Genomic DNA, 52,278 nt, shown 5'->3' with positions numbered 1-52,278 from the left:
CTTATTTTAGGGCGGGCTGCTTCTGTTGTTTATAATCCCCCGGGTGGTACGGGGGCCCGCCGGCTTGGTGGACTCTCTGCGGGGCGGCGGGGGCCCGCCCCGCCCCGCCGCCGCGCCGCCACCCGGGCCGGTCGATCCGGTCGACGAAACCGTCACTGCCACCACACCACCGAGCAGCCGCACACCCGTGCACTGCACCCGCTGAACGAGCGGAGGATCGCATGGCCACCATCGAAGACCCCAGCCGGCACCGCCCGAGGACGGTACTGCTGGCCTCGCCGCGCTCGTTCTGCGCGGGCGTCGAACGCGCCATCGACACGGTGGAACGGCTACTCGCGGTGCCGGGCCGCAGCGATCCGGTGTATGTGCGCAAGCAGATCGTGCACAACAGGTACGTGGTGGACGATCTGGCGGCCCGCGGCGCGGTGTTCGTCGAGGAACTGGACGAGGTCCCGGCCGGCGCGACGGTGGTGTTCTCCGCACACGGCGTCTCGCCCGAGGTGCGCGAGCAAGCTCGGGACCGCGGACTCACCACCGTCGACGCCACCTGTCCGCTGGTCACCAAGGTGCATTCGGAGGCACGGCGATTCGCCGCCCGCGGCGACACGGTGGTGCTGGTCGGGCACGCGGGCCACGAGGAGGTGGAGGGCACCCGCGGCGAGGCGCCGGAGGCGACCGTCGTCATCGATGATCCCGCCGAGGCCGCCGCGCTGCGGGTCGCGGACGAGTCCAAAGTCTCGTTCCTCACCCAGACGACGCTGTCGGTCGAGGAGACCGAAGCGACGATAGCCGCTCTGCGCCAACGCTTTCCGCTGTTACGCGGCCCCGGTAGCGCCGACATCTGTTACGCGAGTACCAACCGCCAATTTGCCGTGGAGCAGGTCGCCGCGCGTAGCGACGTCGTCCTCGTTGTCGGTTCGGCGAACTCGTCCAACTCCCAGCGCATGGTCGAGGTCGCCGCACGGCACGGCACCCCGGCGTATCTCGTCGAAGACGCCTCCGCCATCCAGCCCGCCTGGATCGAGCCCGCCACCATCATCGGTCTCTCGGCGGGCGCCTCGGCTCCCGCCGTCCTGGTCGACGCGGTGATCGCGGCGCTGCGTTCCTGGGGTCCGATCGCGGTCGAGGAGTGCGTCACCACCGTGGAGGACGTGTCCTTCGCTCCACCGACTCCCGTCAGGCGCCGATCATGAAGTCCCCCTTGCCCTTCCCCGACACACTGCTCGCCGGATTGACCGGTCCGGACGACCTCCGAGCGCTGCCGAGAGAACGCCTGGCCGCGCTGGCCGCCGAGATCCGCGAGCTGATCATCGACACCGTCCTGACGACCGGCGGCCACCTCGGCCCGAATCTCGCTGTCGTCGAGCTGACCATCGCGCTGCACCGGGTGTTCTGTTCGCCGCGCGACACCTTGCTGTTCGACACCGGCCACCAGTCCTACGTGCACAAGATCCTGACCGGCCGCGGGCACGCGTTCGCCACCAGCCTGCGGCAGCCCGGCGGGCTGTCGGGGTATCCGAATCGGGCGGAGTCGGTCCACGACGTCATCGAAAACAGCCACGCGTCAACGGCACTCGCCTATGCCGACGGTATCGCCAAAGCCCGTGCACTGACCGACTGCCAGGATCGCGCAGTGGTCGCCGTAGTGGGCGACGGCGCGCTTACCGGCGGCCTGGCCTACGAGGCGCTCAACAACATCGGTGCGGCCGAGCACCGACCGGTCATCGTGGTCCTCAACGACAACGGCCACTCCTACTCGCCGACCTTCGGGGCCATCGCAGCGCACCTGGCGCAGTTGCGCGGGACGGCAGGCCGGGATTCGCGCAGCACACCGTGGCCGCGCTCCGCGAACCCGACCGTGTTCGAACAGCTCGGGCTGGCCTACCTCGGGCCGATCGACGGCCACGACGTCGGCGCACTGGAAACCGCGCTGCGCCAAGCCAAGAGCCTCGCCAGGCCAGTCGTGGTGCACGCGGTCACCGTCAAGGGCAAAGGCTACGGACCGGCCTGCGTCGATCCCGAACGGATGCACACAGCAAGCCCGAAACCCGCTGTCCCCAAGCCTGGTTCGCCGACCCCATCGTGGACCGACGTCTTCGCAGGCGAGCTCGTCGACCTCGGAGCCAGGCGCGGTGACGTCGTGGCGATCACCGCGGCGATGCCGGGCCCGACCGGCCTGACCCGGTTCGCCGAGCGTTACCCGGACCGATGTTTCGACGTCGGCATCGCCGAGCAGCACGCGGTGGCCAGCGCCGCGGGCTTGGCGATGGCGGGCATGCACCCCGTGGTCGCCCTGTATTCGACCTTCCTGAACCGCGCCTTCGACCAGCTACTGCTCGACGTCGCGCTGCACAGACTGCCGGTCACCTTCGTGCTGGATCGGTCGGGCATCACCGGGCCGGACGGTCCGAGCCACCACGGCATGTGGGATCTCACCCTGCTCGGCACCGTTCCTGAACTACGGGTCGGCGTGCCACGGGACGCGGTTCAGCTGCGGGTAATGCTCGATGAGGCCGTGGCGCACACAGCGGGGCCGACCGCACTGCGTTTTCCGAAGGCCTCCGTCGGCGCCGACATCGCCGCCATCGACCAGGTCGGCGGCCTTGATCTGCTCTACCGCTGCGGACCGCCGCAGATCCTGCTGGTGCCGATCGGGCCGATAGCCGCGGAATGCGTTGCGGCGGCGCGGAATCTGACCGACAGCGGCGCCGGTGTCACGGTGGTCGACCCGCGCTGGCCGCTGCCGGTACCCACGGAGCTACTCGAGCTCGCCGCCGAACACGAGCAAGTGATCACCGTCGAGGACAACATCCGGCACGGCGGCATCGGCGCCCACCTCACCCGCGCACTCGGCGATGCCGCGATCGACGTGCCCGTGACCACCATGGGCCTGCCGCGGCGCTTCCTCGAACACGGCAAGCGCGCCGAGATCCTCATCGCCGCAGGCCTTTCCGCCGCCGGTATCACGGAAACCGCGCTGCGCCACGCGAACCACCTCAGGAGGCAGTCCAGTGACCACCAGTGAGCTCAACCGCTCCGCTCCGCCGCCCGGACTGCCCCGCCGTCACACACGCAGGCTCACCGTCGGCACGGTACCGGTCGGCGGCGGCGCACCGATCTCGGTGCAGACCATGACGACCACCCGCACGGCCGACGTCGACGCGACATTGCAGCAGATCGCCGAGGTCACCGCGGCGGGCTGCGACATCGTCCGGGTCGCGGTGCCGACCAAGGAGGATGCCGATGCGCTGGCCACCATCGCGGCCAGGTCGCCGCTGCCGGTCATCGCGGATATCCACTTCCAATCCCGGTACGTCTTCGCCGCTCTCGACGCCGGCTGCGCGGCCGTGCGGGTAAATCCCGGCAATATCAAGCGGTTCGACGATCGCGTCGGCGAAATCGCCAGGGCCGCGACGGCGGCCTCGGTGCCGATCCGCGTCGGTGTCAACGCGGGCTCGCTGGATCGCCGGATGCTGGCGAAATACGGGTCCCCCACGCCCGAGGCGCTGGTCGAGTCGGCGTTGCTCGAGGCGGCACTGTTCGAGGAGCACGGCTTCACCGATCTCAAAATCGCGGTGAAGCACCACGATCCGCTGACGATGATCACCGCCAACCGGCTGCTCGCCGATCGTTGCGACTATCCGCTGCACCTCGGCGTCACCGAGGCGGGCCCGGTGCTGCAGGGCACCGTGAAATCAGCGGTCGCGTTCGGCGTGCTGCTCGCCGAGGGGATCGGCGACACCATCCGCGTCTCGCTGTCCGCCCCGCCGGTCGAGCAGGTGCGGGCGGGCAATCAGATCCTGCAGGCACTCGGGCTGCGGCCACGCAGCCTGGAAATCGTCTCCTGCCCGGGCTGCGGGCGTCTCCAGGTCGACATACACCAGCTGGCGCGACGGGTGGAGGCGGCGTTCCAAGGCTTCCCGCATCCGCTGCGCGTCGCGGTGATGGGCTGCATCGTCAACGGGCCCGGCGAATCCAAGGAAGCCGACCTCGGTGTGTCGTCCGGCAACGGCAAGGGCCAGATCTACGTCAAAGGTCGCGTCATCCGCACGGTTCCCGAGAGCCAGATCGTCGATGCCCTGCTCGAGGAAGCGATGACGCTGGCCGAGGCGGCCGAATCCGAGGAGCAGCCATGGCCCATGTGATCACGCAGCAGTGTTGCAACGACGCGAGCTGCATCCCCGAATGTCCGGTCGACTGCATCAGGCCGACGCCGGATCAGCCGGAATTCGCGCGCGCCGAAATGCTGTACATCGACCCGGCCTCGTGTATCGACTGCGGCGCCTGTGTCGATGTCTGCCCGGTGGACGCGATCTCGCCCGATGAGGATCTGGTCGGACTGCCCGCTCGGTTCACCGACATCAATGCCGCCTACTTCCGCAGGTATCCGCTGCAGGCCGATGTCACCAGTCCGCTGCCCGCCGCGCAGCGCCTGCCGAAGGGGCATCCGCCGCTGCGGGTTGCCATCGTCGGGTCCGGCCCGGCCGGGTGCTATGCCGCCGCGGAACTGCTGGCGCGCGCCGATGTCGAGATCACCATGCTCGAAAAGCTGCCGACGCCATGGGGTCTGGTGCGCGCCGGGGTGGCGCCGGACCATCCGGATACCAGATCCGTCACCGACACCTTCGCACAGACGCTGGCCGCGCTCCGCTGCTACCTGAATACCTCGGTGGGCGAGCACATTTCGGTCGCCGAGTTGCTCGAGCATCACCATGCGGTCATCGTCGCGGTCGGTGCCGCGGCGGATCGACGGCTCGGCGTGCCGGGCGAGGACCTGCCGGGCTGCCATTCGACGACCGAGTTCGTCGGCTGGTACAACGGCCATCCCGGCTACTCCGAGCACAGCTTCGACCTGTCCGGGGAACGCGCCGTGCTCGTCGGCAACGGCAACGTGGCGCTCGACGTCGCCCGCATGCTCGCCGCGGAGCCCCGCGATCTGGCCCGCACCGATATGGCCGACTACGCGATCTCGGCGTTGCAGGACAGCAAGATTCGAGAGGTAGTGGTGCTCGGGCGGCGCGGGCCCGTGCAGGCGGCGTACACCGGCCCGGAGTTCCTCGGGCTCGCCTACCTTCCCGGCGCCGATGTGCTGATCAACGAATGCGAACTCATGCTCGACCCGCACAGTCAGGCACTGGCCGACGATCCGGCCGCGGATCCGTCGTTGCAGCTGAAACTGAAACTGGCCCAGCAGTACTCGCGCACCGCCCCGCTGCCGATCCTCGGGCGCAAACACATTCGGCTGCGCTACCTCGTCGCACCCGTCGCCGTGCACGGCACCGATCGGGTCGAATCGCTCGAGCTCGCGCACACCGAGATCGTCTCGCGCGACGGCGAATTGGTGGCGCGAACGACCGACCGCACCGAGACGATCGCTACCTCTCTCGTGTTGCGATCGATCGGCTCGCGCGGCGTCCCGCTACCTGGCTTACCGTTCGACGAGCGACGCGGCCTGATCCCGAACGAACGCGGTCGCGTGCTCAGCGCCGAACAGCGGCCGATGCCAGGGGTTTACGTGACCGGTTGGATCAAACGCGGCCCGGTCGGCGTGATCGGCACGAATCGCACCTGCGCGCAGGAAACCGTCGACCAGTTGCTCGCGGATTTCGCCGACGGATCACTGGCCAACCCCTCGCGCAGCCGGGAATCGCTGACCGAGTTGCTCGCCGAACGGCAGCCGGACGCGATCGACCACGCGGCCTGGCAGGCCATCGACGCCGCGGAACGCGCCGCAGGCCGCAGGCACGGGCGCCCGCGAGTGAAGCTGACCAGCACCGACGCCTTACTCCAGGTAGCACGATCGGCGACCGAGGCCGAGCCGGATCGCAGCAGATCCGCAGCCGAAAGGGCACTCGCATGAACGCTTCCACCACCTCCTCGCCGCCGGTAGATCTGGTATCTATCCGGCGACAGATCGACACGATGCTGGCCGACTTCGTCGCCGCCAAGGCGCACGCCGCCACCGAGACCCACCTGCCGGCGGACCTGGCCGAGGCGGTGCGGGAATTCCTGTCCGCAGGCGGCAAACGCATCCGGCCGCTGCTGTGTGTCCTCGGCTGGCTGGCCGCGGGCGGTAGCGCGGATATCCCGGAGTCCGTCCTGCAGGCCGCCGCCGCACTGGAGATGTTCCACGCGGCAGTTCTCATCCACGACGACATCATCGACAGCAGCGACACCCGCCGTGATCGGCCGACGGCACACCGCGCGCTGGCTGTACGCCACCAAAACCGTTCCGACGCGGACTGTTTCGGCGAGCACGCGGCCATCCTGCTCGGCGACCTCGCCTTCATCTGGTCCGGCGAACTGCTGCACACCGCAGCACTGACGCCCCGCATGCTCGCGGCCGCACTGTCGGTGCTCGACGCCATGCGCGGCGACGTCCAGTACGGGCAATACCTGGACCTGCTCGCCACCGGGCAACCCAACGCCGACCTCGACCGCGCGTTGCAGATCGTCCGCTACAAGACCGTCGCCTACACCTGCCGGCGCCCACTGCAACTCGGTGCCGCGCTCGCCGATGCCGCGCCCGAGGTCCGCGCGGCGCTGCTCGCGTACGCCAGCCCACTCGGTGAGGCCTTTCAGCTCCGCGACGACCTGCTCGGCGTCTTCGGCGACCCCGCCGTCTCCGGTAAATCCAGCGTCGACGATCTGCGCGACGGCAAACATTCGGTCTTGATCGCCATCGCCTTCGCCCGCGCGGACGCGGCGCAGGCGGCGCAGTTGCGTGCGCTGCTCGGTAACCCGGAACTCGACGAGAAGGCGGCGGCGCAGTGCCGCGCCATCATCGCCGCGACCGGGGCCGCGACCGAGATCGGGCGGATGATCGCGAGCCGCCGCGGCCTTGCCCTTGCCGCGCTCGACGCTCAGCCACTGCCGACGTCGGCGAGTAATGCGTTGCGCACGATGGCAGTTCGCATCACGGCCATCGACACCAGCTCCGTAGCAGCACATCCAGCGGAGAACCGACAACCAGAGGGAGTGAAACCATGACCATCACCGAACCGCCCACCCCGCAGGCCGAACAGGTACTGCGCAGCGCGTACCAGCAGTCGATCGCCGAGTATTGGAACAGGGAGAAGGACCCGGTCAACATCAAGCTCGGCGAGGTGGACGGCCTCTACCATCACCACTACGGCATCGGCGACTACTCCCCCGACGTGCTGACTGTTCCTGCCGCGGAGCGTGATTCGGCGATCATCGCCGAAATGCACCGGCTGGAGACGGCGCAGGCCGATGTGCTGCTCGAACAGCTCGGTGCCATCGATGCCGCGGACCGGGTGCTCGACGCAGGCTCCGGCCGCGGCGGCACCAGCTTCATGGTCAACCAGCGTTTCGGCTGCCAGGTCGACGGCGTCTCGATTTCCGAATCCCAGGTGAACTTCGCGAATACCCAAGCCGCACAGCGCGGTGTGGGCAAACGGGTCCGCTTCCACTTCCGCAATATGCTCGACACCGGGTTCGACGCCGGGTCCATGCGGGCGATCTGGACCAATGAGACCACCATGTATGTCGACCTGCAGCAACTCTACGGCGAATTCGCCAGGCTGCTCCAGCACGGTGGTCGGTACGTCTGCATCACCGGCTGCTACAACGATCTCACCGGCGGCCGCTCCCGCGCGGTCAGCCAGATCGACCAGCACTACATCTGCAATATCCATCCGCGCAGCGAATACTTCAAGGCGATGGCCGCCAACGGCCTGGTACCGATCGCCGTCACCGACCTGACCGCCGCAACAATCCCCTACTGGGAATTGCGCGAGCGTTCCTCGGTCGCCACCGGCATCGAGAAGGCCTTCCTCACCGCCTATCGCGAGGGGAGCTTCCACTATCTGCTCATTGCCGCAGACCGCATTTGAGAGTGGACCCGGCGCCGGTCCCGCACTGGCGCCGGTCACCGCGCCGGGATCAGATCACGGAAGCCCGGTACGAGACAGGACCTCGTGGTGGTGACCCACCGCCCCGCCCGCGGCGAGAATGGGCGGAGACAATGAAGCGCCCTGGCGGTAGGCATCTCAAACGATGATGTTTGCAACATGCTTGCCGAACATGTGAAACGGTCACGTCCGCACGTTGTTTCAACGAGATATGTTGCGGCAGCGAAGCAATTCCGCTCGGGGATTCGCTGGCCCGAATGTGTTGGCAGCCGAGCTGTTTCGTGCCCGCTTCGCCAAATCTACGTACTACCAATGTCGACATCAGTGCAGGTCGGAGCGTGTTCAGAGCGTTGAACTGCGGCGAAGTTGGGACTATCGTTGCTTCCGCATGGAAGATCGTCGTATTGCTCCGATTTGCTGGCCAACGGTAGTGGGAGGCACGATGAGCTCAGTGGTTGCCGATCAGATATCCGCCAGATATCTACCGCTCGCCCCATTGCAACGTGCCTTCCTCGCCTATGAGGCGGCGCATCCGCCGATGTCCTTCGCCATCGGCGGCGTGCTCCTCTTGGCGGGCACGCCGCCGACCGTGGACGAAGTACGTGAGTTGTTCCGGCGGAAGCTGCCATTGCTGCCACAACTGGGCTGCCGACTCAGCGAGGGCCCGCTGGGGCAGGCGGTCTGGGTACCGCAAGATGAGGTCGATCTCACGACTCTCGTGACCGAACGGCGAACGGGCCCAGGCGGTTTGCAGAGTGCTGTCGATGAGCTGATTCGTCGGCCGTTCGACCATTCCCAGCCGCTGTGGCGGGTGTGGTTGGTGCACGGCTACGCCCCCGGCGAGTTCGCGCTGATCTACCTCGGCCACCATGCCCTGCATGATGGCCTGTCCGTGGCCACGACGATCATGTCCACCTTCGCCGACCCCAACGGGCACGACTATCAGCCCCGAATACCGAAGACGCACGCTGGTACAGGGGCGCGATCCAATCTGTTGCGGACGGTCACGCACACCGTCCGCGGCTGTTTTCCGCTCGCTCGACCGTTACCACAGTCAGATATCTTCGGCGAACGCACTATTCACTGGGCCCACACCAGTCTGGACCAGCTACGGGAAATCGGCCATCGGCATAACACCACCGCGAACACCGTGTACCTCGCCGCCGTGACCCACGTGTTGCGGCAGTGGCCCGCCTCGCCATGGCACGCATTGCGCCGCACGGGCAGCCCGGTCTGGGCGATCATGCCGCTCAGCATCGGCGGCGACAAGGGAAAGCTCAGCCAGCGGGCGGTCGGATTCCGGCTACCGTTGCCGTGCGACGACCCGGACCCGCTGTCCCGCCTCGCCACACTGGACGCTCAATTATCGCGGGAAATTCTAGGGGCACAACGCAGTACGGCACAGTCGATGATCGCCGGCATGCCCTACCGACTGTTTCTACCGTGGGCGTACCACCACTTCAGTGACCGGTACGCCCATCTGACCGCCACCAATGTCCCCGGCTGCACCGACGAGGCGAGCGTGCTCGGCCGTCCCATTGTCGGAACTGTGCCGATAGGCTTCCTGCCCGCCCGGCATCGGCTCGGCATCGCGATGACCAGCTATCGGGATCGCGCGGTCGTTTCCTTCCTCACCGACGCGCGCCTATCCGGTGCCGAAGCGCTCCCCGATATGTGGCTCGATGCGGTAGCCGAGCTGAGGTAATCGCCGAGCGGCCGATAACGTTCACTGAGTGCCGTTGCCGGGCGACGATGCTTACACCATATCCACCCGAACATCCGCGTTGTCCTGACACACGCCGTGCTCGCTCGCAGATTTCGCGGTTCGACTACTCAGCTCGTCGAGAAAATTCGACACACACCTACCCTCCATGCGCTGCCCGTAAGCGTTGGGGTGCAACGCTTCATGGATCAGCCGCGGATCGCTCAGCAGATCTGCCGGAACCTGTCGGAACCATTCCTTATCCTGCGTGGTCGCCGACGCACATACCTCATGCCCCTGGTACATTCCGGCCACATCGAGCAGATGCACCGGGACATTGTTCTTCGCCGCAGCCTCGACCGCATTCTTGATTGTGCCGTTGACGTCCTTACTGATACCCGCGAACTTCGCGAAATCCTTATCGAAGAACGGACATCCCCCGTCCTGCAACCTGCTGACCAGATTCAGTTCGAACGGCCTTCGAAGCTCCGCATCGCCAGCAGGCAGCGGATTCGGATAATTGAGCACCACGAGCTGGGCATCCGGTGCGAGCGGCGAGATCGCCTCCTTGAAGATGGTCTCGTACACGTTCTCGAGCTTGCCCTCGAGCCCCGACAACGTCGGACTCGCCGCACACACCAGATTCTTGTCGGACTCCTTGAGCCCCTTGACGTAATCCTGGTACTTCGCGCCCTCCGCCGCACTCACCTGCTTCGATCCGGCGGATTGCTTCATCACGAACTTCTTGATGCAGTCCTGGGCAACCCCGCTGACACCGGCATCATTTCCACCGATCGACAGCACGACATACTTGATCCCCGGGTTCTGCTTCAGCCGCTCTTTCAGCTGTTCGAGCTGAGGCTTCGCACCTTTGAACCCGTCCGTCAGCACATGCTTGGTCTCGGCTCCACCACACGCGATATTGGCCTTGCTCCGGGTAAGGTCCAACGCCTCGAATGTCTCATACGGGTAGATCACCGCAACATCGGACCGATGACACCCCTCCGCATTTCCGGGCGGTATTGCCGGATAATCCCAAGTCCCACCATATGTTTGGAAAATACCCCGATCGACCGCAGTGGGCCCGTTGCCCTCCCATCGCCCACCTTCGCCCGCCGCGTAGGAGTCTCCCAGCAGCACGGCAGCGGCCCGATTCCCTACATTCGGCCCTGCCGACGCTTGACCAGGAAGCGTGACGCCACTGCCCAACACCGCCGATACCGCAATGAGGATCCACCAACGCGGTTGCCGTTGAAAACGCACGAACACTCTCCTTGGTCACGTCGACAACAGATTCCCGGCCGGTGTGTCGGCAACAGGACGATTCGCTGCACTGGGGAGTATTCGACGCCGCCACCGTCGCGGATCGGTATGAGTCGACGGCGTCGTGCTGGAGTGCCTGCTCCGGGCTCGACCGGGCGTTGAACACCTACCCCTGATCAGCGCCGTGTTCCTGACTTCGGGAACGTCGACGACTTGACGCATACCGATATGGGAATATGATCGACGCATGGCACGAGCAGCGACGACATCGGACGTTTTCAACGCGATAGCCGAGCCGCAGCGCCGGGAGATCCTGGTACTGCTGCGGGCGGGTGAGCGGCCGGTGACCGAGCTTGCCCAGGAGCTGGGGATGACTCAGCCGGGGGCGTCCAAACACCTGCGAGTGCTCCGGGAGGTCGGGTTGGTGCGGGACCGCAAGGTAGGCAAGCAGCGCGTGTACGACCTGGACGGACGTGGGCTGCGACCGGTGCACGAATGGACCGGCGGGTTCGAGCGGTTCTGGAACGAGAGCTTCGACCGGCTGGACGCGTATGTGCAGGACCTCGAGCAAGCACGGCAGCGGGAATGACCACACAAGAAGTCACACGAAGGGAAGCCCCGATGGGTTCGGCAGAAACAGCAACGGCGGGCGTCGACACCGCCGACCGCGAGATCGTGATCACCCGGGTCATCAGTGCCCCGCGGGACCTGGTGTTCGAGGCGTTCACCGAAGTCCGGCACCTGTCGCGGTGGTGGGGACCGAACGGATTCACCACCACCACAAGAGCGTTCGAGTTCCGCGTCGGCGGCGTATGGGACTTCGTGATGCACGGACCGGACGGGACCGACTACCAGGAGTGGATCTCCTGGACCGAGATCACCCCGCCGGAGCGAATCTCGCTGCGGCACGGTGAGTTCCGCGCCGACCCGAACGCCTTCGAGTCGGTCTTGACGTTCGCCCCCGACGGCGCGGCGACCCGGATCGAGATGCGCACCTTGTTCCCCACCAAGGAACTGCGCGACGAGGCGGCCGAGAAGTACCACGCGATCGAGGGCGGCGAGCAGACCCTGAACAACCTGGCTGCCTACGTCACCGAGATCATTCAGAAGGGAATGGAAAGCTGATGACCGGAAAAGTCTTCTTCAGCGTGTCGATGTCGCTGGACGGTTTCATCGCCCCCGGGTCCGCCACGGAACTGATGGGCCAGCAGTGGATGGAACTGCAGCAGTGGGTATTCACGCAGCGGTTCTTCCGGGAGAACCTGAAGCTCGGCGAGGGCGGCGAGGAAGGGCTCGACAACGACATCGTGCGGGCCACGTTCGAACGCACCGGCGCGAGCGTGATGGGCAAGCGCATGTTCGACGCAGGCGAGGAGATGTGGCCGGAGGAGGCGCCGTTCCACACGCCGGTCTTCGTCGTGACGCACGAGAAGCGTGATCCCTGGGAACGCCCAGGCGGCACCACCTTCCACTTCGTCAACGACGGCATCGAGACCGCACTCGACCAGGCCCGCGCGGCCGCTGGCGACCGCGACGTCCGCATCGCGGGCGGCGGCACGACGATCCTGGAGTACGTGAACGCGGGCCTGGTCGACGAGTTCTCGATCGCACTCGCGCCCGTGCTGTTCGGCTCCGGAATCCGCCTGTTCGAGGGTGTGGACGCGAGCCGCGTGGCGCTGGAGCCGGTCCGCGCGGAGCCGACGCAGCGGGTGACCCACCTGACCTACGCGGTCCGGCAGCGGTAACGGTCTCGACGTCAGCGGCGGCGGAGACGGGCGCGCGGGACCTGTCCGTCGCTGGAGGTGGATCCCTGGCGTTCGCTGGCGAGAGCGAGCATGGCCAGGCCGGTGTCGCGGATCAGCATGTCGAGGTCGTCGACGAGAGCGGTGATGGTGTCGCGGACCTGAGGTTGTGCGACGGGGTCGAGGTCGTCGAGTACGTGGTGGAGTTGGAGTCCGACGTCGAACAGGTGCCGGACCAGTCGGTCGCTGGCGTCGGCGAATTCAGCACTGCTGCACGGCTTTTCGAGGGAAACGGCGGCTCGGTGCGGCAGGCGTACGCGTGTCGGACTGCCCGTGTAGCCGAGCCGCGCGGAATATGACATGAAGTCCTCCTCGATCGATACACGGCTCGACGCCACCTCGAGCCACCCTTCGGGACTCCAGGCGTTGTCTAATTTTACGGATACTCGTGCAATTTTCGCCATCGGCTGTCCATGCCCCGAAACGACCCGCAACAGGTGGGACAATGGGGACATGCCAGCCCACCGCGCAAGCGAGACGCGCGAGCTGTCGATAGCGGACTCCCTGGACCTGCTCCACACCGTCCGCTTCGGCCGTATCGCGTTCTCGCGGCATGCTTTACCCGCGATCCGGCCGGTCCGGCACACGGTCGTCGACGGCTGCATCGTGATCGCCGCCGACCCCGCCATGATCCGCACGTTACACAGGCAGGTCGTCGCTTATGAGGTCGACACCATCGATCACCAGACCAGCCTCGGCCGCTGCGTGATCATCACCGGCGTCGCCGACACGGTCACCGATCAGCAGGAGCTCGCGCACTACCAGCTGCACCTGCGGCCGGAGGTCGTGCTGGACGGTCAGCTGATCGTGATCGATCCGGACATCATCACCGGCATCGAGTACATCGACGGCAACGGCGCCTGAGCTACGGCTGCGCGCCCGGCACCGGATACACGGCGTCCACCTCGACTTCGACCAGCCAACCGGCGACCGGCAGGCTGGCCACCTCCAACGCGAAACGGGTCGGTCGCGCGGCATTGCGGACCACCGGAGCCGCAGGGGCCGCGGTGCCGAGGGGCACCAGTTCGGTATCGCCGCTGTCCAGATTGGTGTTGGCGAAGTACTGCCGATAGGCGCGGTTCCACCCCGCGTAGTCCGCGCGATCGGCACCGGGCGCGTTGTCCAGGAACACCCGCATGGTCGTCACGTTGTCCAGAGCCAGGCCCTGTGCTTCCAGGTTCTCCTTGATCCGCGAAAGCACCGCCATGCCTTGCGCTTCCGTGACGGTGACACCCGGCGGCAGTACCCCACCGGTGAATTGTGTTGTGTCGATGTAGAACTCGGGACTGCCCTCCCGAGCCGCCTTGTTGGTGGCGACGGGGCCGATGCCGCTGGTCTTGTAGAGCGCGGCACCATTGGCGATCACCACGCCCTGCGCGATCATCGGATTCGACTGTCCCGCTTCGAGCACGGGTTTGGTACGCACGGCAGGTGCCGCCGTCTCCTCGGAGTCGGCCGAACAGGCGGTGAGCGCGAGCGCGGTGGCAACGAGAGCGGCGGCGACATACGGTCGGGTCATCGGTACTCCTTGGGTGAGGTCAGCTGGCGGCGACGCGGGTGTGTAATGCGGTCACCACGTCGCGGGCCGAGGTGAAAGCGCCGTGCTGCCAGGCGATCGCGTTGGACAGGTGGTCGCCGGCGAAGTAGATGCGCTGCACCGGCGCGAGCAGCTTGGTGTACTCCGGGGTGGCGACGCCGCCGTGCGAGTCGCTGCCGGACCAGCCGACCCACGCACCCTCGGAATACCTGGTGCGTCGCCAACTGCCGGAGAACGACGAGCTGATATCGCGGCCGTACTTCTCGCCGTGGATCGTCTTGCCCTCGGCGACCGCCTTGGCCAAACGCTGTTTGTGCGTGAGGGATTCGAAGGCCTGGTGCCGTTTGCCGGTGTTGTAGTAGCCGACCACCACGCCACGATCGGCGTTGAAATGGTCGTAGGGGAACATGATCTGGGCGATGTCCTGGTCGGTGTTGCTGGCACCGCCGAAGATCCGGTCCTCCAGCTCCCACCAGCGACGCGAGTACTCGATGCCGAGTTTGCCGGAGGAGACCGGCACCGCCGCCTTCAGCGCCGAAAGCACCTCGGCGGGCAGGTTGTTGGTGAGGCGGCCGACCAGATTCGGCGGTAGCGCGCACACGCAGTAGTCCGCGGTGACGGCCTGCTTCTTGCCGCCCTGGGTGAATTCGACCCGCACTCCGTCGGTCGTGTTGTGCAGCGCGGTCGCCTCGGCGCCGAACTTGATGCGGTCCAGACCGATCCGGCGCTGGAAGGCGTAGTAGATGCGATCCATCCCGCCGATCGGGGTCATCATCATCATGGCCTGGTCGTAATCGAATTCGAAGCTGAAGTTCCGGCCGAGGCCGCCGCGGATCACATCGGACATGGGATGTGGCTGCCGGGCCGCGCCGAAGTTCAAGCCCGCCCCGGGCTCGGAATCGTAACCGCGACGGGCAGATCCGAGATAGCGACCGTCACTGGACAGGTCGCCGAAGTCCCGCAGGAAAGACGACAGCGCCTCCTTGTCCGCGACCGACAACACGTCATCGAGCGCTCCCCTGGACGCCGCTTTCTGCAGCAGCTCCGCCATGTATCCGTACACATCGGCCTTCGCCGCCCGATACTGCACCGGCTTACCGGACAACGCAGTGTCACTCTTGTACTGCACCATCGTGTTCGCGTTCTGATTGCCGAAAGGCTGGATGGGGACATCCAATTCGCGGCAGTAGTCGAGGGTGATGTGGCCCTGCGGGATCCGGGTGGCGCCCAGGTTGAAGAAGTGCCCGTCGGAGAACGTGCAATGCTGGGTCTCACCGTTCAGATCGGTCTCGGTGGTCCCGTTGCGAATCGACCACACCCGTCCCCCTGGACGCTGTCTGGCCTCCAGCACCGTGACGTCGTAACCCGCCTTACGCAGTTCATAGGCCGCACACAGCCCCGCGGGCCCGCCACCGAGGACAACGACCGAGCTCTTGCCGGACGCCCGGCCGATCAGATCGCCCATCGCTGGCGGGTCGAAGCGTCGCGGCGCCTCGGCCAGCGCGGGTGCCAGGCCGAGCGTCGACAACGCGCCGTAGGCCAGTCCCGCGCCACCGGTCACGCCGAGGCCCTGTATCAAAGATCGCCTGGTGACAGTCAATTCGAGCTCCATCCGCCGAGATGTCCGTGCTGAGGAAAATCGTCGGATGGGTGCGAGTCGGCGCCGCTACGGCGAGGCAACGATCCGCCGATCATCGAGTGGGAGCGGCCCGGACCGTATTTCCCACTCGCCGAACGGCAACCGAAGCGCAACCGCAATATCGGCGAAACGCGGCGCCGATAACCTCACCGCACAAGGTGTGTGCGGCCTCGCGCATTCGCGCTCGCACGCGCTCCCAGGAGGTGTGTGGCGATGACTGCTCTGGCCGACGCCGTCGCGCGGTCGTTCTCGGCGGGTGAGCCGGAGCGCCCGGCGGTTTCGCCGTTGCGCGCCCTCGGGCGCAGGCAGCTGTCCGGTGCGGAGTTGTTGGGCCAGTCGGTCGCCACCACGGCGCCTGCCGCATCGATGGTGCTGCTGCCGGTCACCATGCTCAGTCACGAGACGCTGCTGCCCGGGCTGATCACCATCGTCGTCGCGACGGTGGTGACCACGCTGATCGCCTGCTGCGTCGCGCAATTCGCGCGGCGGCTCGCCGCGTCCGGCGGCCTGTACACGTTCGTGTTCCAGGGGTTGGGTACCCGGGCGGCGCTGACCTGCGGCGTCGGCATGCTGGTGAAATACCTCGGGAGTGCGGCGCTCACCCTGTATTTCGGCGGCCAGTCGGCGATCGCAGTCGCGGCACAGCTCGGTCTCCCGCTGCACGGTTGGTGGGTCGGTGCGGTCTATCTGGTGATCGCGGCGACCATCGGCGGCGCACTCATCCGTGGGGTGCGGTTCGCCGCGGTGGTGATCCTCGCGGTCGAGGTGTGCTCGCTGACCTTCATCGCCGGGCTGATGCTGCTGTCCGGCCCGCCGGAAGAAGTCGCGATCACGGCACCGAGCACCGACGGTCCAGGTGTCCTGCTGGTGGCGTTGTCGGCCCTGTTCGCGCTCGCCGGTTTCGAGAGCGCCACCTTCTTCGCGCCCGAGACGCGGCGGCCGCTGGTGACGGTGCCGCGCACCGTACTGCTCACGCCGGTGCTCTGCGGCTCGCTGTTCATCTTCGCCGCCTGGGCCGCCTGGTCCGGGCGGGCCGGGGTGCTGGTCAACGCCTACCTGCACGGCACCGCGACCGGAGTCAGTCCGCTGGTGGTGATCCTGCTCGACGCCGGACTCACCTGCTCCTGGCTGGCGTCCGCGATGGCGTCGTCGAATGCCGCGTCGCGGCTGGTCTATTCGATGAGCTTGGAAGACGTGCTGCCGCGGGTGTTCACGCGGGTGAACCGGCACCTGCGCACCCCGCATGTCGCGCTCGCTGCGATCGTGCTCGTGGTGACCGGAGTCGGGCTGGCGTTCGTCGCGCTCGACGGAGTACCGAACGAAGCGAAGATGGTGGTCCGCACCGCGCTCGCCGCGGCCTATCTGCTGGTGGCGGTGGCCTCGGTGCGGTTCCTGCGTCGAATTCACGAAATACGCCCTCTCGACACCTATTTCGCCATGGTCGGCACCGCCGCGATCATCGCGATATTCGGCGCCCTGCTCGCCTTCGGCACCACGAGCAGCGTTATCGCCTGCACCGTAACGGCTCTCACCGTGGTCATCGCAGGGTGGCTGTGGCACCGCTACTTACGTGCCGCCCACCCTCGAAGCCTCAGTACCATCGGGGTTTTCGACAGTCCCGAATCGGCCGACGTGCTGCCCGGCGCCGGGGTGTTCGCCGTCAACGCGCGCGGCACCATCGCCCTGGTCGGCGCGCAGCACACCGACGCCAGCGGGCCGTGACCACGCAGCAGCGCCACGGCGCGCCCAGCGGCCACGAACCGCGCGCCGTGCAGAAGGCGCTGGCGCTGCTGGAGGCGGTGGCCAAGCTCGGCGCCGGCGCCACCGCGAAAAGCATTGCCGCGCATACTGGTATCCCGCCCGCCACGGCCTACCGGCTGCTGAATCTGCTCGTCGCCGACGGCTACCTGGTGCGCATCGAGGACCTGTCCGGCTTCGCCCTCGGCCGCCGCACCCGCGAACTCGCCGGTGCGACACCGCCGCCCGCGGACAACAGCCGGATCCTCGACGAACTGCGCGGCCAACTCCGCTTCGGCATCTACCTCGCCGCGTTCACCGACCATCGAGTTCGGTTGGTGGACAAGGACCCCGACCACGAACTCAGCGGCGAACAGCTACTGGGCACACACCCGCACGCCTCGGCCATCGGCAAACTGCTGCTCGCCGCACACCCGGAACTCGCCGGTGGTCCGCTGCGCCGAGTCACCGCGGCGACCATCACCTCCCCCGCCGTCCTCACCGCGGAATTGCGCCGGGTCACCGACACCGGCATCGCCACCGAGGTCGATGAATGCCGGGTGGGCCGCAGCGCACTGGCCGTGCCGGTGCGCGCCGCCGACGGCACATTCGTCGGCGCATTGGCGGCGATCGGCACGACCGGCCGCATCGCCGTAGACGACCCGGCCCTCATCGACTTGCTGCGCACCTGCGCCGCCCGGCTGACGCTCGTTGCGGCGTAGTTGTCTGCCGTGGGCGAACATCGGCCGGATCGGCTCGGCGAGGTGTAAGACTCGTCGATATGGCAGCAGAAGAGGATGGCGTCGTAGTCGATCTCGATGCGCACCGTCACGGCCGGCCGCGCCGCAGCGTCGCTGCGCCGGAGTCACGCCGGGATCCGGTGGATGCCGCGTCGCCGCTGCTGCGTGCCGTGTACGGCGAGGTGCTGCGCGACGAGCGCCAAGATCAGGACCGCACGCTGGCCGAGGTCGCGGCCGAGGTCGGCATGTCCAAGCAATACCTGTCCGAGATCGAGCGGGGACGCAAGGAACCGTCCTCGGAGATGCTGCATTCGATCTGCGGGGCGCTCAGACTGCCCATCGAAACGCTGCTCTTTCGCGGCGCTCGGAGACTGGGCGCGCTGCGGCATCTCAACCGCCCGGTCTCCGAGGCGCGCGTCGAACTGCTTGCGGCCTGATCGTCAGCGGTCGCGAGTGAAGATCAACTCGTCGGCCAGGCCGTACTCCACCGCCTCCTGGGCAGTGAACACGCGATCACGAGCGGTGTCCTTGCGTAACTGCTCCACGCTCTGACCGGTGTGTTTGCTGAGAATCGCCTCGGTCTGCGCGCGGATCCGCATCACCTCCGCCGCCTGCAGCGCCAGGTCCGAGATGGTGCCCTGCCCCTGCGCCGACGGCTGATGCAGCAGCACACGGGAGTGGTTCAGGACGTACCGTCGCCCAGGCGTACCCGCCGACAGCAGCACTGCCGCGGCCGACACCGCCTGCCCCATGGCATAGGTCTCGACCGGCGTCCGCAGGAACTGCATGGTGTCGTAGATGGCCAGCATCGCCGTGTTCGAGCCGCCGGGCGAGTTGATGTACAGGCTGATCTCGCGATCCGGCGACTCCGACTCCAGGTGCAGCAGTTGCGCCATCACGACATTGGCGACGCCGTCGTCGATCTCGGTGCCCAGGAAGATGATTCGGTCGTTGAGCAACCGGCTGAAGACATCGAAGGAGCGCTCGCCGTTCGGGGTGCGCTCGATAACATGCGGAATCGTGTACTGGGACATGGTCACAACCCCGCTCGGTGTGCGTTGGTGAATGGTGCAATCTGCGCGAAGTTGGCGGCGATCTCGTCCACGATGCCGTATTCACGCGCTTGCTCCGGCGTGAACCAGCGATCACGATCGCTGTCGGAGCGGATCTCCTCCAGCGAATGCCCCGTCTCCGCCGCGAGGATCTGCTCCGACTGCAGCTTCATGTACTCCAGGTTCTCCGCCTGGATCGCGATGTCCATCGCGGTGCCGCCGATGCCCGCGGACGGCTGATGCATCATGATCCGGCTGTGCGCCAAGCTGATTCGCTTGCCCTTGGTGCCCGAGGCGAGCAGCACCTGCCCCATGCTCGCGGCGAACCCGACGGCCACGGTCACCACGTCGTTCGGGATCAGCTTCATCGTGTCGTAGATGGCGAGCCCGGCGAGCACCGACCCGCCCGGCGAATTGATGTAGAGGACGATGTCGCGCTTGTCGTCCTCGCTGGCCAGCAACACCAGTTCGCTGCAGGCCCGCTCCGCCATCGCGTCGTCGACCTCACCGGTCAGTTGGATCGTCCGATGGCGGAACAATCTGTCGGCTAGTTGTCCCCGGTAGTCCAGGTGCGATGTTTCGATCATGACTCAGGTCTATCCCCGCCGGACCGCCGGATGCCGCTGTGTCTGCCGACAGCAGACCCGATCGACGTGCCGTGCCGCCGCTACGTCAAGCGCGTCGACCGACCCCGCTCAGCGCACGCCGAGCACGAGCGGGAATTCCGGCTGCCCGCCGAGCAGGAACGCGCCTGCGGTCTGGATCATCTGATCGTGCGCCATGAGATGCGTTGTCATGGTGCTCATGTCGCGCAGCCAGATGTCGAGCGGGTTCGGCTTGTAGACCGATTCGGTGCCGACCAGCTCGCACAGCCGCGCGATGATGTGCCGGCAGGCGCGATACGAATGGGTACGGGTCAGCAAGGTCTGCACCCGGATGTCCGGCGGAATCTCGGCGAAACGGTTCTCGTCCAACGCATCCCACAGCGTGCGCAGGCTGTCGACGACCGCACCGCGGGCGACGATGTATGCCATCTCGCACTCACCCAGAATGTATTGCGCCCGATAGTTGTCCGCCCACTTCTGCCCGGTGGCCGCGATGACCTTGCCCTGCGCGAGATCCCGGACGTAGTCCAGCGCGGCCCGCGTCGCGCCGAGCGGAATGCCGGGCATCACTCGGGCCAGGGTCTCCGGTTCGGCGAGTTTGCCGGTGCCGCTTCGCGGTTCGAAGAAGTCGAAGCAGTGATGTTCGGGAATGAAGAGGTCATCGGTCGCGTAGTCGTTGCTGCCGCTGCCACGCAGGCCGGTGCTGTCCCAGGTATCGAAGACCTCGACCTGGTCGCGCCGCATGCAGAACATCTTCGCGATCGGCGCACCGTCGGCCATGGCCAATTCGTCGCCGTCGAAGATCATCGCACCGCCGACCACCAGGTCCGCGTGGTTGATGGCGCTGCCCAGTTTCCACCGGCCGGTCAATCGATAGCCACCGTCGACCCGCACGGCCCGTCCGGCAGGTGCGATGAGCCCCGCGGTGATCAGATCCCGCGTCGGCATCAACTCGGCGACGGCCTGCTTGTCGAGAAAACCCGCGTAGATGCCCGTCGCGGCCCCGATCATCGCGCACCAGCCGGTGGCGGTGTCGCCGTAGGCCAGCGCCTCGAACACCTCCATCTGCTCCAGCGAGGTCAGGCCCGGCCCGCCGAGCTCGGCGCTGAATCCCATCGCGTAGATGCCCATCGACCGCAGCCGTTCGACGATGTCGGCAGGCAGCTGCCGGGCCGCTTCGATCTCCTGCCGTCGCTTCGCCACCTCCGGCGCGAAGGCACGCGCCGCGGCCAGCAATTCTTTCGCCGACGATGCTTCTCCGGTCACCATTGCCCCAATCAGGTCCAGCCGCAATCGAATTGGCGTCACTGCCCGCAGCAGCAGGGTAACCCGATGATCGATCGCCGACGCCGGGAATCGCGTTCCCGGCGAACGACACGGGTCTGCCCACGCCCACAACCCAGTATGTCCAGCCGTCACAACCCCCGCCAGCAGCCGGACCGCTGACCGAACCGTCGGCTAGTCGACCGACTGGGCTTCCCGGAGCACCGGATCCTCGATCGCGACCATGCTGCCGAGCAACGCCAACGCGCGCTCCGACTCCGAGCCGGGTTCCGGGTGGTAGGCGACGAGCAGCTGCCCGGGCGCGCCGTTCACGGAAAAGGTTTCGTACGACAGCTTCAGCTCGCCGACCATCGGATTGAGGAAGCGTTTCTTTCCAGCGGTCTTCGCCCGAATGTCGTGGCGTGCCCACAGCTTTCGGAAATCGTCGCTCTTCAACGACAGCTCGCCGACCAGTTCGGTCAACCGCGGATCGTCCAGATCGCCCGCGGAGGCGCGCAGACTCGCCACCGTCTCCGCGGCGTGGACGGCCCAGTCCGGGTAGATATTTCGCGCTTCCGGATCGAGGAACATCATCCTGACCTGGTTGACGCCCGGCACCGAGCAGGCATTGACCGCGACCGCCAGCGGATTCGCGGCGAGCACGTCCAGGTGCCTGCCGAGCACCAGCGCAGGCGTGTGCGGCCACGCCTGCATCAGTGCGAGCAGGCCGGGGCTCACCCGTTCCGGACGCTGCGGCGCACGCCTGCGCCGCGCCGCCGGGCGCGCCAGCTCCCGCAGATGCGCGACGCCTTCCTCGTCCAGCGCGAACACCCGCGCCAGCGCGACAACCACCTGCTCGGACGGATGCTTGTCACGACCTTGCTCGAGTCGCACGTAATAATCCGCGCTCATCCCGGCCAACATCGCGACTTCCTCACGGCGCAGCCCGGCCACCCGGCGCTGGCCGCCGCCGGACATCCCGAAATCCTCCGGGCGCACCAGCTCGCGCCGTGCCCGGAGAAAGGCGCCCAATCGGTTGTCGGAATCCATCCTTCGAGGGTAGGACAGCACCCGGCCGGCTGGGTGGCCCTCCCACTACCAGGAAGTCCGTACCCTGGCACGGGGCCGTGACCAGCGCGAATCTAGTCGTCATGACAAACAACCTCACCGGCCGCGTCGCGGTCGTCACCGGAGCATCCAGTGGTATCGGCGCCGCCACCGCCCAGCGGCTCGCGGCTGACGGCGCGAAGGTCGCCCTGCTCGGGCGGCGCATGGATCGGCTCGAAGAGTTGGCCGCCCGGATCGGTGGCGAGGCACTCGCCGTCGAGGCCGACGTGTCCGTGCAGCAGTCGGTGCTCGACGCCGCCGCCACGGTGCGGGCCGCGTTCGGGCCGATCAACCTGGTGGTCGCCAATGCGGGCGTCATGCTCGGCGCACCGTACGAGTCGGCGCAGACCGACGAATGGGAGCAGATGATCGGTACCAACATCAATGGATTGCTGTACACCGGAAAGGCTTTCATCGATGACCTGCTCGCCGCGGCGAGCGACGGCGAACGCGCCGACCTGGTGCACGTCGGTTCGGTCGGTGGGCACCTCGTGTTCCCCAACTACGGTGTCTACTGTGCGACCAAGGCCGCCGTCGCGCACCTGACCCGCAACCTGCGCAGCGAATTCGGGCCGCGCGGTGTGCGGGTGCGCACCATTGAACCCGGTTTCGTCGGCACCGAACTCGGCGCGGGAATGCTCGACGAGGACCAGAAGACCGTCCTGGCCGGATGGCGCGACGACATGGAAATCCTTGTCGCCGAAGACATCGCGGACGCGATCGGCTACTCGGTCAACGCCCCGAAGCGGGTCAACATCGCCGAAATGATCGTGGTGCCGACCCCGCAGGGCTGAGCAGTCCCCGCAGGGCTGAGTAGCCGAAAGGCCCGCTGGCGCAATGTCAGCGGGCCTTTCGCGATCAGTAGGTGACTACTTCTCGATACCCTCGAAGTCGAACAGGCCGTTCCAGGCCAGCTCGGCCTTCTTCACCTTGTCCGAGCGGCCCGCCGCGGCGGCGTAATCGAACATCGGGATGTCGGCCATGTCCCGCATCAGCAGCGTCTGCGCCTGCGCGACGATCTTGTAGGACTCGTCCAGGTTGGGCGCCGCCAGCGCGGCGTTCAGCAGCTTGTCGAACTCCGGGTTGTCGTAGTTGACGTTGTTGCCGTCGGAGAAGCTGTAGTACTGCGAGCTCAGGAACTGCAGCATGGTCGGGTAGTCACCCTGCCAGCCGTAGCGGAACGCGGTGCCGATGGTCTTGGCGTTGATCGCATCCCGGATGTTCTTGAACGTCGGGTACGGCGTGCCGACCGCCTCGATGCCGAGGGTGTTCTTGATGCTGTTCGCCGTGGCCTCGACCCAGCCCTGGTGGCCGCCGTCGGAGTTGTAGGCGATCTCGTAGCGACCCGACCACGGGGAGATGGCGTTGGCCTGGGCCCACACCTTCTTGGCTTCTTCCGGGTTGTATTTCAGCACCTCGTTGCCGGGCAGGTTCGGGTTGAACCCGGGCAGCGTGCGCGCGGTGAAGTCGAGCGAGGGCACGCGGGTGCCGTGGAAGATGTTCTCGCAGATCTGCTCTCGGTTGATCGCCATCGAGAGCGCCCGGCGGCGCAGCAGCCCTTCCTGGCCGCCGAAGTGCGGTGCGTTGGTCTGGATGCCGATGGCCGCCTTGTACGCGATCGGCTTGGTGATCGCCCGGTCGCCGAGGTCCTTCTTGTAGGTGCCCATCGCGCTGTCGGGCACCACATCGAGGGTGTCGAGGTTGCCCGCCTGCAGATCGGCGTAGGCGGTGTCGAACGATTGGTACATCACGAACCGCAGGCCCTTGTTCTTGGCCGGGCGGCCGCCCTTGTAGTCCGGGTTGGGCACCAAATCGATCTTGACGTTGTGCTGCCACGCGCCGTTGCCCGCGAACTTGTACGGGCCGTTGCCGATCGGGTTCTCACCGAAGGCCTTGATGTCCTTGAACGCGGCGTCGGGCAGCGGGTAGAACGGCGCGTAACCGAGCTCGGTCTCGAAGTCGATCGACGGCTGCTTGAGCGCGACGGTGAAGGTGTGGTCGTCGACCACCTTCAGCCCCGACATCGTCTGTGCCTTCACATCTTTCGCCGACACCTCATCGAACCCGACGATCGGGGAGAACACGTAGCTCTGCAACTGCGCGTTGGTGGCCAGCGCACCGTAGTTCCACGCGTCGACGAACGACTTGGCCGTCACCGCCGAGCCGTCGGAGAACTTCCAGTCCGGCTTGATGGTGATCTTGTAGTTCTGCCGGTCCGTCGTCTCGATCTTCTGCGCCAGCTCGTCGTGCGCGACACCGTTGGCGTCGTAGTACTTCAAGCCCGCGAACAGCCGGTCGACGACGCGCCCGCCCATGTTCTCGTTGGTGTTGGTGGGCACCAACGGGTTCTGCGGCTCACCGGCGTTGGTCGTGACGATGTCGGCATCGCCACCGTCATCCGACGAGCATGCGGTCAGCCCCAGGCTTGTGGCCATGAGTGCCGCCGCGACCAGCGCCCCAGCTCTTGTGAATCTCACGCGTTCTCCCGATTTCGAACAGGCCACCGGGACACGACCGCGCCCCATCCCGATCACCGTGGAATGTTCTCGGACAGTAACCATTCCGAGACCAATTGTCATGGGATCCACCGATGATCGGACCGGGGGCGCGGCGTCGCACGCGACAATTTGTCAGGCGCGACTCTCCAGGGTCTCCTTGACCTTGGCGATGGCGAAGCCCCACGCCTGGTCGAAGGTCGGTTTCGGCGGGATCGAGATCTCGTCGGGGTTGGTGACGACATCGAGCAGCACGGGCCGGCGGGCCGCGAAAGCGTCCGCGACCGCCTTGTCCAGGTCCTCGGGGTCGGTCACCCGGCGGGATTCCAGGCCCATCGCGGCCGCGACGGCGGCCAGATCCGGATTGTCGAGGACGGTGCCGAACTCGGGCAGGCCGCCCTCCTCCTGCTCGAGTTTGACCATGCCGAGGCGCCCGTTGTTGAACACCACCAGCGTGACCGGCAGATCGTAGGTGACCGCGGTGCGCAGATCGCCGAGCAGCATCATCAGCCCGCCGTCCCCGCAGAAGGCCACGACCTGGCGTTCACGGTCGAGGATCTGCGCGCCGAGCGCCTGCGGCATCGCGTTGGCCATCGACCCGAAGTTGTAGGAGCCGATCAACCGCCGAGAGCCGCGCAGACTGAGGAATCGGGACAGCCATACCGTGGACATACCGGTATCCGAGGTGAAGATCGCGTCGTCGGCGGCGTGCGTGTTCACCGCCGCGGCCACCGCCTCCGGGCGGATCAGCTGATCCGGGTTGTCCAGGTGGCGGCGGATGCGGCCGAGAAGTTTGCGGTCGTGCTTGGGGTCGGCCAGCCGCTGCTGGAGTTCGGTCCAGGCGTGGTACTCCGTTTGCGCCTTCTTCAGGTGCTTGTCCGAGGCCTTGGTGTCCAGCTTCAGCAGGAGTTCGCGCAGCGAAGGACCGGTGTGACCGACCAGCGCGACGTCGACCGGCGTGCGGCGACCGATGTGGTCGAGCCGTGCGTCGAGTTGGATGACGGTCTTGCCGGTGGGATACCAGTCGCGGTACGGGAAGTCGGTGCCGACCATGAACAGCACGTCACAATCCTCGAGCGCCGAATTGGCGGCCGGGTTACCGATCAAACCGGTTTGGCCGACCGCATACGGGTTGTCGTGCTCGAGGCCTTCCTTGGCCTTGATGGTGAGCACCATCGGTGCCGAAAGCTGTTCGGCGAGCCGCAATACCTCGTCGCGCGCTTCCCTGGCCCCGATGCCGACGAGCAAGGTGACCTTGGCGGCCTTGTTGAGTGTCTCGGCGGCCTGCACGATTTCGGTCGTACCGGGGACGATCGTGCGATCGCGCGCGACGAACCGGGGACGCACGTCGGTGTCCAGCTTCAGACCACCGATGTCACCCGGAATGGTGAGCACGGAGACGCCCTGCCGGGACACCGCCGCGTTCACCGCTTGTTCGAGCAACCTCGGCATCTGCGCGGCGCTGGTGACCGTGGCGGTGAACTCCGAAACGTCGCGGAAGACCGCGTCGTTGTCGACCTCCTGGAAGTATTCGCTGCCCATCTCGGAGGTCGGTACCTGACCGCAGATCGCCAGCACCGGTGCGTGTGACTTCTTGGCGTCGTAGAGACCGCCCAGCAGATGGATCGAACCGGGTCCGACGGTGCCTGCGCACACCCCGATGGTGCCGGTGAGCTGGGCTTGCGCTCCTGCCGCGTAGGCGGCGACCTCTTCGTGTCGCACGCCGATCCATTCGATCCGATCCTCGCGACGGATCGCGTCGGTGATCGGATTGAGCGCGTCGCCGACGACACCCCAGATCTGGGTGACACCCTCGTCGGCCAGCGCCGTGACGATCATTTCCGCAACCGTGGTCATAGTCGACTCCTCCGCGTCATAGACGGTTCTGCTGGGCGGCCGCTGTCATCGAGACACTCGCCGACCGGTGACCAGACCCACCAGGAACAACAGGATCACCGCGCCGGCGATACAGGTGAAGAAGCTGAACCACAGCCCGCCACCCTCGACGTCGACGCCGAACAACTTGAGCAAGAAGCCGCCGAGCAGGCCGCCGACGACGCCTACGACGATATTCAACAGGATGCCCTGCTGAGCGTCCGTCTTCATGATCTTGCTGGCGATCCATCCGGCCAGACCGCCGATGATGATCCACCCGATAATCCCGAGACCCAGCATGATGTCCTCCTGTTGGTCATTGGCACGCCGGAAATGCGCGCTGCGCCGGTCATACCCCCGCATGGGCAGACCAAGCACAGCGGCGAGGTTCACCACATCGAGACTCGCTGACCGTTTGCCGGTGCCGCCGCGGGGTAGCCGGGAGCCATGACCGACTCCCGTCCCCGCGACAGGGTCCCTGTTCCGCATGCCGACAATGCCGCGCTCGGTGGTGCTGTCGCGCGGATTCTGGTCGTCGTTCCGGTGCGCAATGAGGAGCGGCTGCTGCCCGCCTGCCTATCGGCGTTGGCGCGGGCGGCGGGACGCGTCGATGTTCCGGTCCGGGTCCAACTCGTGCTCGATGCGTGCACCGATGATTCGGCGTGCGTGCCCACCTCGGATGTCGAGGTGATGGCGATCGATGAGCGCAATGTCGGTGCCGCCCGGGCACTCGGATTCGCGCATGCCGGCGCGAGCTGTGCGGCCGAGACCTGGTTCGCGACAACCGATGCCGACTCCGAAGTCGATGATCTGTGGTTGCGGGCCCAGCTCGACTACGCGAATACCGGAAGCGAGGTGGTCGCCGGCATCGTCGGCGTGCGCGGATGGGCAGATCATGAGGCCACCACCCGGCAAAACTATGAGCAGCAGTACCGGACAACCGGCGCTCACGGGCACGTGCACGGCGCGAATCTCGGCTTCCGGGCCGATACCTATTGGCGGGTCGGCGGCTTCCGGCAGCTGCGGACCGGCGAGGACGTCGACCTGGTGTCCCGCATGACAGCCGCTGGGGCATCGATCGAATGGGCCGAAGACGTCCTCGTCACCACCTCGGCGCGCCGTGTTGGCCGGGCACCGCAGGGGTTCGCTGCTCATTTGCGGAGAATTGAGCGCACGTATCGCGCCGAGAGTAGGAGTGCCTGATGCCGCCGACCGAGCTCCTCGATGCTTCGGCCGCACCCAGCGCGCTGGCGGGTGCGCTGCGGCGGCTCGCGGATTCCGGCCGGCTCGAGCTGCCGTATCCCGGATCAGGCCACACCATCGAGCGCTGGCGCTGCCTCGCCGATCTCACGTTCGGCAATGTGGTCGTCGGGCGGATGGTGGAGGCGCACGCCGACGCCGCGGCGATTCTGGCCGAGCTCGACGGCGGTGTCGTCGAGCGCGGGCAGATCTGGGGAGTGTGGGCCGCCGAACCGCCGAAGCCGGTGCTGCGGGCGCGCTTCGAGTCGGGCGGATGGATCCTCGAAGGCCGCAAGCCGTGGTGTTCCGGCGCGACGATATGCACCCATGCCTTGGTCACCGCGCGGGCCGGGGACGAGCGCAGGCTGTTCGCCGTCGACCTCGGTCAGTCGTCGGTGTGCGCGGTGCCGGGCACCTGGCACGCCGTGGGGATGCAGGAATCCGATTCCGGTGCAGTCGATTTCATGGATGCCGAGGCCGAACCCGTCGGCGGTCCCGGCGCCTACCTGACCCGGCCGGGCTTCTGGCACGGCGCCATCGGCGTCGCCGCCTGCTGGTACGGCGGCGCCGCTGCCGTCGCCCGCACCCTGCACGACCGCGCCACCGACGAGCACGCCCTGGCCCACCTCGGCGCGGTGCTGAGCGGATTGCACGCCGCCGCACTGTGTTTGACCGATGCCGCGCACCAGATCGACGCCGACCCCGCCGACCGTTCCGGCCTGGCGCGGATCCGCGCCGGGACGGTGCGGGCGGTGGTCGAGGACGCGGCGACGGCGACCATCGACCGGGTCGGGCGCGCGCTGGGAGCCGGTCCCCTCTGTGCCGACGCCGAGCACGCGCGCCGCGTCGCCGACCTCACCGTCTACCTCCGCCAGAGTCATGCGGAACGAGATCTGGCCGACCTCGGCCGTGCCTACGCGGAAAAGGAGTTCTCATGGTTGCCGAACCGCTGATCGATCTCGCCGCCCGGGGCACGCCGGAGCGCACCTGGACCCGGTGGCGCAACCGCCGCCCGGAACTGTCGCTGACCGGCTGGCGGCATTTGATCGTCGTCGCGCCGCACCCCGACGACGAGGTACTCGGCGTCGGCGGCCTCATCGCGCTGGCCCGCTCGCACGACCTGCCGGTCACCGTCGTCACGGTGACCGACGGCGAGGCGTCGCACCCGGGCTCACCCACCTGTTCACCGACCGAGCTCGCGGAGCTCAGGGTAGCCGAATCTCGCCGGGCCGCACGAGAATTGGGTGTCGAAGCGCCGATCAGGCTCGGCATCGGCGACGGCCGGGTGGCCGCCGACGAGGCGGCGGTGACCGAGGCGTTGTCCGGCATCCTCGCCGACTGCGGCCACGCGGGCGCGTGGTGCGCGACGACCTGGCGACGCGACGGGCACCCCGACCACGAAGCCGTCGGCCGGGCCGCCGCCGCGGCATGCGCGGGCACCGCGACCCGACTACTGGAGTTCCCGGTGTGGATGTGGCACTGGGCAACTCCCGAACATCCGGTGGTCCCCGCCAGCCGCGCCCGCACGTTGACGCTGCCCGCGACGGCGGTCGACGCCAAGCTGCGCGCCCTCTCGCAATTCCACAGCCAGATCCTGCCGATGTCGGCGGATCCCGCCGACCAGCCGATCCTGCCGCCGTACGTACTGGACCGGTTCACCGGCAACACGGAAACGTTCTTCGTATGAGCGAGACCGGTTTGGCCGCAAGCTATTTCGAGGACATGTACGCCGGTGATCCGGACCCGTGGGGCTTCACCACCCGCTGGTACGAGCAGCGCAAACGCGCACTCACCATGGCCGCGCTGCCGAAACCCCGCTACCGCAGCGCCTTCGAACCCGGCTGCTCGATCGGCACCCTCTCCGCGGAACTCACCGACCGCTGCGATCGACTGGTCTGCACCGACATCGCGGCCCAGGCCCTCGATTCGGCGGGCCAGCGCATCGACCGACTGCCCGAATCCGCACGCGGTGCAGTCGAATTCCGTCGTTGGGCGCTCGGCGAGCCATGGCCCGACGAACATTTCGACCTGATCGTCCTCAGCGAAGTCGCCTACTACCTCGACTCCGTCACCCTGCGAACCGCTTTCGGCCACGCCGTCGACCACCTCGAGCCCGACGGCACCCTGCTCTGCGTGCACTGGCGCCGAAAAGTCCCCGAATACCCCCTCTCCGGCGACCACGTGCACGCCATCGCCCGCACCACCCAGGGCCTGACCGCCCTGGCCGGCTACCACGACGAAGACCTGCTCCTCGACGTCTTCACCGCAGGCGACCCGATCTCCGTCGCGAAGGCCGAGCACATCGAGTAAGAGACCTGAGTCAGGCCATCGCGAAGCGGAGCAGCGCCTGCTTGTCGCCCTGCTTGATCTTGCCCTTGCGGTTCAGCACCTCGAGCTGCCAGGCGGAGCCGGAGCGGAAGGCGCGGGCGACGGCGTTGGCGTTGTCCGCGCCGAGCAGCGACGGCCAGATGTCGGCGACCTGCTGACTGCTGCCGCCACTCGCGTCGTAGACCTTGAAGCTAATATTGTTAGCTTTTTCGAACGAACTACCCTTTTTGAAGGCGGCCGCGACGAAGACGATGGCGTCGATGCCGCCCGGCACGTCCGAGAACGTGACGTGGACGGTCTCGTCGTCGCCCGCGGCGGCGCCGGTCTGCTCGTCACCGCTGTGCAGGACGGAACCGTTGCCGAGCGGGTCGAGGGAATCGAGTCCGGCGAAGCGGACCGGCTCGGCGCCCTGCATGAGGATGGCGATCAGGTCCAGGTCGACGCCTTTCTTGCGGCGTGCCCAGCCGAGTGCCCCGCCGCTGGTCCCAGCCGACGGATCCCAGCTCACGCCGACACTCAGCTTGGTGACACCGGCGAGATCCGCGGCGCCGTCTTCTTTCTTGAGCGTGATCATGGGTTCAGATTAGCGGGCGTTTCGTAACTTCAAGCGCCAGAAAGATTCTCATGCGGGCAATCGACCAGAACAGCCTCACCGCGACGAAACACATTGATAGCTAATAGCTCTCGCCACTGATCAGGCGCTGGAATTGGCCTTCGACAGCAACCGGTGCAGCTGCCGCTGCTCCCTGGCGGACAGTCGGCGCAGCGGCAGATGCTGGGTCATCGCGTCGACCAACCTCTCGCGTTGGGCAAAGCCCGCGGCGGTGAGGGCGACCACTTTCACCCGCTTGTCGTCCGGGCCGGGTAATCGCTCGACGGTGCCGCGTTTCTCCAGCTTGTCGATGATGAAGGTGACCGTCGACGGGTCACTGCAGGTGCGGCGGGCCAGCTCGGACATCGATGGCAGCGCGGCCGTCGGGGTGAGGTGCCAGAGCACATTCGCCGACGGCACGGTGAGATCCAATTCACGCAGGACGCTCACGAGCGCGGCGTCGAGCTGGTCGGATACCGTGCGGAGTTCGGCGAGCAGGCGATACCCCAGGTCCGCTTCAGGCAGGTCCGCTGTCACGCAGCACAGTGTAGCCAGCTACTTGCAGTCTCCTACGAAGTTACTTTGACACTCAAATCTTGATGCGGTGATTTCGGCGGTTTCGCCGGTTATTCGGCGGTTGAAGATCACCTGCGGTTTCGGCGTGCCGCGGTGGCCGGCGGCCAATCACCTTGGCCGACTGGCTATTTACAAAGGGGGCGGTGCGCGGTTCGGTGAGGCATGGCTGATCCGCTCGAAGAACAGGACGTCGCGGCGCAGGCGCTGGCATTGGTGCACCAGGCGGCAGGACCGTACCTGGCGAGCCTGCCGGAGCGACTCGTGCACGACGCCACCCACGATCCACGCATCGATGACCTCGCCGGACCGCTGTCCGAGCACGGCGCCGGCGCGCTGGCGGCGGTCGAGGAGTTGCTCGCGGTCGGCACCCGGGCGGCCGTGCACACCTCGGGACCGCGCTTTTTTCATCTCGTGGTGGGCGGGGCGACCCCGGCGGCGCTGGCCGGTGACTGGGTAACCGCACTGCTGGACCAGAACTCGGGGCTGTGGGTCTCCTCGCCGCTGGCGTCGCGCACCGAGACCGTCGTGCTCGGATGGCTCAAGGAGCTGTTCGGACTGCCTGCCGAATTCGGCGGGGTGCTCACCCCCTCCGCCACCTTCGCGAACCTGACCGGGCTGGCGGCGGCTCGCTACTGGTGGGCCGAACGGCACGGGGTGGACGTGGTCGCCGACGGCTTGGCGGGGCTGCCCCAGCTGCCGGTGCTGACCAGTGGTTACGTGCACGCCAGCACCCGCAAGGCGCTGCAGATCCTCGGTTGCGGCCGAGATACCTTGCGCACCTTCGTCCGTGACGATGCCGGGCGGATCGATCTGGCGGCGTTGGAGCGGGCGCTGATCGAACTCGACGGTGCGCCTGCGGTGATCGTCGGCAACCTCGGTGAGGTGAATACCGGCGATTCTGACCCGATCGACGACTTGGCCGATCTGGCCGAGCAGTATCGTGCCTGGCTGCATGTCGACGGTGCGTTCGGACTGTTCGCGGCACTTTCACCGCGCACGGCGCACCTCGCTCGCGGCGTCGAGCGGGTCGACTCGATCACCGCCGATGGTCACAAATGGTTGAATGTGCCACAGGAGAGCGGGTTTTCGTTCATCAAGGATAATTCGCTGCTGGGCAAGACATTCGGCAGCTGGGGTGCGGCATACCTACCAACCCTCGATGACGACCAGATCAGCTACAACATGCACGGCCCCGAGTCCTCCCGCCGGGCACGAGCATTCCCCATTTGGGCGACCTTGCGCGCCTACGGCCGTGCCGGGTACCGGGAAATGGTGGAGCGCCATCTCGACGTGGCCGCCCACCTCGGCCGAATCGTCGATGAGGCAGATGATTTCGAACTCCTGGCCCCAGTCCAGTTGTGCGTCAGCTGTTTCCGCTACCGCCCACCGGGCGTGCCGGAGTCCGAATTGAACGCGCTCAATGCCCGCCTCGGCACCGCCATCCTCGATGACGCCCGCGTCTACGTCGGCACCACCACCTACCGAGGCATGACGGCGCTGCGGCCGACCTTCGTGAATTGGCGCATCACCGTGCCCGAGGCGGACCTGCTTGTCCAGGTCATCCGCGAGATCGGACCTCAGCTCTAGGCGATGGTCAGGCCAAGAACTGGAGCGTGGAGTGCTCACCACTGTGCAGAGCGGCGGTGTGCGCGGCGACGTTGATCCCGTCGCTCAACGTCGCGCCCGCATCCAGCTTCGCGATGACCCGGGCTTCGGCCGCCTTGATGGCCGTCGCGGCCTCGAACAGCGACTCGATTCGATCGGGATCGACGACGATGATGCCTTCTTCGTCCGCGAGGATCAGGTCACCGGGTGAGACCGGGACGCCGCCGCAGGTCACCGGCACCTGGAGTGCGCCGAGCTGAGCGGTGCTCCCCGCCATGGGCGTGACGAATCGGCTGTAGATCGGCAGCTCGCAGCCGCGCACGTACCCGATATCGCGGTAACCTCCGTCGACGATGATCCCGCCGAGCGCACGGATCACTGCGCCGCGCGCGAAAATCTCTCCAGCGAAGGCGATTTCGCTCCCACCACCGTCCACGACAATGACGTCGCCGGGTGCTGCGGACTCGATCGCCCGCAGCACCCCGAAGAAGTCACCCCGGCACTGCACGGTGAACGCGGGCCCGACGATGCGTAGCCCCGCCGAGCGCGGCCGAATCCCGCTGTCCAGCACCCGAATCGACTTGTCGGCATCGCAGAGCGCAGTCGTGTCCACCGCATGAAACTTCGCGACAAGCTGATCAACCAGCATCGGCGCCCCTTCAAGGCTCGGAGTGTGCAGTCGGCTCGACTGTACTTTCCCAGCCCGCCGCTACGAGCCACACTTCCTCAGTGCTGAATCAGATGCCAGATATGGCAGCCGATCTCGAGTAGGCCCGCCGCGGCGGCGCCGGTGATCAGCCCGCTGGCCGCCATGCGCAGCACGTGTCGGGAACGCCCTCCGGGCTCACTCCGCCGTCGTCGCGAGAACGGATCGATCATCGCGTCGATCCATCTTGCGATACGGCCACCTCGACGAATGCTTCGAAGCGGGCTGTACTGCGCGTGAAGTCGGCTTCCACTATCGGCCATTGGGTTTCGGTTGAAGTCTTCGCGTGCTGGAGTAGATATCCGCCGCTGCCGGTGCCTACGAGGTAGTAGTCGATCCAGCAGCACAGTTTTCGGTGTTCGTGCGGGTAGGTACCGAAATACGTCGTTCGCCGCACCCGGTCGGATATCCGAGCCAATGGCTCATGGGCGACGTCGATACTGCCCAAGTTCGCGAAATCTGCGGCCGTATTCAGGATGTCTTCGGTGTCGGTGAGGTAGTCGAACACGAATGAGGTCTGGATCGAGTTGGCTGCGAAATCATCGTCGAGCGACGGCAGATGTACCTCGCAGTTGAGCACGCCAGGGAACTCGGCGTACTCGTTGGCCGTCGACCAGCCGGCCATCGGTTCCGCGTGGCCGATGATCGTGGCAAGGCTGCCGGGCGGCGGTGCGAGTCGGAATCCTGTGCCGGCCGCGGCAAGTCGGGTCAACAGTGGCGCATCCGCAATCTCGGTCATGGTGGTCCTCACTCTCACAACACGCAAGGTGCGAAGTGTTCGGTCAACACGAAGACGATCAAGAATCCCGCTGCGGCCGATAAACCGTAGATGACGGTGTCCAACCGATAGCTCAGGTACTCGGTATCGAGTTTCAGGTTCCGGAACCTGCGCGGTCTTTCATGTCGGCTCATCGCGTCACCTATCGAATAGGAAATGTTTGACACCAAGCGCGGCGTTCTTCCCGACTTCGGAACCGATGGCGGCGCCGATACCCGCTCCGATCGCGGTACCGACAGGTCCGGCCATCGACCCTACGGCTGCCCCCGCCAGCGCACCACCCAACGCGCCGCCGACCACCTCACCGCCGATTACGGCACCGGCTTCACCGGCGTCGTAGGTGCCGTTCTGGTATCCGCTGACGCCGTCGTAGACGCTCAGCCCTATTCCGACACCGAATCCGGCACGGCCGACGCCCTTGAAGACTCCGCCCATTCGCTCGGCCTCTTCAGCTGTCGCCGGGACCCACGCATGCCTTCCCGACGGATCTACGGTCTCGACCATGCGGGTACCCAGTTCCTGGGTGCCGCCGGCAGCTCCGGTAGCGGCTCGGCCCGCCCATGGGTCCTCGTCGTCGGTGCCCGGCGAGAAGGTCGTAGTGGTATCCGGCGTTGCCGGGACGGTGACTTGGGTGTGGTTGCCGTCGCCGTCGACACCGGTATACGTGTGCTCCGGCTGACCAGAGGTGAGCAGACCAGGACCGGTACTGGTCGCCGGAGTGGATTCCCGGGGCGTGAATGTCGTGACCGTATCGGGGGTGGCAGGAACGGTGACTTGCGAGTGGTTGCCATCGCCGTCGACACCGGTATACGTGTGTGCCGGCTGACCAGAGGTCAGCAGGCCCGGACCGCTTTCGGCATCCGCGCGGACCTGGGAGACGTCCAGCTGCCGCGACGACCGAAGTCCTCGCGATCGCAGACCACCGGCCGCAAAGGCGGCCGCTCCTGCCAACAGCAACAACGGGATTCGACCATCGGCCCCGTTCCCGACATCGTTGTTCGGCGAAAGTTGCTCGGGTCCTGGACGATCTGGCGGCAGGCTGGACACTCTTGCTGCCGGACTCTGCGTGGTCGCCGGTGGTTCTTGCGCCGGCGCAAGCGGAAGTTGCGCGGGCTCAGCCGGTTTGGCTGGGATAGGCGAGGGTGCCGGCACTACAGGCTGGTTGCCGGGCAGCACGGGCGGTTGAGTTCCTGGCACGGCGACGATGGGCGCGTTGTTGCCGGGCGGTAGTGCCGGTGGTGTGAGTGCTCCAGCCTGGCTGCCGCCGCTATTGTTGCTCGGCGGTTGGCCGGGCAGCACTGGCTCAGGCACGGGTGGCGGCGTGGTCGGCGGGCCCGGAGGTGGTGTCGGCGGGAGCGAGGGTGTGTCGATGCAGGGCCAGCCCGGGTGCATCTGCTGCCATTCCGCGCACGGCACAGCGGAAGCGGTGGGGGTGGCGAAGGACGCGAATCCAACACTGATGCCCGCCGCGGTGGCTGCGAGGGCGGCTCCGGCCAACCGGTTGCTTCTTGCCGGGCGGGTCATTGGCCGCTCCGGCGTGCCTTTACCTGCGCGTAAGTGGTGTCGATACCCCACCAGGTCAGGCGTCCAGCGATGGACATGTAGAGGAAGAACGCCAGGTAGACCAGGATTGCGCCGTGGTCGTCGGCCCAGCCTGGCATCCGGTCCAGGTGGGCGAACGCGGCGATGAGCAGGAACAGTCCGGCCAGCAGGGCCGTCGGCGCCCATGCGGCATTGTTCGGTTCCGCTGCGGTGCGATCGGTGTCGGTCATGACTGTGGGTCTCCTTCTGGGATCCCGCTACCGCATCGGAATGCGTTGTCCGGGTGGGGTTAGAGCCAGATGGGGTCGCCGTAGGCGGTGGTGGTGTTGTCCGCGGTGGGGGTGGACATGGTCGCGGTGGCGAAGGAGCGCAACGAGACCGGGCCCATGCAGGCATCGACCTTGACCTCGACCTGGTCCATGGCGATCGAGGCGCGGCCGGATGCCAAGGCCTTCTTGCCGAACTCGACGGTCGCGATCGAACCAGGCTTGAGGGTCGTCGAAACATTCGGCGAGACCGAGGCATTGACGCCGAGGCTGACGCTGGGCGGGTAAGAGATGTTGAGGGAAGCGTTGGGGCCGAACGACATTCCCAGGCTTGTCGTCAGACCGCTGGAAACGTCTATCTGGCAACCGATTTGATAGCCGAAACTGACCACTGCGGCCTTGACTGGTTGAGTGCCTTTGCCGGTGACTTCGGCGATCGCCTTCAACGATACGAACCCTTCGCGAGTGAACATCGTCGCGGCCAGGTTCGGGTAGCGGTCCAGGGTTTCCGCGGTCTTGGTGACCGTCAATGTCCAGCCGTCATCGGTCGCGACGACACGCGCCTTGTCGGCGACCGCGTCCGCCGACGCGACTCCCTGCCCATTGGCCAGCAATCCCACTGTTATCGAGCTTGTGCACAGCACCGCTGCGACACCGCTTCGCTGAAACGCAACCCTGTTCATCTAAATCCATCCTTGTCACGTCGAGTTTCAGCCCAAATCAGGCAGCGCAGCGTTCCCCTCCGAGTTAAGGAAAACCCATGTAGCTAACATTTGGCAATCGCTAGGTTGCGCCCAATAGCCGCCGTGACCACTCGTTAACCATTTGGACACCCGACCAGTCCAGGTTGGAGCCGGTGATCCACGATTCAACAACCGATTTATGGCGTGCATCACGCCTGAGCCGTTATCCCCGCTTCCGTACCGATCGGAGGGCTGATGCCACGAGAATTCGGGTGTCACCTCCATCGTCATCGCGTGCGATGCTGGATACGAGCCGAAGCGGATGGGAGACCGAGGAGGCCGGGTGGGGAATTCACGCGCGCAACACATCGCCGACCGACTCATGCTGGAACAGCAACGGTTGGTGGCGGCTTTCGAAAAGTTCGATGAGACAGGGCGATTCCGGCCCGCGCCCTGGCAACGTCCGGAGCTCGGCGGCGGACTCGCCTGTGTTCTAGCGGACGGTCAGGTCTTCGAACGGGCCGGAGTGAACGTCTCATTGGTCAGCGGCGAAGGTCTGCCGGAAGTGACCGGATCGGATATCGCAGGCAAGCCGTTCACCGCAACCGGCATCTCACTGGTGCTGCATCCGGCCAACCCCTTCGCGCCATCCTTCCACGCAAACTTCCGCTACTTCGAAATCGACTCCACCACATGGTGGTTCGGCGCCGTCTGCGATCTCACCCCCGCCTACGGATTCGACGAAGACGCAATCCACTTCCACCGCACCCTCGAGCACTGGTGCACCCGGCACGGCCCCGACTGGTACCCGACAGGAAAAGCCGCCTGCGACAAGTACTTTCAGATTCCCCATCGCGGCGAGATGCGTGGCATCGGCGGAATCTTCCTGGACCGCCTCACCGGCGAATTCGATCCGCTCCTGGCCCTGATCACCGACGGCATCACCACCATCCTCCCCGCCTACCTACCAATCCTCCGCCGCCGCTGCCCTATCCCGTACGGCAAACGAGAACGAGATTGGCAGCTACTCCGCCGAGGCCGCTACATCGAATTCAACCTCGTCCACGACCGAGGCACCCGCTTCGGCCTGCAAACCCACGCCAACACCGAAGCGGTACTGATGTCCCTCCCGCCCATCGCCACCTGGCAGTCCCACACCACCCCTGAACCCAACACCCCAGAGGCCGACACCGCCCGCTTCCTCCAACCCACCGACTGGGTCTCGAAACCCGACCTCCCAGCAAGCTTTCTACAAAAGCCGCTGGACACGTAATCTCACCTCCGCAAGGTTGGTTGTTCCAGTCGGCGGCGATCGATCACGAGCAGCAATCGGCGCCGACTGTTCTCGCCACCTTCGTTGGGCTATCGAGTGCCCTTTTGCTGGTCAACCGCAGGACGAGAATGGCTTAAGCCATTGCCGAAGGCCGCATCTCGGTCACGCGTGGACGGACGCGTCCGCCACCACAGGCCCACAGAGCATACGGACAGCGCAACACTGATCACCGTGACGGCGATCGTGAGCACTGATGCGGTGGGGAACATCGTGACCCATTCGGATTCGCTACTGACGATCACAACTCGCCAGTCCGTCGTAGGTGTGAGTAGCGCCGGGTCGATCGGCTCCACTCCCGATGTCACGTTCTCCAGCAATCGGGCAAAGACGACACGTGGCGGAACAGCATGTGTCCACATTCCGGTAGCAAAAGTCACAAGGACGACCATCGCCCCCACTGCGCTGTATCGGTTGTTCAGCCGGTGTGCCGAATCAAGCACTGCCAAGAACAAGCCGAGAGTGAACCCAGTAATCGTGCCGACACTCGCGATATTCAAGAAAGTTCCGACTGTGAAGGCTTGACCAGGCGCAGCAATGGGCTCGCGCGACGGAAAGGCATTGTGCACGTAAAAGGCTGTCCCACCCACGAAAAGACCGACGGAGGTGCCGATTCCGCCGCAACCGCGAAGCTTCTGGAAGGTATCACCGAGTTTCGGCTGCCCATGGATCCACGCCAGTACTGCCCAAGCGACCGTAAGCGGCGGGAGTACCGCAAGAACAAGCCCGAAGCCATAGAGCGAAACCCATTGCCGGAAGTACTCTTCGGGTGCGGATACCCGAAGGTATGAACTCACCGACAGTCCGAGTACAAGAGCCGACAACGCCGCAACGACAGTTAGAGTACGCCCGCCCCTGCGGCCGTACCAGGATCTAGGCGATGCCGGTGCCGTCGCGGCACGATGATATTCCGCCAGAACCGCACGTCGCGTACGTATGGCCAATCGACGCCAGCGAGTGAACCGCACGTTCCAGGGAACTCCTGGCGTCAGCTGAAGAACTACCGCACCGGCCCGGCAGAACCGCAACGTGTCCACCACGATCACTACGAAGAACAAGACGACTACTACGGCAATAATCGCCCATCCCCACCACGCTGCTAAGGACGGCCAAGCCTTGACAAGCGCCGCGCTTCCGAGAACAAACAGCACGAACGACACACCTGCGGCACCCTTGATCAAATCAGTCATCAGCCGAGGACCGCGCGGCTCGTCCTTTGCCCGCTTGACAGCAAACACCAACGGTAAGCCCGCCGCTGCCGCCAAACAGACCAACAGCGCGATGCCTGCACCCGCCTGCATCGCGGTGGTCCCACCGACTGACATCAAGTTCGTCGATTCCATGCCGACATTGTGACGAGCACCACCGACAGAACCCGGGTAGACGACCCTGCGAGAGTGGCCTGTGACCTGCGTGCACGTGGGCTTCTACGAGTAGCCAGAACTACTCGAACTGTGCCTCACGAATTCGAGCGAACTACCGGTGTCGACGGCCGATCATGGACGAGAAAAGACTGCGCGGACGAGCGGGGGGCGTTCTGGTAAGAATTCGACCTCTATCGCCGGGTCGGCGGCTGCGGCGAGGGCCGTTAGAGCTTGGGGGCGGTAGGCGCGGAGCATGCTGATGATCGCGTCGTGCAGGAACGGCAGGATGGTCAACGGGCCCTTGCGGAATGCGCCCGGCGCCGCGATGACGATTCCCAGCGCGGGGATCAGCGGGAGCATCGGGGTTGGTAGGCGGGCGAGGTCGATCACCAGGAACTTGGTGCCGATGCGGGTGGCTTCGGCGATGGCGCGCCAGGCTCGCGCCGGGGGCAGGTGGTGGAACGACATCGCGAAAATGACTAGGTCATAGCTGTTTTCAGGGGCGTCGATCGCGGTGGCGTCCATCACCCGGGTGGTCGCGCGTTGGTGCGCGGCGATGCCGGCGACCGAAGTGGGGTCCAGGTCGGTGATGGTCACCGTGGCGGTGGGGTGCAGTTCGAGGATCTTCGCGGACAGTTTCCCGTGGCCCGCACCGAGTTCGAGGATTCGCGGGCTGTCGATGTCGGCGACCAATGCCAGTGCGGTGCGGGCGTTGTCCTCGTGCCAGTCCTGACGGTCCAGCTCGCTGATGACCACCTGTTTGATGTGGTCCGGCACGTCGTAGCGGTCGATGTACTCGAGCACGTCGGTCTGCATCCGCCGGTCCAGCCAGGAGGCGCCCGGGCCGCCGCGCGGCATCGTCTCGATGTCGACGACACATGATTGCTGCTCAGTCATGACGTACCAAAATCCCTTACTCGGCGGTGTTTTCACGGTACCGGGTTCAGGTGACGCGAGCCGACCTAGCGGGTGGCCCTGGGATTGCCCGCGATCGGAACTCCGGTGCGCCTGGCCTGGGCGAGCGAGGCAGGCGAGTCGGCGCTGCGCGCGGCGGTTTGCGGTATGGCGGGCGGCATTTCGGCCGTCGGCCGCGGCCGATAGTCCGCGAGCGTCGCGGTGCCCCACACGTAGGGATCCGCTTGGGCGCTGCCGAATGGTGACCAGGCGAGACGGCTTTGGCCGGTCTTGTCGTCGGTGTCGGAATCGTAGACAAGGATGTTCATCGCGAACCTGGCGGGATCGACCGGTGCGGGTAGCGCGGTGAGCGGGATCCTCACTTCGACCGAGTAGCCGCGGTACGGCTCGGTGACGTTCGCGGCCACCTGCATTCCGGGCGGCGTCGCGCCCTGCTGGTTATCGGCGTCGCGCTCGGCCGCTGGGCCGGTTTGGGTGTACGGCAGGATGCCGGTTTTGAAAGTGGTTGAGGTGTCGTCGGATTCGCCGTGCGGATCGAGGGCGATCTCGACCGAGTCGGTGCGCCAATGCCTTTTGATGTCGTCGGCCGCCAGTTCGGCCCCTTTTCGATCGTCGGTCACGTTGACCAGCACGTAGAGGTCGTCGTCGTGCCTGGCCAGCTTCGCGGTCGCCGAGCAACTACCACCGCCCTGCCAAACCGCAAGCGGCAGTTCAGGTCCCGGGTACTCCCCCGGCCCCTCGATGCCGTTCAGGACCGGCGCGGTCGCAACGGCCGGGATCGTGGTGGTCGGGTTCGGCGGATAGTCAGGCTGCACCCGGTTGGCCAACCAGGGCAAACCGGTCCGGTCGGCCCAGTCGGCGAACTCGGCGAACAGCGGTTTCAGTCCCGTTTGCCGCTGCACCGGCACCTCGACGTACCGGCCGTCTTCGGCCAGCACGGTGAACCAGTCCGAACCGAGCTGCTGCGGATCCGTCGGCAGCTGTGCGGGCTTCGCCGCGAAACCCTGTGTCAGATATAGGCGAGTCGCGTCGCGCCCGGCCTGTGCCCAGGTCGTGCCGTATCGGCGCGAGCGGACACCGGACCACACGCCCATGACCGGCAGCCCAGAGCTCGGATCGGTGCGCCGTTGTCCGGCTGCGTCCGGTCCGAGCAATGAGTCGAACCCGTAGTTCTGGGCAAGGAGCCGGGTGGGGTGCCACAGTGCCAGCCCCTCGTCGGCGATCTGCTCCGGGTATGCGTGCGGGTCACCGGCCAGCCGGAACGCCTCGATGCCGAGGCGCGCCGAAAGCTGGTGGCCACCATGCTGATTGAACGGTCGAGGATCCATCACCACGATCGTGTGCGGGGTGGTCAGGCGGACCAGACGCACCACCCGGGCCAACGTGTCCTGCTCGTCCCAGATGCGCGCGGTCAGCGGCGCGGACAGGGTGTACCAGAAGTCCGGCTTGTCGAGATAGTAGATGTTCTCGATACCGACGAGGCCGGTCGCTTTCCGTTCCTCGGTTTCGCGAATCAGACCCAACTCGGGCCCTTCCGCCAGACCCACCGCATTGCCGCCGCCCTCGCCACGCGTGACGGTGACGACGCCGGTGGTCCACCCCAGATCTTCGTGCCACTGGCCGAAGGTCGCGAGGTTGCTCGATTCATCGTCCGGATGCGCGCCGACGAACAACACGTCGGTATGTGCGGGATCCCGCGGTGCATTCCGGCTCTTACTGTCCGAAGAACAATCCGCGAGCACCAAGGTCGCGGCCAGGGCCGAGGCAAGAACAGCACGGCGACTCAGCTTGGTCTCGACCCCTGCGCCCGCCATCCGCTACCTCCAGCCGTTACCCACCTCGAGTGCCCGTCGAATCACAACACATCGCCAGTCGCGTCCTGCACAGCGGTAATGGTTTCGGCCCATTCAGCGCGGGTCAGCGTGGGCGTACAGGGGTCGAACCGAGTGGCAGCGCAACGCCGCCACTACGCCGTGCCGGCCCCGGAACAACAAGTTGCCTTCATCGGCGCGCTAGAGCGGATGGCGTAGTGGATCAGCAAGGGTGTGTCCGAAGCGGAGAAGCTGATTCGACGCGTCGAGGTTCAGAAAACGCGCAGCGGCGCAGTCGAATACAACGTCAACCGATAACGATCAAGCGACACAACTGGCGACAAGTGGGGATTTTGTCAGGGTCACGGACGCCTGTCACGCTGTACGTAATCTACTCGGCTCCAATGGTTTTGACGGGAGCACGGCTATGTCACGACGTCCACGACGACTGATCCGCCGACTAATGATCTTCTCGGCGACAGCCGCTTTGCTGGTAGGCATAGCCGCGGTACCTGCCAGTGCCTTGCCTGCGAACGGCGAGGACACAAGCACGTCCGGCTGCTTCCACCGCGTGAACGCAACAGCGGAAAAGCTGCTGCCCTGTATCCGGGCGACAGACCTCGAGCGGCACATGCGGGCCTTCCAGGCGATCGCCGATGCCCATCCAGGTCCCGACGGCCACCCGTCCCGTAACTCTGGCGAGCCGGGTTACAAGGCGTCGGTGGATTACGTAGCCAAGGTCATGCGTGACAACGGTTACGACGTCACGATCCAGAAATACAAATTCTTCTACTTCGCCTTCAAGGGTGTGCCGAAGTTCAGCGAAACGTCCCCGACGCCACACGATTACACCGTCGTCTCCGACTGGAATCCCGGCCAGGCCGCGGGGACCGCAACCGCCCCGTTGCAGGCGGCGGGCGGAATCGTCATCCCGCCGACCCCGACCCCCAGCTCGAGCAGCGGCTGCACCGCAGCCGACTTCGCAGGCTTCGTGCCGGGCCATATCGCGCTGATCCAGCGCGGCAGCTGCTCCTACGGCGTCAAGGTTCTGAATGCCCAAGCCGCCGGCGCCGCCGCAGTGATCGTCTTCAATGAAGGGAACCCTGGACGTACCGACGTCATCAGCGGCAGCCTGGTGGGTGCCGACGGCAACCGGATCGTGCCGAAGATCCCGGTCGCGTTCACGTCGTTCGCGACAGGCAGCGATCTGCTCAACCAGGTCAACGCGGGCGGGTCCGCGGTGCCGACGATGACAGTCGACGTGCAGGCGACGGTCAACCCGGACGCCGATGACTACAACCTCATCGCCGACTCCAAGTACGGCGACCCGAACCACACCGTCGTCGTCGACGCGCATCTGGATGCCATATACGGCGCAGGCATGCTCGACAATGCTTCCGGTTCCGCGACAATCCTGAACACAGCCCAGCTGCTACACAAGGTCAAGCCACACAACAAGTTGCGGTTCATCTGGTTCGGCGGCGAGGAGCTCGGTCTGCTCGGTTCGTCGTTCTACGTCAACAACCTCAGTCCAGCCGAGCTCGCCAAGATCGGATACGACCTGGACGCGGACGTGACCGCGACACCCAACTACGACGTCGGCGTGCTCGACCCGGCCGGGGTAGACCTGTTCGGCCGCACCGTCACGACGCAGTTCCCGCCGAACGTATACAAACCGTCCCAGATTGCCAGGGACCTAGGTATCAACTACTTCAACTCGATCGGCAAGAACCACATCCTGTTCTCCCCGGTCGGCACCGACGCCTTCAGCTTCAACCAGGTCGGCATCCCGGCAAGCGGCGTCCTCACCGGGCAGGACTGCTGCAAGTTGCCATCAGACGTCGCCCTGTTCGGCGGGTCGACCGGCAACTTCGAGGGCAAAGTCCCCGGTACCGACGGCGGCTGCGTCGACAACCCGTTCCGCTGGTGCGACAACTTCAGTAACAATGATTTCGCCGTAATGGAGTTCATGTCCCGGGGCTTCGGCAACATGGTGATCAACATGGCCATGGCAGACAAGCTCCCCACCATCCAGGCAGCCCCCCGTGCGGCATCCGGCCCACATGCCACCACTGGCAGCAAAACCGCCCCCGCCAGCTGACCGAAGTATGTTTCATATGTTTTCTAGTCCGTAGACTCGGTCCTGACCAGCAGTTTCAGGAAATCGCGGTTGATGAACAGCCGGTCGCGGCCGACCTTCCTGTCCTGAAGCAGGCCTGCTGTCACAAGGTCTTGCAGCCATGCGGTCGCAGTCGGTCGTGAAACACCACAGCGCTCAACCACGGTCTTGATCCGACAGTAGGGCTGCTCGAACAGGATCGACTGCAACTCCGAGTTGGAACCACCCTTCGAGGCTTCACGGGCCCGCTGGTTGAACTCGTCCTGCAACGAGCGGATCGCATCAATCTTCCGCAGAGTCGCGCGCGACGTCCGCTACCTCCCTCGGGTGATCGCTCGATACGGGGCATGACGGGATGTTCGCGCGGGACGTCTGGGTTGCGATCAGGTTGCCTGTGCGGTGAGCGCTCGTGTCCAGAACTCAATCACGGCCTCGACGCAGTCTTCGATCGTGCGGCCGACAAGTGGCTCAAGAACGACTCCGTGGATCTGCGCCTCGACAGCTTGCACGACCAGCACCGCTGTCAGCGCCGGATCGGCTCCGCCGAAGCCGAGACGGCTCAGGTGAAAGGCAACCTCGTCCGCCAGAAGTTGTTCGAACTGCTTCAGCATGTCGGTGCTCGCAAGGGTACGGGGTGCCTGTTCGTAGAGCAGGCGATGCATGTGCGGCTGGGCAGTGTGCAGACGGGCGACCGCGGTGATCAGCCGCCGGACGGTTTCGGCCAGAGACGGCTGCTCACTGCGTAATTGGACTGCTTCGGACAACAGATCTGCTGCGCCGTTACGGAGGTGACGTTCAGCGAGCGCGTAGAGCAGCGCGTCCTTGTTCGGTACGTAGTGGTAGAGCGTCCCGATGGATACCCCGGCCAGTTCGGCGACCTTGTTGGTGGTGGTCGCGGCGTAGCCGTGCTGTTGGAAAAGTCGAGCAGCCGCGTCGAGGATCGCGTCGAAGGTGAACTCTGATCGCTGCTGGCGCGGGGTTTTGCGTGGGGTCGACATGGTCTCCCGAAACCGAGTTGTAAAAACCGAGGTTTACTCGAATCATTGTGGCATGCACGCCTCTTACCTGGGTTTTCTTCCCGATGATCTCCGTCCCGAGCCGACGTCCCGACCCGAATCGACTTGGTGGCGGTGGCGCGGCGCACGCATCCACATCGAGCGAGTGACCCGGCCGGACGCGCCGGCGCGCATGCTGCTGGTGCACGGCGGCGGCGGGCATGCAGCGGTGATGTGGCCGTTCGCGGTCCTGGCGGCGCGATTGGGCTTCGAGGTACTGATACCCGATCTGCCGGGGTATGGCCGTACTGAGGTGGGATCGGCAGCGGCGGTGCGTTATTCGGATTGGGTCGACTGTGTCGCCGATCTAGTGCGGGCCGAGAAGGCGGTTGATCCGCGCCCGCTGGTCGTGTTCGGAGCCAGCATGGGCGGCATGCTCGCCTACGAGGCCGCAGCTCGCACCGGTATGGCTGACGCGATCGCGGTCACGTGCCTGCTCGACCCACGCTCACCACAAGCCCGTCGAGCCATCGGCCGATACCGTTGGCTCGGAACCATCGGCGCACCGCTGTTCTTTCCGCTGCTCGACCGGATCCGCGTGCCGATGCGATTGGTGGCCAACATGACTGCGATGTCCAACCTGCCCGCTCTCACCGCCACCGTCATCGCCGATCGGCGAGGCGGGGGTGTATGGATACCGCTCGGTTTCCTGCGCACCTACCTGCGCTCAGCGCCGCTGGTCGAGCCGGAGGATTTCACCGCCTGCCCCGTGTGGCTGCTCCACCCGGGCGCCGACCGCTGGACGCCGCTACCGGTCAGCCAGGGGTTCTTCGACCGAATCGCCGCACCGAAACATCTTCTCGTTCTCGAAGAAGCAGGCCACTACCCGATCGAAGACCCCGGAATCCGCCAACTGGTAATGGCGCTGGCGGATATTCAACACCAGGTTGCCATCATCAGATGACTGTCCGGCGATGCGGGCTACGACCACACCACGACACCAACTTCGTGTCATCGGCATTACCGGGCAGTCGGACTACCACACCGCAAGCTGATCGCCAGAAGGAATGCGACCAACAGGGCCGGGGGAGCAGCCGATCTGCCAGCGAAGAGTGCGGAATCTCAGAACCGTGGTGGATCCGCCACGTCACCGCCAACCATTCTGAGATTCCGCCACGAGTTCTGAGCCTCGATCCACCGATGATCGGCTGGTAGCCGGGTGTCGTTGTCGAAAAAGTGCCCTCTGAACCGGAATGATTGCTGTTGTCTAGGCAACAATCATGCAGTTTGAGAGGACACTTCGGGTGCAAGTTTCGCATAAGTTCGCCGCGGGGTCGGCGATGTTCGATGATGAGAATCTCGTGTCGCTGGCTGGTCTTGTGCCGGTGATGGGGTTGGCCGAGCAGACCGGGCTGGGTGAGCTGCTGGCGCAGAAGGTGTCGATCGTCGCGCCGCGGATCAAGTCCGGCTCGGCGAACCCGGGCCCGAAGCTGGCGAGGCTGGTTGCGGGGATGTGCGCGGGCGCGGACAGCATCGATGATGTCGATGTGCTGCGCAGCGGCGGGTTGAGCACGGTCTTCGATCGGGTGTATGCGCCCTCGACGATCGGAACTCTGTTGCGGGAGTTCAGTTTCGGGCATGCTCGCCAGTTGGAAGCGGTGTTACGGACGCACCTGTCACGGTTGTGTGCTCAAGTCGATCTGCTGCCCGGTTCGGGCGAGCGGGCGTTCATCGACATCGACTCACTGCTGCGGCCGGTGTAGGGGTATGCCAAGCAGGGTGCCTCTTATGGGTTCACCAAGATTGCCGGTAAACAGATTCTGCGCAAAGGGCTTTCGCCGTTGGCGACGACCATCAGCACCGAAACCGCTGCGCCGGGGATCGCCGGGATGCGGTTGCGGGCCGGTAAGGCCGGCTCGGCGAGAGGCGCTGCCCGCATGCTCGCTCAAGCGGTCGCGACCGCCCGCGCGGCGGGAGTGACCGGTGAGGTCCTGGTCCGTGGCGATTCGGCCTATGGTGGCCGGGCCGTGATCGGAGCCTGCCGCCGCGCCGGGTGCGGTTCTCACTGGTGCTGACCCAGAACCCGGCCGTGCGCAAGGCGATCGCGGCGATCCCGGCCGATGCGTGGACACCGGTGAAATACCCGGGTGCGGTGCGTGACCCCGATACCGGTGAGTAAATCTCCGACGCCGAAATCGCCGAAATCCCGTATACCGCTTTCGCTTCCAAACCCGACAAGGTCACCGCACGGCTGATCGTGCGCCGTGTCAAAGACGCCGCGCGCCAGGACGAACTGTTCCCTGTCTGGCGGTATCACCCCTTCTTCACCGACTCGGCCGAACCCACAGTCGCCGCCGACCTCACCCACCGCCGTAGCGCCGTCATCGAGACCGTGTTCGCCAACCTGATCGACGGCCCACTGGCACACATGCCATCTGGACGCTTCGGCGCGAACTCCGTCTGGGTGCTGTGCGCGGCGATCGCGCACAACCTGCTGCGCGCGGCCGGTGCCCTCGCAGACCCGCACCTGAGCAAAGCCCGCGGAACCACACTGCGACGCAAGATAATCGCCGTTCCCGCCGGCGTGGCCCGCCCGCAACGAAAGCCCGTCCTGCACTTGCCCGCTCACTGGCCCTGGGCCAGCGCCTGGCAGCAGCTATGGCAGGCCACCACCACCGCCACACTCTCCACCGCCTGAACACCCGCAAACCGCCCTACGACCAGGAACAACAGTGGGAAGGCTGGACAGACCAGCCGCTACCCCCAGCCCAGAAACCCCGCGCTCCGCGCGCCACAGGCGCGCAGACCACCCGGCAACCTCATCGGTGGATCGAGGCTTAGGCAATGGCACGAGGCAGGATCAGCAGGCTGGTCACCCGCTCAGCGATAACAGGCGTTAACAGATTGCAGGCTCAATAAGGACAGTTCAGACCTCAGATCTGGATTTATATCTGCAGGTCAAGCACATTTGGACGCTCCAACATCGCCGTAGATCCGGAACAGCCAAGTCCGTCGTGGCGCAGTGCGCATGCCCATGCGCACTTACCAGTCTGGCCCTGTAGCAGTAGCTTCGGGCATGTAGCGAGACAACTTCTCGCTCGGGCCGTCGAAAAGGAGGAGCCTGATGTCCCACACCGTCAGAGTTCTGTTGATACTAGTTGCCACGCTGTCCGGCGCACTCGTCGGAATTATCGCCGGAATCCTCACCGTTGTCGATGGCGGATCTCTACCATCCGCGCTCTTCCACGGCGCGGCTGGGTGTGCCGGAGCGACAGTCTTCGCGTTTGCGGTCATCAAGTTCTGGCTCGGACTTCGCCAGTGACCGGGAACGGGAACCGCCTTGTGTCGCGCCGCGAGATCGCCGAGTTGGCGGGCATCAACAAGGCGCTTCTCTCGGTGTGGAAGAAGCGTCATGCTGGCTTCCCTCGCCCGCGGACAACGGCGGAAGGCGACTTCTTCGCGCTTGCTGAAATGATCAAGTGGCTGAAGGCCCGCCGGATCCCCGATGACAGGCTCCTGCCGACCGAGAGAAGCGGTTGCACGTACGCCGATCGGATTACCCGGAGATTGACGCAACGGAACAACGCCCGCCAGAGCACAGCAGCCAATGAGGGGCGCAAGGTGGGATCCGGCCAATCCGATGCCCTCGCTGAGCTATTTGGCCCCTTAGCCCAGCGGGTGTGCGGTTCTGGACCGCAGGCGGACTATCTGCATTTGCTGTTGTGCACCGTTTTCGTCAGGGATCGCGCTCGCGATCAGTGGGCGAGAGTAACCGATCTCGCTACGGATGCGGTTGTGCATCAGCGAGACCCGGCCACACTGCTTGACTCCATAGGGGCAGTCGTGGACGCTGTGCTGCGCGAACATGGCGTGCTGCCGGGCGTCAGGCCAGTCTTCTCACGACTGCGACCGGAAGCGGCCGAGGACGTCATCCAAGTCCTGCGAATGTGTCAAGAATTGGACCGCAACTCATTTCAAGCGATATTCGATCGCTTTGCGGAGTGGGGCTCCCGCGACAGCACTGAGTACTACACTCCTCGTGGCGTCGTGCATCTTGTGACCGAGGTCCTTCTCCACGACGCGCCGACCCCCGTACGGTGCCACGATCCGTATCTTCGTTTCGGCGAGTTCCTTGCGGGGGCAGCCGCCACCAAAGCGGTAGAGGCGACGGGGTACGGCCGACACCCGGAGCAGCTTCGCTTGGCGGCGATGAACGTCGCTGTTCATGGCGCAGAGGTCGCGGAACTGCTTCCAGGCGATGCCCTGTCCTCAGAGGATCTCGCGGAGCAGCCGGTGTCCGCTGACATCGTCATGATGAACCCGCCCTTCAACCAGAAGACTTCCGGCGACTGGCTGCCACCTGAGGGAGGGTGGCCCTTCGGGGCGCCTCCAAAGAAGAATAGCAACTACGTTTGGCTTCAACATGCATTCTCCTCGCTACGCACTGGCGGTAACGCGGCGGTCATTATGCCAAATCAGGCAGGGGTGTCGGAAGATAAGGATGAACTTGCAATTCGTACGGCAATGATCGAGAAGGGCGTCGTAAATTGTGTTATCGCGCTACCTGCCGGACTGTTTGCCAAAACGTCTGTACCAGTGAGCATTTGGTTCCTTACACGGACAGAAAAGGCAAAGGACTCCGTCCTTCTGATCGATGCCCGCGCAGCGGGCGAAAAGGTACGAGGCAGGCGCCGACTGAGCAAGCAGGACATGCAGTCCGTAGTCGAATGCGCCCTGAAATGGCAGGCTGGTGTCGAACCTCTCCCGACGGCCCTAGATAAGGGAAGTTCCGCTGTTGCGGTCGATATCGCCGAGATCAGATGTCTCGAATACTCACTGAATCCCGCCGACTATGGTTCGAACACGAGGACTTCCGCTGGCGAAAATGCGGTGCACCTGAGCACCCTCTGCGACATCCAAGCCGGCCCTTCGAATGACATCATCAAGAAACTTGACTTCGTGCAGGACGGTGTCCCCATCGTCGATCCGGCCCAACTGGAGGACCGCAGAATTACAGGTGAGCCGACGAGGCGAGTCACACCCGAAGCGGCTGACAGGCTAGGAAAATACCAACTAAAGGGCGATGACCTCCTCTGTGTCAGGACCGGAACCCTCGGCCCCTGCGCACTTGCCGATCACAGTAATGAAGGAATGATTGTTGGGACAGGATTACTTAGGTTGCGCGTGCTCGACCGAAGTGTGCTGGACCCAGGGTTTTTAGTTGCTTTCCTCTCGCTTCCTTCAACCAAAGCTTGGATTGAGAACAGAGCCGCGGGGACCACGATTCCGTCTATCAGTTCAACCAACATGGGCAAGCTGTTCGTCCCCATGCCGCCCTTGGACGAACAGCAACGTATCGGCGCCGAACTGGCCGTCGCCGATGCGGGCATCGCAGCTCTCCGCAAGCAAGTCAAAATCGCGAACGAGAAGCGGACTAACACCGCAATCGCCCTGTTCAGGCCGCAGAGGTCTTGATCGTCGCTGCGAAGGGGATCCGGGGGCGGGCTGCGGGACCAGCGAACCTGGGAGGGGCGCGGCCTCGGGACCGGCGCGCTTGGGAGGGGGTCCGGGCACGAAGCAACGCCGGGCGGGGTGTGGGGGCTTCGCCCCCACAAAACACGCGGAACCGAAAAAGGCTCGCGCTCTTTGCGAGCACGAGCCTTCTATTCGGTGGAGCTGCCGGGAAACGAACCCGGATCAGACCCCTTGCCAGAGGTTTGATCCGGGTTCTACCTGCGAAAACACATCACTGTGAGTCACGGTGAATCACCCACTTTTCCGGCCGATTGTGCCCAAAATGTGCCCACCCACACCGTGCGAAATCGCCTTCAGGGCGGACGACATACCGCCCATCACGCGCCATTCGGCTGTACCGGATCTTCAGCCGAGGTATGGCGCGGATCGCCCCTCAAGGTAGTGGGTCAGCCTGAGTCGCTGCGTGTGGTGCATGTCGAGGCTGTCCAGCTCGGCGGGGGCTACGAACCGTAGTTCAGTGGACTCATCGGAGATAGCGAGGTCGCCCCCGGTGACACGGGCCAGGAAGCACACGTTGAACTGGCGTCGAACTTCGCCGTCGCTGTAGGCGATTATGTGACGGGGATCGGTGTAAGTGCCTACGAGCCCGGTGATTTCGATGTCGAGACCGGTCTCTTCCTTGACCTCTCGTACCGCGCAGCCGGGGAGGCTATCGGTCATCTCCATGCCGCCGCCAGGAAGTGCCCATAGGCCACTGTCGGCGCGCCGTTGAAGCAGGATGCGGCCCATGTCGTCGCACACCACAGCGGAAGCCGCGACGACGAGACTGTTCGGCTCTGGTGCGGCTGGGTCGTCGTAGAACTCGGTGCGCGCCATCGGCTCAGCCTTCGACCGGTCGGGCCGTCTGCCAGACCGCGTTGAAACTGTCGGTGTAGGTGTCGAACAGGCCACCGTCGAGGGTACGACGCAGATGCCAGACGGGAGCACCGTAGGCGTTCACACCCCACACATGAGCAGTGACCAACATTTCCTCGTCGGCGCGGAAGATGCCGTTGTAGAGCGTCGTGGCGTGGGTCCGCAGCTCGATACCCGGCGTTGATTGCACTGCCCGATAGTGCATCAGGGCCAGACGGCAGCGGGATTCGATGCCGTGCCCGAATTTCGCTTCCCTGCCCCGTTGTTGGACGTTGGCGCTGTCGGCGTCACCCACGGCTATCCGTATCGGGCAACCCCCTCGGCCCGTTCGATCAGCAGATCGTTGAG

Annotated in this window: 53 protein-coding genes and 1 pseudogene (1 of these 54 cut by a window edge); 27 read left to right on the top strand and 27 right to left on the bottom strand. The window is 65.6% G+C overall.

The window, feature by feature from the left end; genetic code table 11:
- Positions 1-221: 221 nt before the first annotated feature.
- From ispH to ACFWF1_RS32785, 7 genes are all read left to right on the top strand, one after another.
- Positions 222-1,193, top strand: a complete 972-nt coding sequence (gene ispH / locus ACFWF1_RS32815) for a 4-hydroxy-3-methylbut-2-enyl diphosphate reductase (RefSeq protein ID WP_379285255.1) — start codon at positions 222-224, stop codon at positions 1,191-1,193.
- A gap of 26 nt (positions 1,194-1,219) precedes the next feature.
- Positions 1,220-3,025 carry a 1-deoxy-D-xylulose-5-phosphate synthase gene (locus ACFWF1_RS32810; RefSeq protein WP_379285724.1) on the top strand — a complete coding sequence of 602 codons (1,806 nt, stop codon included), beginning with the start codon at positions 1,220-1,222 and terminating at the stop codon, positions 3,023-3,025.
- Complete coding sequence (gene ispG, locus ACFWF1_RS32805; RefSeq protein ID WP_379285256.1) at positions 3,012-4,145, top strand: flavodoxin-dependent (E)-4-hydroxy-3-methylbut-2-enyl-diphosphate synthase; 1,134 nt, start codon at positions 3,012-3,014, stop codon at positions 4,143-4,145. The genes ACFWF1_RS32810 and ispG overlap by 14 nt, the downstream gene beginning before the upstream one ends.
- Positions 4,133-5,860, top strand: a complete 1,728-nt coding sequence (locus ACFWF1_RS32800) for an FAD-dependent oxidoreductase (RefSeq protein WP_379285257.1) — start codon at positions 4,133-4,135, stop codon at positions 5,858-5,860. Before ispG ends, ACFWF1_RS32800 begins: the two co-directional genes overlap by 13 nt.
- Positions 5,857-6,990 carry a polyprenyl synthetase family protein gene (locus ACFWF1_RS32795; RefSeq protein WP_379285258.1) on the top strand — a complete coding sequence of 378 codons (1,134 nt, stop codon included), beginning with the start codon at positions 5,857-5,859 and terminating at the stop codon, positions 6,988-6,990. The genes ACFWF1_RS32800 and ACFWF1_RS32795 overlap by 4 nt, the downstream gene beginning before the upstream one ends.
- Positions 6,987-7,856: a geranyl diphosphate 2-C-methyltransferase gene (locus tag ACFWF1_RS32790; protein ID WP_379285259.1), complete on the top strand. Its 870-nt coding sequence runs from the start codon at positions 6,987-6,989 to the stop codon at positions 7,854-7,856. The genes ACFWF1_RS32795 and ACFWF1_RS32790 overlap by 4 nt, the downstream gene beginning before the upstream one ends.
- A gap of 460 nt (positions 7,857-8,316) precedes the next feature.
- Positions 8,317-9,579, top strand: a complete 1,263-nt coding sequence (locus ACFWF1_RS32785; protein ID WP_379285260.1) for a wax ester/triacylglycerol synthase domain-containing protein — start codon at positions 8,317-8,319, stop codon at positions 9,577-9,579.
- Between the two features lie 51 nt (positions 9,580-9,630).
- Here ACFWF1_RS32785 and ACFWF1_RS32780 read toward each other — a convergent pair whose 3' ends face one another.
- A complete protein-coding gene (locus ACFWF1_RS32780) occupies positions 9,631-10,839 on the bottom strand; it encodes an SGNH/GDSL hydrolase family protein (RefSeq protein WP_379285261.1) in 1,209 nt (402 codons plus the stop codon).
- 247 nt (positions 10,840-11,086) lie between these two features.
- On the opposite strand from ACFWF1_RS32780, the gene ACFWF1_RS32775 reads away from it, so the two are divergent.
- From ACFWF1_RS32775 to ACFWF1_RS32765, 3 genes are read left to right on the top strand one after another with little or no spacing between them, the layout of a single operon-like run.
- Positions 11,087-11,428, top strand: coding sequence for an ArsR/SmtB family transcription factor (locus tag ACFWF1_RS32775; protein WP_379285262.1), 342 nt, complete (start codon positions 11,087-11,089; stop codon positions 11,426-11,428).
- 32 nt (positions 11,429-11,460) lie between these two features.
- Positions 11,461-11,964, top strand: coding sequence for an SRPBCC family protein (locus ACFWF1_RS32770; protein ID WP_379285263.1), 504 nt, complete (start codon positions 11,461-11,463; stop codon positions 11,962-11,964).
- Positions 11,964-12,584 carry a dihydrofolate reductase family protein gene (locus tag ACFWF1_RS32765; protein ID WP_379285264.1) on the top strand — a complete coding sequence of 207 codons (621 nt, stop codon included), beginning with the start codon at positions 11,964-11,966 and terminating at the stop codon, positions 12,582-12,584. The genes ACFWF1_RS32770 and ACFWF1_RS32765 overlap by 1 nt, the downstream gene beginning before the upstream one ends.
- Before the next feature lie 11 nt (positions 12,585-12,595).
- Here ACFWF1_RS32765 and ACFWF1_RS32760 read toward each other — a convergent pair whose 3' ends face one another.
- Positions 12,596-12,943: a hypothetical protein gene (locus ACFWF1_RS32760; protein WP_379285265.1), complete on the bottom strand. Its 348-nt coding sequence runs from the start codon at positions 12,941-12,943 to the stop codon at positions 12,596-12,598.
- 151 nt (positions 12,944-13,094) lie between these two features.
- Between ACFWF1_RS32760 and ACFWF1_RS32755 the strand changes: the two genes are divergently transcribed.
- Positions 13,095-13,505: a pyridoxamine 5'-phosphate oxidase family protein gene (locus ACFWF1_RS32755; RefSeq protein WP_379285266.1), complete on the top strand. Its 411-nt coding sequence runs from the start codon at positions 13,095-13,097 to the stop codon at positions 13,503-13,505.
- A 1-nt stretch (position 13,506) separates the two neighbouring features.
- Here ACFWF1_RS32755 and ACFWF1_RS32750 read toward each other — a convergent pair whose 3' ends face one another.
- The gene (locus tag ACFWF1_RS32750) at positions 13,507-14,160 is read right to left on the bottom strand and encodes a Rid family hydrolase (protein ID WP_379285267.1); all 654 of its coding nucleotides are present in this window, start codon (positions 14,158-14,160) and stop codon (positions 13,507-13,509) included.
- Positions 14,161-14,179: 19 nt separating this feature from the next.
- Positions 14,180-15,754 carry a flavin monoamine oxidase family protein gene (locus ACFWF1_RS32745; protein ID WP_379285726.1) on the bottom strand — a complete coding sequence of 525 codons (1,575 nt, stop codon included), beginning with the start codon at positions 15,752-15,754 and terminating at the stop codon, positions 14,180-14,182.
- A 276-nt stretch (positions 15,755-16,030) separates the two neighbouring features.
- Between ACFWF1_RS32745 and ACFWF1_RS32740 the strand changes: the two genes are divergently transcribed.
- From ACFWF1_RS32740 to ACFWF1_RS32730, 3 genes are read left to right on the top strand one after another with little or no spacing between them, the layout of a single operon-like run.
- Positions 16,031-17,539 (top strand): APC family permease, encoded by a 1,509-nt coding sequence (locus ACFWF1_RS32740; protein ID WP_379285268.1) that lies wholly within the window; start codon positions 16,031-16,033, stop codon positions 17,537-17,539.
- Positions 17,536-18,276, top strand: coding sequence for an IclR family transcriptional regulator (locus ACFWF1_RS32735; protein ID WP_379285269.1), 741 nt, complete (start codon positions 17,536-17,538; stop codon positions 18,274-18,276). Before ACFWF1_RS32740 ends, ACFWF1_RS32735 begins: the two co-directional genes overlap by 4 nt.
- 59 nt (positions 18,277-18,335) lie before the next feature.
- A complete protein-coding gene (locus ACFWF1_RS32730) occupies positions 18,336-18,731 on the top strand; it encodes a helix-turn-helix domain-containing protein (RefSeq protein WP_379285270.1) in 396 nt (131 codons plus the stop codon).
- Positions 18,732-18,734: 3 nt separating this feature from the next.
- Here the strand turns inward: ACFWF1_RS32730 and ACFWF1_RS32725 are convergent, their stop codons facing one another.
- The 4 genes from ACFWF1_RS32725 to ACFWF1_RS32710 form a co-directional block, all read right to left on the bottom strand.
- Positions 18,735-19,328 (bottom strand): ClpP family protease, encoded by a 594-nt coding sequence (locus ACFWF1_RS32725; protein ID WP_379285271.1) that lies wholly within the window; start codon positions 19,326-19,328, stop codon positions 18,735-18,737.
- A 2-nt stretch (positions 19,329-19,330) separates the two neighbouring features.
- Positions 19,331-19,933: a ClpP family protease gene (locus ACFWF1_RS32720; protein WP_379285272.1), complete on the bottom strand. Its 603-nt coding sequence runs from the start codon at positions 19,931-19,933 to the stop codon at positions 19,331-19,333.
- A gap of 108 nt (positions 19,934-20,041) precedes the next feature.
- Complete coding sequence (locus ACFWF1_RS32715; protein WP_379285274.1) at positions 20,042-21,220, bottom strand: acyl-CoA dehydrogenase family protein; 1,179 nt, start codon at positions 21,218-21,220, stop codon at positions 20,042-20,044.
- A 189-nt stretch (positions 21,221-21,409) separates the two neighbouring features.
- Entirely contained in the window at positions 21,410-22,264 is an 855-nt protein-coding gene (locus tag ACFWF1_RS32710; RefSeq protein WP_379285276.1) for a helix-turn-helix transcriptional regulator, read from the bottom strand.
- Positions 22,265-22,365: 101 nt separating this feature from the next.
- Here ACFWF1_RS32710 and ACFWF1_RS32705 point away from each other — a divergent pair, with 101 nt between their 5' ends.
- Positions 22,366-23,115 carry an SDR family oxidoreductase gene (locus ACFWF1_RS32705; protein WP_379285278.1) on the top strand — a complete coding sequence of 250 codons (750 nt, stop codon included), beginning with the start codon at positions 22,366-22,368 and terminating at the stop codon, positions 23,113-23,115.
- 75 nt (positions 23,116-23,190) lie between these two features.
- Here the strand turns inward: ACFWF1_RS32705 and ACFWF1_RS32700 are convergent, their stop codons facing one another.
- The 3 genes from ACFWF1_RS32700 to ACFWF1_RS32690 all read right to left on the bottom strand — a co-directional run bounded on the left by ACFWF1_RS32700 (position 23,191) and on the right by ACFWF1_RS32690 (position 26,991).
- Positions 23,191-24,756 (bottom strand): ABC transporter substrate-binding protein, encoded by a 1,566-nt coding sequence (locus ACFWF1_RS32700; protein ID WP_379285727.1) that lies wholly within the window; start codon positions 24,754-24,756, stop codon positions 23,191-23,193.
- A gap of 195 nt (positions 24,757-24,951) precedes the next feature.
- Positions 24,952-26,673, bottom strand: a complete 1,722-nt coding sequence (locus ACFWF1_RS32695) for a thiamine pyrophosphate-dependent enzyme (protein WP_379285280.1) — start codon at positions 26,671-26,673, stop codon at positions 24,952-24,954.
- A 45-nt stretch (positions 26,674-26,718) separates the two neighbouring features.
- Positions 26,719-26,991 carry a GlsB/YeaQ/YmgE family stress response membrane protein gene (locus tag ACFWF1_RS32690; protein WP_357380473.1) on the bottom strand — a complete coding sequence of 91 codons (273 nt, stop codon included), beginning with the start codon at positions 26,989-26,991 and terminating at the stop codon, positions 26,719-26,721.
- 147 nt (positions 26,992-27,138) lie between these two features.
- On the opposite strand from ACFWF1_RS32690, the gene ACFWF1_RS32685 reads away from it, so the two are divergent.
- From ACFWF1_RS32685 to ACFWF1_RS32670, 4 genes are read left to right on the top strand one after another with little or no spacing between them, the layout of a single operon-like run.
- Positions 27,139-27,894 carry a glycosyltransferase gene (locus ACFWF1_RS32685; protein ID WP_379285282.1) on the top strand — a complete coding sequence of 252 codons (756 nt, stop codon included), beginning with the start codon at positions 27,139-27,141 and terminating at the stop codon, positions 27,892-27,894.
- Complete coding sequence (locus tag ACFWF1_RS32680; RefSeq protein ID WP_379285284.1) at positions 27,894-28,883, top strand: acyl-CoA dehydrogenase family protein; 990 nt, start codon at positions 27,894-27,896, stop codon at positions 28,881-28,883. Before ACFWF1_RS32685 ends, ACFWF1_RS32680 begins: the two co-directional genes overlap by 1 nt.
- Complete coding sequence (locus ACFWF1_RS32675) at positions 28,865-29,617, top strand: PIG-L deacetylase family protein (RefSeq protein WP_379285286.1); 753 nt, start codon at positions 28,865-28,867, stop codon at positions 29,615-29,617. Before ACFWF1_RS32680 ends, ACFWF1_RS32675 begins: the two co-directional genes overlap by 19 nt.
- A complete protein-coding gene (locus ACFWF1_RS32670; protein WP_379285287.1) occupies positions 29,614-30,240 on the top strand; it encodes an SAM-dependent methyltransferase in 627 nt (208 codons plus the stop codon). The genes ACFWF1_RS32675 and ACFWF1_RS32670 overlap by 4 nt, the downstream gene beginning before the upstream one ends.
- Positions 30,241-30,250: 10 nt before the next feature.
- Here ACFWF1_RS32670 and ACFWF1_RS32665 read toward each other — a convergent pair whose 3' ends face one another.
- Positions 30,251-30,832, bottom strand: coding sequence for a TerD family protein (locus ACFWF1_RS32665; RefSeq protein ID WP_379285289.1), 582 nt, complete (start codon positions 30,830-30,832; stop codon positions 30,251-30,253).
- Positions 30,833-30,952: 120 nt separating this feature from the next.
- Complete coding sequence (locus ACFWF1_RS32660) at positions 30,953-31,387, bottom strand: MarR family winged helix-turn-helix transcriptional regulator (RefSeq protein ID WP_379285291.1); 435 nt, start codon at positions 31,385-31,387, stop codon at positions 30,953-30,955.
- Between the two features lie 201 nt (positions 31,388-31,588).
- Between ACFWF1_RS32660 and ACFWF1_RS32655 the strand changes: the two genes are divergently transcribed.
- Complete coding sequence (locus ACFWF1_RS32655; protein ID WP_379285293.1) at positions 31,589-33,013, top strand: pyridoxal phosphate-dependent decarboxylase family protein; 1,425 nt, start codon at positions 31,589-31,591, stop codon at positions 33,011-33,013.
- Between the two features lie 7 nt (positions 33,014-33,020).
- On the opposite strand, the gene ACFWF1_RS32650 is transcribed toward ACFWF1_RS32655, so the two are convergent.
- The 7 genes from ACFWF1_RS32650 to ACFWF1_RS32620 all read right to left on the bottom strand — a co-directional run bounded on the left by ACFWF1_RS32650 (position 33,021) and on the right by ACFWF1_RS32620 (position 37,006).
- Complete coding sequence (locus tag ACFWF1_RS32650) at positions 33,021-33,680, bottom strand: RraA family protein (RefSeq protein WP_379285295.1); 660 nt, start codon at positions 33,678-33,680, stop codon at positions 33,021-33,023.
- A 77-nt stretch (positions 33,681-33,757) separates the two neighbouring features.
- Positions 33,758-33,910, bottom strand: a complete 153-nt coding sequence (locus tag ACFWF1_RS32645; protein ID WP_379285297.1) for a hypothetical protein — start codon at positions 33,908-33,910, stop codon at positions 33,758-33,760.
- Positions 33,907-34,476, bottom strand: coding sequence for a hypothetical protein (locus ACFWF1_RS32640; RefSeq protein ID WP_379285298.1), 570 nt, complete (start codon positions 34,474-34,476; stop codon positions 33,907-33,909). Before ACFWF1_RS32640 ends, ACFWF1_RS32645 begins: the two co-directional genes overlap by 4 nt.
- 14 nt (positions 34,477-34,490) lie before the next feature.
- A complete protein-coding gene (locus ACFWF1_RS32635) occupies positions 34,491-34,649 on the bottom strand; it encodes a hypothetical protein (RefSeq protein ID WP_379285299.1) in 159 nt (52 codons plus the stop codon).
- 4 nt (positions 34,650-34,653) lie between these two features.
- Complete coding sequence (locus ACFWF1_RS32630) at positions 34,654-35,472, bottom strand: glycine zipper domain-containing protein (RefSeq protein WP_379285301.1); 819 nt, start codon at positions 35,470-35,472, stop codon at positions 34,654-34,656.
- A gap of 563 nt (positions 35,473-36,035) precedes the next feature.
- The gene (locus tag ACFWF1_RS32625) at positions 36,036-36,287 is read right to left on the bottom strand and encodes a hypothetical protein (protein ID WP_379285303.1); all 252 of its coding nucleotides are present in this window, start codon (positions 36,285-36,287) and stop codon (positions 36,036-36,038) included.
- 59 nt (positions 36,288-36,346) lie between these two features.
- The gene (locus tag ACFWF1_RS32620) at positions 36,347-37,006 is read right to left on the bottom strand and encodes an MspA family porin (protein ID WP_379285305.1); all 660 of its coding nucleotides are present in this window, start codon (positions 37,004-37,006) and stop codon (positions 36,347-36,349) included.
- Between the two features lie 343 nt (positions 37,007-37,349).
- Here ACFWF1_RS32620 and hemF point away from each other — a divergent pair, with 343 nt between their 5' ends.
- Complete coding sequence (gene hemF, locus ACFWF1_RS32615; RefSeq protein ID WP_379285307.1) at positions 37,350-38,279, top strand: oxygen-dependent coproporphyrinogen oxidase; 930 nt, start codon at positions 37,350-37,352, stop codon at positions 38,277-38,279.
- An 89-nt stretch (positions 38,280-38,368) separates the two neighbouring features.
- On the opposite strand, the gene ACFWF1_RS32610 is transcribed toward hemF, so the two are convergent.
- The 3 genes from ACFWF1_RS32610 to ACFWF1_RS32600 all read right to left on the bottom strand — a co-directional run bounded on the left by ACFWF1_RS32610 (position 38,369) and on the right by ACFWF1_RS32600 (position 42,429).
- A complete protein-coding gene (locus ACFWF1_RS32610; protein WP_379285309.1) occupies positions 38,369-39,679 on the bottom strand; it encodes a hypothetical protein in 1,311 nt (436 codons plus the stop codon).
- Positions 39,680-39,832: 153 nt separating this feature from the next.
- Entirely contained in the window at positions 39,833-40,597 is a 765-nt protein-coding gene (locus ACFWF1_RS32605) for a class I SAM-dependent methyltransferase (RefSeq protein ID WP_379285311.1), read from the bottom strand.
- 65 nt (positions 40,598-40,662) lie between these two features.
- A complete protein-coding gene (locus tag ACFWF1_RS32600; RefSeq protein ID WP_379285312.1) occupies positions 40,663-42,429 on the bottom strand; it encodes a sugar-binding protein in 1,767 nt (588 codons plus the stop codon).
- Positions 42,430-42,997: 568 nt separating this feature from the next.
- Between ACFWF1_RS32600 and ACFWF1_RS32595 the strand changes: the two genes are divergently transcribed.
- Entirely contained in the window at positions 42,998-44,527 is a 1,530-nt protein-coding gene (locus ACFWF1_RS32595) for a M28 family peptidase (RefSeq protein WP_379285314.1), read from the top strand.
- 23 nt (positions 44,528-44,550) lie between these two features.
- Here the strand turns inward: ACFWF1_RS32595 and ACFWF1_RS32590 are convergent, their stop codons facing one another.
- Together ACFWF1_RS32590 and ACFWF1_RS32585 are read right to left on the bottom strand one after the other, a co-directional pair.
- Positions 44,551-44,814 carry a hypothetical protein gene (locus ACFWF1_RS32590; RefSeq protein WP_379285316.1) on the bottom strand — a complete coding sequence of 88 codons (264 nt, stop codon included), beginning with the start codon at positions 44,812-44,814 and terminating at the stop codon, positions 44,551-44,553.
- A 114-nt stretch (positions 44,815-44,928) separates the two neighbouring features.
- Positions 44,929-45,543: a TetR/AcrR family transcriptional regulator gene (locus tag ACFWF1_RS32585; RefSeq protein WP_379285317.1), complete on the bottom strand. Its 615-nt coding sequence runs from the start codon at positions 45,541-45,543 to the stop codon at positions 44,929-44,931.
- A 52-nt stretch (positions 45,544-45,595) separates the two neighbouring features.
- Here ACFWF1_RS32585 and ACFWF1_RS32580 point away from each other — a divergent pair, with 52 nt between their 5' ends.
- The 4 genes and pseudogenes from ACFWF1_RS32580 to ACFWF1_RS32565 all read left to right on the top strand — a co-directional run bounded on the left by ACFWF1_RS32580 (position 45,596) and on the right by ACFWF1_RS32565 (position 51,015).
- Positions 45,596-46,504 carry an alpha/beta hydrolase gene (locus ACFWF1_RS32580; protein WP_379285319.1) on the top strand — a complete coding sequence of 303 codons (909 nt, stop codon included), beginning with the start codon at positions 45,596-45,598 and terminating at the stop codon, positions 46,502-46,504.
- Between the two features lie 340 nt (positions 46,505-46,844).
- Positions 46,845-48,238: pseudogene (locus ACFWF1_RS32575) on the top strand (IS1380 family transposase).
- A 426-nt stretch (positions 48,239-48,664) separates the two neighbouring features.
- Positions 48,665-48,862: a hypothetical protein gene (locus ACFWF1_RS32570; RefSeq protein ID WP_379285321.1), complete on the top strand. Its 198-nt coding sequence runs from the start codon at positions 48,665-48,667 to the stop codon at positions 48,860-48,862.
- A 20-nt stretch (positions 48,863-48,882) separates the two neighbouring features.
- Entirely contained in the window at positions 48,883-51,015 is a 2,133-nt protein-coding gene (locus ACFWF1_RS32565; RefSeq protein ID WP_379285323.1) for an N-6 DNA methylase, read from the top strand.
- Positions 51,016-51,420: 405 nt separating this feature from the next.
- Here the strand turns inward: ACFWF1_RS32565 and ACFWF1_RS32560 are convergent, their stop codons facing one another.
- Together ACFWF1_RS32560 and ACFWF1_RS32555 are read right to left on the bottom strand one after the other, a co-directional pair.
- Positions 51,421-51,891, bottom strand: coding sequence for an NUDIX hydrolase (locus tag ACFWF1_RS32560; protein WP_379285324.1), 471 nt, complete (start codon positions 51,889-51,891; stop codon positions 51,421-51,423).
- Positions 51,892-51,895: 4 nt separating this feature from the next.
- Positions 51,896-52,120 carry a hypothetical protein gene (locus ACFWF1_RS32555; protein WP_379322247.1) on the bottom strand — a complete coding sequence of 75 codons (225 nt, stop codon included), beginning with the start codon at positions 52,118-52,120 and terminating at the stop codon, positions 51,896-51,898.
- A gap of 72 nt (positions 52,121-52,192) precedes the next feature.
- Here ACFWF1_RS32555 and ACFWF1_RS32550 point away from each other — a divergent pair, with 72 nt between their 5' ends.
- Positions 52,193-52,278, top strand: partial view of a hypothetical protein gene (locus tag ACFWF1_RS32550; protein WP_379322246.1) — the 5' portion only. 73 nt of this gene lie beyond the right edge of the window; only the first 86 of its 159 coding nucleotides appear in the window; its start codon is at positions 52,193-52,195; the stop codon falls past the right edge of the window.

The organism is Nocardia sp. NPDC060255 (assembly GCF_042727395.1).
GTDB lineage: Bacteria > Actinomycetota > Actinomycetes > Mycobacteriales > Mycobacteriaceae > Nocardia.
The sequence above is the reverse complement of the archived record's forward strand: the minus strand, read 5'-3'. Positions and strand labels throughout refer to the sequence as shown.

Coding starts and splice junctions, on each gene's coding strand:
- ACFWF1_RS32655 (WP_379285293.1), top strand. CDS start 31,589: ATGGCTGATCCGCTCGAAGAACAGGACGTCGCGGCGCAGGCGCTGGCA.
- ACFWF1_RS32695 (WP_379285280.1), bottom strand. CDS start 26,673: ATGACCACGGTTGCGGAAATGATCGTCACGGCGCTGGCCGACGAGGGT.
- ACFWF1_RS32750 (WP_379285267.1), bottom strand. CDS start 14,160: ATGACCCGACCGTATGTCGCCGCCGCTCTCGTTGCCACCGCGCTCGCG.
- ACFWF1_RS32635 (WP_379285299.1), bottom strand. CDS start 34,649: ATGAGCCGACATGAAAGACCGCGCAGGTTCCGGAACCTGAAACTCGAT.
- ACFWF1_RS32765 (WP_379285264.1), top strand. CDS start 11,964: ATGACCGGAAAAGTCTTCTTCAGCGTGTCGATGTCGCTGGACGGTTTC.
- ACFWF1_RS32715 (WP_379285274.1), bottom strand. CDS start 21,220: ATGGTGACCGGAGAAGCATCGTCGGCGAAAGAATTGCTGGCCGCGGCG.
- ACFWF1_RS32680 (WP_379285284.1), top strand. CDS start 27,894: ATGCCGCCGACCGAGCTCCTCGATGCTTCGGCCGCACCCAGCGCGCTG.
- ACFWF1_RS32790 (WP_379285259.1), top strand. CDS start 6,987: ATGACCATCACCGAACCGCCCACCCCGCAGGCCGAACAGGTACTGCGC.
- ACFWF1_RS32760 (WP_379285265.1), bottom strand. CDS start 12,943: ATGTCATATTCCGCGCGGCTCGGCTACACGGGCAGTCCGACACGCGTA.
- ACFWF1_RS32570 (WP_379285321.1), top strand. CDS start 48,665: ATGTCCCACACCGTCAGAGTTCTGTTGATACTAGTTGCCACGCTGTCC.
- ACFWF1_RS32610 (WP_379285309.1), bottom strand. CDS start 39,679: ATGGAATCGACGAACTTGATGTCAGTCGGTGGGACCACCGCGATGCAG.
- ACFWF1_RS32685 (WP_379285282.1), top strand. CDS start 27,139: ATGACCGACTCCCGTCCCCGCGACAGGGTCCCTGTTCCGCATGCCGAC.
- ACFWF1_RS32640 (WP_379285298.1), bottom strand. CDS start 34,476: ATGACCGAGATTGCGGATGCGCCACTGTTGACCCGACTTGCCGCGGCC.
- ACFWF1_RS32645 (WP_379285297.1), bottom strand. CDS start 33,910: ATGATCGATCCGTTCTCGCGACGACGGCGGAGTGAGCCCGGAGGGCGT.
- ACFWF1_RS32620 (WP_379285305.1), bottom strand. CDS start 37,006: ATGAACAGGGTTGCGTTTCAGCGAAGCGGTGTCGCAGCGGTGCTGTGC.
- ACFWF1_RS32795 (WP_379285258.1), top strand. CDS start 5,857: ATGAACGCTTCCACCACCTCCTCGCCGCCGGTAGATCTGGTATCTATC.
- ACFWF1_RS32580 (WP_379285319.1), top strand. CDS start 45,596: ATGCACGCCTCTTACCTGGGTTTTCTTCCCGATGATCTCCGTCCCGAG.
- ispH (WP_379285255.1), top strand. CDS start 222: ATGGCCACCATCGAAGACCCCAGCCGGCACCGCCCGAGGACGGTACTG.
- ACFWF1_RS32670 (WP_379285287.1), top strand. CDS start 29,614: ATGAGCGAGACCGGTTTGGCCGCAAGCTATTTCGAGGACATGTACGCC.
- ACFWF1_RS32730 (WP_379285270.1), top strand. CDS start 18,336: ATGGCAGCAGAAGAGGATGGCGTCGTAGTCGATCTCGATGCGCACCGT.
- ACFWF1_RS32625 (WP_379285303.1), bottom strand. CDS start 36,287: ATGACCGACACCGATCGCACCGCAGCGGAACCGAACAATGCCGCATGG.
- ACFWF1_RS32755 (WP_379285266.1), top strand. CDS start 13,095: ATGCCAGCCCACCGCGCAAGCGAGACGCGCGAGCTGTCGATAGCGGAC.
- ACFWF1_RS32725 (WP_379285271.1), bottom strand. CDS start 19,328: ATGTCCCAGTACACGATTCCGCATGTTATCGAGCGCACCCCGAACGGC.
- ACFWF1_RS32650 (WP_379285295.1), bottom strand. CDS start 33,680: ATGCTGGTTGATCAGCTTGTCGCGAAGTTTCATGCGGTGGACACGACT.
- ACFWF1_RS32770 (WP_379285263.1), top strand. CDS start 11,461: ATGGGTTCGGCAGAAACAGCAACGGCGGGCGTCGACACCGCCGACCGC.
- ACFWF1_RS32665 (WP_379285289.1), bottom strand. CDS start 30,832: ATGATCACGCTCAAGAAAGAAGACGGCGCCGCGGATCTCGCCGGTGTC.
- ACFWF1_RS32605 (WP_379285311.1), bottom strand. CDS start 40,597: ATGACTGAGCAGCAATCATGTGTCGTCGACATCGAGACGATGCCGCGC.
- ACFWF1_RS32560 (WP_379285324.1), bottom strand. CDS start 51,891: ATGGCGCGCACCGAGTTCTACGACGACCCAGCCGCACCAGAGCCGAAC.
- ACFWF1_RS32775 (WP_379285262.1), top strand. CDS start 11,087: ATGGCACGAGCAGCGACGACATCGGACGTTTTCAACGCGATAGCCGAG.
- ACFWF1_RS32690 (WP_357380473.1), bottom strand. CDS start 26,991: ATGCTGGGTCTCGGGATTATCGGGTGGATCATCATCGGCGGTCTGGCC.
- ACFWF1_RS32710 (WP_379285276.1), bottom strand. CDS start 22,264: ATGGATTCCGACAACCGATTGGGCGCCTTTCTCCGGGCACGGCGCGAG.
- ACFWF1_RS32585 (WP_379285317.1), bottom strand. CDS start 45,543: ATGTCGACCCCACGCAAAACCCCGCGCCAGCAGCGATCAGAGTTCACC.
- ACFWF1_RS32740 (WP_379285268.1), top strand. CDS start 16,031: ATGACTGCTCTGGCCGACGCCGTCGCGCGGTCGTTCTCGGCGGGTGAG.
- ACFWF1_RS32800 (WP_379285257.1), top strand. CDS start 4,133: ATGGCCCATGTGATCACGCAGCAGTGTTGCAACGACGCGAGCTGCATC.
- ACFWF1_RS32700 (WP_379285727.1), bottom strand. CDS start 24,756: ATGGCCACAAGCCTGGGGCTGACCGCATGCTCGTCGGATGACGGTGGC.
- ACFWF1_RS32705 (WP_379285278.1), top strand. CDS start 22,366: ATGACAAACAACCTCACCGGCCGCGTCGCGGTCGTCACCGGAGCATCC.
- ACFWF1_RS32720 (WP_379285272.1), bottom strand. CDS start 19,933: ATGATCGAAACATCGCACCTGGACTACCGGGGACAACTAGCCGACAGA.
- ACFWF1_RS32675 (WP_379285286.1), top strand. CDS start 28,865: ATGGTTGCCGAACCGCTGATCGATCTCGCCGCCCGGGGCACGCCGGAG.
- ACFWF1_RS32785 (WP_379285260.1), top strand. CDS start 8,317: ATGAGCTCAGTGGTTGCCGATCAGATATCCGCCAGATATCTACCGCTC.
- ACFWF1_RS32600 (WP_379285312.1), bottom strand. CDS start 42,429: ATGGCGGGCGCAGGGGTCGAGACCAAGCTGAGTCGCCGTGCTGTTCTT.